We start from the raw sequence: 57,671 nt of genomic DNA, 5'->3' as shown, positions 1-57,671 counted from the left end.
TCATCAGCGTGGCCAACATTCGCAACTATTCGATCTTTCTGCGCGAGCCGGAAAATCTGCTCTTTGCCTACTGGGAATATCACGGCGCCGACTTCAAGGTGGATGCCGCCGAGATGGCACGCTCGCCGGCCATGCAGAAATGGTGGGAGATCTGCGATCCGCTGCAGCAGCCGTTTGCCACCCGCAAGGACGGAGAGTGGTGGGCGGACATGGTCGAAGTCTTCCATCACGACTGACGTCCCGGGAACGTAAATCCCCTCCATCTCGCACCGCGAGGTTTCGATGCAGCTCCCAGGGCATTGCCATGCTTGACCGCATCGCTACTATTATATTAGTATTCAAATATCACAAACTCCATCGCGGAGCGCGCCTGCGTCACCCGCCCGAGCATATCATGGCCCGTTTCATCCAGCTTTCCGCCGCCGACAACATCGTCCTGGTGACCGACCCGTTCAATCCGGGCGACCTTGCGGGGAGCGTGGTGGCAACGACCCGCATCCCCCGCGGTCACAAAATGGCGATGACAGCGATCGGCAAGGATCAGCCGATCATCAAATACGGTCAGGTCATCGGCTTTGCGAAGGATGCGATCGCACCCGGCGACTGGGTTCACGAACACAATGTCTATGTCGATTCCTTTGAGCGGAACTACATGTTCGGCGAAAACCTGAAGGAGACACATGTGCTGCCGGAAGCGGCGCGAGCCACCTTCCTCGGCTATCGCCGCGCCAATGGAAAGGTCGGCACGCGAAACTACGTCGCCGTCCTGACATCCGTGAACTGTTCGGCGAGTGCTGCCCGCTTCATCGCCGAGGAAGTCAACAAATCGGGTGTGCTCAGGAACTATCCGAACATCGATGGCGTCATCTCGCTCGTGCACGGCACGGGCTGTGGCCTGGACGTCAATGGCGAAGCCCATGACATGCTCAAGAAGACTCAATGGGGTTTTGCGACCAATCCGAATGTGGGCGGCGTGCTGATGGTCGGTCTTGGCTGCGAGGTTTTCCAGATTCCGCGCTGGATGAAAACCTTTGGCGTCGAGGAAAACATCACCTTTCGCACCCTGACGATCCAGGAGGCCGGCGGCACGCGCAAGACGGTGGAAGCGGGCGTGCATGCGATCTACGAGATGCTGCCGGCCGTGAACGCGCACAAGCGAACCGCTGCGCCCGCATCGGAATTGGTTCTTGCACTGCAATGCGGCGGATCGGACGGCTATTCGGGCATTACGGCAAACCCGGCGCTCGGCGCGGCCGTCGACCTGCTTGTCGAGCAAGGCGGCACGGCCATCTTGTCGGAAACACCGGAAATCTATGGCGCTGAGCATCTCTTGACCCGGCGCGCAGAAAGCCGCGCAGTCGGCGAGAAACTCGTCGAAAGGATCCATTGGTGGGAGGACTACACTGCCCGCCACAATATGGAAATGAACAACAATCCCTCGCCCGGCAACAAGCTCGGCGGCCTGACGACGATCCTTGAAAAATCACTCGGCGCGGCGGCAAAGGGTGGCTCGACGAACCTGCGCGCCGTGTTCGAATATGCCGATCCTGTCGATACGACCGGCCTCGTCTTCATGGACACGCCGGGCTACGATCCGGTCTCGGCGACCGGGCAGGTGGCGGGCGGGGCCAACATCCTCTGCTTCACCACGGGCCGCGGCTCAGCCTTCGGCTGCAAACCGACGCCGTCGATCAAGCTCGCCTCCAACTCCCACATCTACGAGCAGATGATCGAAGACATGGATATCGACTGCGGCGACGTGTTAAGCGGCGTTTCGCTGGAGGAAAAGGGCCGGCAGATATTCGATCTCATCCTGCGCACGGCATCCGGCGAACTCACGAAATCCGAGCAACTCGGATATGGCGATCTCGAATTCGTGCCCTGGAACATCGGTGCGACGATGTAAGGCACACACGCCCCCTCCAAAAAAGGGCGTAAAGCCTTCCCGATCAGGCAACAAGACCTTCGTGCTGCAGGGCTTTCCAGAGCTCCCCCGGTACATCCTGCTCGAACCAGCCGATGTTTTGTCGGACCTGCTCTGCGTCGCGTGGACCGATCAGCACCGTCGTAACGGCGGGATGGCGCAGCGGATACTGAATGGCCGCCGCCGAGAGCGGCACACCGAAACGCTCGCAGATCTCCGAGAGGGCTTTCACCCGTATCCCCACAGCCTCGGGCACGTCCTGGTAGTTGAACTTTCGATGGCCACCGGGACCGCCGGCAAGAATGCCCGAATTGAAGACGCCGCCGATCATGATGCCCATGCCGACCTCCTGTGCCTTGTCGAGCAGGGTAAGCGCGTTCTGCTCCAGCAGCGTGTGACGGCCGGCCAAGAGCGTGCAGTCGAGCGCAGCCTCGTTCATTGCGTCCAGCACGATATCGGCCTCGTTGACCCCGAGACCGAAGCCACGGATGAGGCCGGCTGCCCGCAGCTCCTCCAGCGCCCGAAAGCCCCCGCCCTTCGTCAGCGCCATCCAGTGGGTGGCCTGCGCCACGCCATGGGTAACGGTGCCGATATCGTGCACGAAAAGGAGGTCCAGCCGCTCAAGCCCCGTGCGCTGGGCGCTGTCATCGAAACTGCGCATGATGGCATCGTAGGAGTAGTCGAAGACCTCTCTGAACGGCAGGCCGTTGTGCCAGCCGGAATCGAGCGGGTTTTTCGGTGGCGCGGGCGGCAGATCGCGGCCCGGCCTTTCACGCGCCATGAGCCGGCCGACCTTGGTGCTGACCGTGAACGTTGCGGCAGCGTCCGTCTTTTCCCGCAGAAAATGGCCGAGCAAATGTTCGGCGCGACCGAGACCATACATCGGTGCACTGTCGAAATGACGGATACCGGCCTGCCAGGCCGCTTTGAGGGCCGCCAGAGACGCATCCGCCGAAACCGGCGCATAGAGCCCTCCCATGGCCGCCGTACCCATGCCGAGAGCCGTCACCTTAAGCCCTGTCCTGCCAACTGTCCTCGCTTCGCCAGCCCGCATGAAACCCTCCTCGCAAGACCGCGCGAAAATCACCGGTCACCCTTGCTTGCGTTGTTACACTAATATAATAGCGGAGATCAAGGCAGCACAACGGTGCCGGAGAAAAGAGCCCGATAGCGGAGGAAAGCCATGAACCGGATCGATTTGTCAGGCCAGCATGCGGTGGTAACAGGCGGCGCGCAGGGCCTTGGCTTTGCCATGGCACGCCGTATCGTTGCATCGGGCGCCACCGTCACGCTCTGGGATGTCGATGAGGCTCTGCTGGCCTCGGCCCGCAAGACCCTCGGCAGCGCCGCCACAACAGTTATCGTCGATATCTCCGACTGGGAGCAGGTCGACGGCGCGCGGGCGCGCACCGAAGAGATCGCAGCCCCCGCCTCGCTTCTCGTCAACTCCGCCGGCATTGCCGGGGCCGCAGCGCCGCTCCATATCTACGACATCGCCATGTGGAAAAAGATAATCGACATCAACGTCAATGGGACCTTCTACGTCAACCGGGCGCTTGTGCCCGGCATGAAGGAACGCAACTACGGCCGTATCGTCAACATCGCCTCGGTTGCCGGCAAGGAAGGCAATCCGAATGCCGCTGCCTACTCGGCTTCGAAGGCTGCCGTGATGGGCCTTACCAAGTCGCTCGGCAAGGAGCTTGCCGGCTACGACATCGCCGTCAATTGCATCACGCCGGCGACCGCCCAGACCCGTATCCTCGAACAGCTGACGCCGGAGTTCATCGAATATATGCGCTCGCGCATACCGCGGGGCCGCTTCCTGGACGTCGACGAGGCGGCCTCCATGGTCGCCTGGCTGCTCTCCAAGGAGAACAGCTTCACAACCGCCGCGACCTTCGATCTCTCCGGCGGAAGGACGACGTATTGACGGTGCCACGCGTCTGGGGGTTAAACACGACCAAACAAAGTTGAGTTAAGATCGTATAGTACCCCCTCGATCTATCCTTGCCGAGGCGATGCAGGCAATCTCTGCAAGCGCAGATCAGGTCCTGTACAGTTGCCGATGGTGCATGCCGCGGCCATCGTCCAGTTCGCCGCTATCAGCCAAAGATCAAGGCGGAATGCCTCTTCTCAATGCAAACGGAAAACCCGGACGGGCCGACCTCGCGAAAAAACCGGCGGATGATTTCGATGAAGAGCCGCACGAACAGAGGCTTCGCGTTTCCATAGAGATCCAGGACGATGACCGATGGCGGCGGGAGTTCGTCGAGGATCGGGCGCCTCACGATGCCCTGGCCGTCCGACGTTGCCCGGCCTATAGGGCGCATGTTGAGGATCGACATACCAAAACCAGACGCAACCGCGGAACGGACCGTTTCATAGGAGCGGGTATGAAAGCGGACATCCGGCCGCTTCGCCAGGATATCGAACAGCGTCAGCAGATATGTCGCCGTCTGGGGCATGTCGAGCAACACGAATGGACGCGTCGCAATCTCCGATAGCCAGACGGCATCCTTGGCCGCCAGCGGGTCATCGACGTGCAGGACGGCGTGGGCCGGAACCTTGCAAATCCGTGTCATCGTCCCTGTCGTGATGGTGCCGATATCGTAGAGAACGGCCAGATCGATCAGCCCCTCGCCCAGCCAAGTTTGCAGCTGCACCTGGTCCCCTTCGAGAAGGTCGATTTCGACATCGCCGACATTGTCGATGTACATGCGCAGCATTTCCGGCATGAACAGGGCACCGAACGGTTCGAAACAGCCGATGCGCAAGACCTTCGGCACACGGTCGGCGAGGTCGCCGATTGCCCTGTCGAACTCCGTCGCAGCCGAAAGCATGATCCGGGCCGCGCTGATGAAGCGCTCGCCGGCCGGCGTGACCTGAACTCCGCGCGCCGGCCGCCGCTCGAAGATGCGTGCTCCCATCTCCCCTTCGGCGAGTGTGATCGCCGCAAGAATGGAGGATTGCGAGATATGCAGGACCTTTGACGCAGCCTGTACACTGCCGAGGCTTGCGACTTCGCAGACATAGCGCAGCTGCCGGATCGTCAGGTTCATCGAACCGAATGCTCCAGAAAATGTATGAAGTTATGCGAAAGAATACATTTTGTGCGTGCGAAGGAAAGGTTCATTCTGCCCTCAACGAACAAACCTGCCGCAAGATGCAGGGATATACGAAATCAAGGGAACGATAGAATGCCTTTTCAAAACCCTCTCGAAGGGGCGGCCGAGCTATGCCGTATGGACGCCGCAGCGCTTGCGGCAGCCTATCGCAATCGCACGCTTTCGCCGGTCGAAGTCGCCAGGGCAACCATAGAACGCGCCGAGAACGTGAACGCCACGCTCAACGCCTTCACATTCATCGATCATGATGGTGCACTTGCAGCCGCCGACGCAGCCGAGAAGCGCTGGGCGAAGGGTGCGCCCCTTTCGGATATCGATGGCATCCCGACAACGCTCAAGGATATCGTGTGGGTCGAAGGCTGGAGTGTGCGCTACGGCAGCACCACGACACCGGCACGCCCCCATGGCGATGACGCGCCGTCCGTGGCCCGTTTGCGCAAGGCCGGCGCGATCTTCATCGCACAGACCACCACGCCGGAATTCGGTTGGAAAGCCATCACGGACAGCGCACTTTTCGGCGTGACGCGCAATCCGTGGAACACGGAAAAAACGCCCGGCGGATCATCCGGTGGCGCAGCCGTAGCCGCTGCCGTCGGGGCGGGGGTTTTTCATCTCGGAACAGACGGCGGCGGCTCGATCCGCATTCCTGCGTCCTTTACCGGTATCGTGGGCCATAAGCCGACCTTCGGCCGGGTTCCGGCCCATCCGGCAAGCGCCTTCGGCACCGTCGCCCATGTGGGGCCAATGACGCGAAGCGCCCTCGACGCGGCAGCCATGCTAAGGGCGATGTCCGGCAGGGACATCCGCGACTGGGCCCAGGGCGTCGGCAAGCTGGCGAGCCTCGAGCCTGGAGAAGCTGCGAGCCTCGCCGGAAAACGCATCGGATACTGGTCGAAACCAGCCAGCGGGACACTCGATCCCGAGGTCGCCGCGGTGGTCGATGCCGCGGTCTCGAGATTGTCCTCCGCGGGGGCTATCGTGGAGCCGATTGCGCTGCCCGCGGAAGGCCTTCTGGACCTCTTCCATCATCATTGGTTCACCGGTGCTGCGGCGCGCCTTTCCTCGATCCCCGAGGCGGAACGTGGGTTGATCGATCCAGGCTTTCTCGAAATCGCTCGTGCCGGCGCGGCGTATAGCTCGACGGAACTGGTTCTCGCACAGGTCCGGCGCGGCGAATACGGCGCAGCGATGGATCGCCTGCTTGCCGAATACCATTTCGTGGTTTCGCCCGGGACGGCATTGCCTGCCTTCGACGCGGGGCTCGAAGTGCCGGCGGGAAGCGCCTTCAGCCGCTGGACGGAATGGGCCGGTTTCAGCTTTCCCATCAACCTGAGCCAGCAACCGGCCTGCGTCATACCGTGCGGCTTCACCTCCGCCGGCCTGCCTGTCGGTTTCCAGATCATCGGAGCACGCGGCGAAGACGCTGCCGTCCTTTCCGCCGCGGCCGGCCTGGAGGTGATGTTTTCCAGGTAAGCACCGACCACGCATGACGAACACAACCAACTATAAAAGGGGTAACCGTTATGATGAATAGACGTGCAATGCTTCAGGGAGCCTTGGGAGCCGGTGCGGCCGGCGGCATGCTCCTTGCCGATATGAACAGGTCCGTCCGGGCGCAGGATACGTCCCCGATTGCAGTGGGCTCGGCGCTGCCGATGTCAGGCATCGCAGCGGCGGACGGCATCGAGTTCAAGAACGGGCTCGACCTTGCCGCCGAGGAGATCAACGCCGCCGGCGGCATTCTGGGCCGGCCCGTCGAGATTCACATCGAAGACACCAAGGAGATGGGCGCCGACCTCGTATCCCAATCCATGCAGCGGCTGGTCGATCGCTTCAACACGCCGGTGATCATCAATGGCTACAACCTCGGCACCAACATGATCGAAATGGACGTCGCAGCCGACAACGACGTCATCATGATGCACTACAACACGCTCATTTCGCACAACGAGAAGTTCAAGACCGATCCCGAGCGGTATTACGGTTCCTTCCAGGGCGACCCTCCGGAATTCTGGTATGGACCGGGCTGCCTGAACTTCCTGAAGACCCTTTCGGAAGGTGGCAAGTGGACGGCGCCGAACAAGAAGATCGCCATCATTCCCTCGGCCAACGAGTATTCCATCGTGATCGCCAATGCGATCCGCGACAAGGCCAAGGACTACGGTTTCGAGGTGAGCCTGTTCGAAACCGTGCCGTTCCCGACCAACCAGTGGGGGCCCACGCTGGCAAAGCTGCGGCAGGACCCGCCGGCCGCCATCATCGTGACGCACTTCCTGCCGCAGGATCTTGCGCAGTTCATGGTGCAGTTCCTTTCCCAGCCCACGAACAGCCTCGTCTACATGCAATACGGCCCGTCGCTTCCCGCCTTTCGCGAGATCGGCGGCGAGAGCATCAACGGCGTCATCTATTCAACGGTCGTCGGCTGCCTTCCGGACGAATTCTCGAAGCCCTTCCGCGAGTCCTATCGCGCGAAGTTCGGCCCGAACTCCGCCTACATCACGGGATCGCAGACCTATGACGGCCTGTGGATGTGGGCGATTGCCGCCGCCATTGCCGGCGGTCCGGGCGAGCCCTTCAACAAGGAGCAAGTGGGCAAGGTGGCGGCCGTCATGCGACGCAATGTCTATCGCGGCGTCAACGGGACCTATCGGGCCGATACCGCCGGACAGTCGGCCTACTGCTACCCGACGCAGACGGCCGATCCTTCGCTGGGCATGCCGCATCAGTTCCTGCAGCATCAGGACCACACGACCGACCCCAAGCTCATCGCGCCGGCGCTCTACGCCACCGATGCGTTCGTCCTGCCACCCTGGATCAAATAGGCTCCTGCAGGTGCAGCGCTGAATCTGTGTATCGGCCGCGAAAGTGGCCGATACCGATGGCGGAAGGAGCGGGATGATGGAAAGCAGCGGGACAATCTTGCTGGAATGCGAAAACGTCGTGAAGCGCTACGGTTCGCTTTCGGCGGTGGATGGTATGTCGCTGACCGTCAGCCGTGGCGAGATCGTCGGCATCGGCGGGCCGAACGGCGCAGGCAAGACCACCTTTTTCGACGTGGTGACAGGCGTAACGCCAGCGACCGAAGGAAGGATGGTCTTCGACGGCCACGATATTTCGGGACTTGGCGCCGACAGGATATGTCAGCATGGCATTGCGCGCACATTCCAGCTCAACGCGGCATTCGACAGCCTGACGGTACGCGAGAACATCGACGTCGCCGCCTATTTCGGCCGTAGCCGAAGGACGCTGCCGGGGCTGAAGCTCGGCAGGGACGTACGCGACCAGACGGAAAAAGCACTGGCTTTCGTTGGTCTTGCGGACAAGGCGGATGCGACGGTGGCGCAGCTTCCCGTGCTCGACCGCAAACTGCTGATGATTGCCGGTGCGATCGCAACCAGACCCAAATTGCTTTTTCTGGACGAGCCGGTCGGCGGGCTCAATACAAGCGAGATCGACCACATCATCCGTTTGGTGGAACGGCTGAAGGCGAACGGCATGACCGTCGTTCTCATCGAACACGTCATGCGCTTCCTGCTCGCACTCTCCAGCCGTGTCCTCATCATGCATCATGGCAAGAAAATCTTCGAAGGACCGCCGCAAGCAGTCGCTGAAGACCCGGTCGTGGTCGAAACCTATCTCGGAGAGGGAACGCGCAAGCGCCTCAAGACCTATTTTTCCGAAGGCGAGGTCCAGCCGTGAGTGCGTTCACGAAACCGCCCGTCCTCAGTCTTTCCAACGTGGTCTCCGGCTATGGCGGACTGGAGGTGCTGAAGGGCATATCCTTCGATGTCGCCGCCGGCGACTTCGTCACGGTCGTCGGGCCAAACGGCCACGGCAAATCGACGCTGCTCAAGACCATCTCCGGCCTCGTGCCGCTGACATCGGGCGCGGTCCGCATCAATGGCGCACCGACGCTTGCCAAACCGCATGCCATCGCCGCGCTCGGTGTGGCCCACGTTCCACAGGGCGACATGCTGTTTCCTGAAATGAGCGTCCTGGAAAACCTGCTCATGGGGGCCTATCTCGCTCCCTCCAAGGCGGAAATCGATCGCCGGCTGGACGAAGTCTATACACTCCTGCCCAAGCTTTCGGACAGGCGCGACCAGATCGCATCGTCCCTCTCGGGGGGAGAACGGCGCATGGTTGGCATCGGCCGTGGCCTCATGATGGGCGGGCAGATCCTCCTGATCGACGAACCGTCGTTGGGTCTCGCCCCCCTGATCATCGAGCAGATCTATGGCGTGATAACGGAACTCTCCAGAGGCGGCCGCACGATCCTGCTCGTGGAGGAGAATCCGGCCCGCGTCGCCGACCTCGCAAACCATCTCCACCTTCTGGATGACGGTATGATTGTGTGGTCGGGCCCACCTGCTGAACTGCTTGCCCGCGACGAACTCCTCGCAACGTATCTGGGGGGCTGACGATCATGCTCGACATCCTGACCGCCATTCTCATCGCAGGCCTTACGACAGGGGCTCTCTATGCGCTTGCAACCGTCGGCCTCTCCCTCGTCTGGGGCTCCATGGGCATGCTCAACATGGCGCATGCCGCCATGTTGACGCTTGGCGGCTATTCCGCCTTCACGCTCTGCACCGTCCTCGGCCTACCGGTCATCGCCGGCTTTGCCGGCGCCATTCTTGTCGGCGCCGTCGCAGGCGGATTGCTCTACGTCCTGATCGTGCGCAACCTGCTGAAGAACGACAAGGCGACGTTCGAATCCAATGTGATGATCGCAACCGTCGGCATCGGCATTGCGCTCGAAAACGCTATTCTTCTGACCTATGGTGGCCAGCCGTTGAAACAGCCGATCTCGGCAACGGGATCACTCGTGCTCGGTCCAGTGAGCCTTCCCTATCAGAACATGCTCATCGTCTTCGTCGTCATAGCGCTCATGGCCGTCATAGCGCTTCTTCTCGGCAAGACGCGCATGGGTCGCGCCATCCGTGCGACAGCCCAGAACCGCGAGGCAGCGCAACTCATGGGCGTTGCCGTCAACCGCGTCTACTTCCAGGTCCTCGTCCTGTCGGGCGCGATCGCCGGCATCTGCGGCGTGATGGTGAGTTCCATGACCCAGCTTTCGCCGCCGCTCGGGAACGACCCCATGCTGAAAGCCTTCATCATGTGCGTGGTCGCAGGGCTCGGCAATTTGCCGGGCGCGGTGGCCGCCGCCTTTGGTCTCGCGCTGCTCGAGGCCTTCGTCCAATACGTCGCCGGCGCGCGCTGGGGTTTTCCAACGCTGCTCTTCGTGGTCATCGCTGTCCTGATATGGCGGCCCGCCGGCCTTTTCGGCCGTGTCCAAATCCGTCGAATGTGAGGTGACGCCGTGACCCAGACTTCAAGCTTCAAGGGCATGGCCGGCAGCGCGCGTCTCGACCTTCTCGTCAGCCTGCTGCTCATCGCGGCCGCGATTGCGCTTCCTTTCATGATCGACAGCCGCTACGTGCTCGGCCAGATCGTGCTGGCCCTGTTCTACGCCACCATTGCCTCACAGTGGAACCTGCTTTTCGGCTTTGCCGGCGTCTTCTCGCTGGCACAGATGGCCATGTTCGCCTTCGGTGGCTACGCGACCGCTATGATCTGCTTCTACTTCGGATGGAACGTCTGGACGGCTTTGCTGCCGGGCGCGCTTTCTGCCGTTGTCTTCTCGCTGATCGTCGGTCTCGCGTGCCTTCGCCTGACCGGCGTCTATGTCGCGCTGCTCACGCTCGCCATCGCCCAGACCATGTATCTGCTGATTGTCACGGACACCGAATGCTTCACGATGGTGGGCTCCATCTGCCGGCAGTTCACCGGTGGCGCTGTCGGCTTTGCCCGCTTCGGCGATCTCGGCACGCGGGCGCTTCTCAAGGGCCAATGGCTCGTCGGCAACTATGCGATCGTCGCAACCCTCTTTGCGATCACGATGATCGTCACATACATCATCGTCAAAAGCCCGATAGGGCTTGCGTTTCGCGCGCTGAAGGACAATCCCGGCTATGCGGTGGCGCGCGGTGTCAACCGGTTCCAGGCGCAGCTTCTCGTGTTCGGCATCTCGGCCTTCTTCACGGGCCTTGCCGGCGGCTTCTACGCCGCGCATTTCCAGGCGATCGGTCCCGGCATCCTCTCCATGTCGCAGCTGATGTTCATCATCGCGATCACCGTCGTCGGCGGTGTCGGCACCTTCTGGGGGCCGCTCGTCGGCACGATCGTGCTCGTGGCGGCCGACGAGCTGATGCGCGAGGCGGGTGAGTTCCGCACGCTCGGCCTCGGCCTCATCATCGCTCTGTCGATCCTGCTCATGCCGAAAGGCCTCGTCGGTCGACTCGGCGATCTCGTCTTCTGGCTGCGCCACCGCAACGCCGCGGCCGTCTCCAGCGTCAATTTCCAGGAAAAGCCGGCAACCGCCGGGAAGTGAGGGGGTCCCATGTACGACACGATCATCATCGGCGCAGGTTCGGCCGGCTGCGTGCTTGCAAACCGGCTGAGCGCCGATCCGGACCGCAAGGTCCTCGTCCTCGAGGCCGGACGCGCCGCCCCCCTCGCCTCCGATATCCCGTCCGACTGGGTGACCATGTTCAACACGGGCGCCGATTGGGGTTACTACACCGACCCGCAGGCCGGCTGCCGCGGGCGCCGCATCTTCTGGCCGCGCGGCAAGATGGTGGGCGGCTCCGGTGCGCTCAATGCGATGATCTATATCCGGGGACTGCCTTCGGACTATGATGCCTGGGAAGCGATGGGCTGCGCCGGCTGGGGCTGGAACAACGTGCTTCCGGTGTTCCTCCATTCCGAGGCCAACGCCGACATCAAGGAGAGCCCCTATCACGGCAACGACGGCCTCCTGCACATCGGCAATGTGCCCTATGTCGACAAATACGAACGGATCTGGATCGAGGCCGCGGAAGCAGCGGGCTATCCCTACAATCCCGACTACAACGGTGAAACCCAGGAAGGGGTTGGTCTCTTCCAGTTCACCATCAAGAACGGCGAGCGCTGGGGAACCGGGAAGGCCTACCTGCGGCCCGCGCTCGAGCGGCCCAACCTGACGGTGAAGACCGGCGTTCTCGTGACAAAAATCATCATCGAGAATGGCCGCGCCACGGGTGTCAACTACCTGATCGACGGCGTTCCGCACACGGCCCATGCCGGCAGCGAAGTCGTTCTGTCTTCGGGGGCAGTCGGCTCTTGCCAGCTCCTCATGCTGTCGGGGGTCGGCCCGGCGGACGAACTGAAGGCGGTGGGTGTCGATCCCATCCACAACCTTCCCGGCGTCGGCAAGGACCTGCAGGACCACCTCAACATCCCGATCACCTTCTACACCAAGGAAGCCCTCGGCATCGGCGCCTGGACCGACGAGGTGATCGCCGACAGTTTCGAGGAATGGCGCGACCGGCGCACCGGCATCCGCACCTCGCCCTGGGTCGCCTCCGGCGGCCATGTGTGCAGCAGGCCCGGCGTCGAACCCGACCTCCAGCTCTACGGTGCGATGAGCCCGCATCGCGACTACGCCCGCTTCCTCGGCGGACAGTCGGGCATCACCACACACTCCACGCTTCAGCGCCCGAACAGCCGCGGCGAAATCAGGCTGCGCTCATCCAATCCGATAGAGCATCCCGCGATCGACCCCAGATACTTTGTGAGCGACCCGGAAGGCCTCGACCTTGCCACCCTGGTGGAGGGCATCAAGATCAATCGCCATATCATGGAGCAGTCGCCGATCCGCGCGCTTGTCGATTACGAGATCAGTCCGAGTGCGGAGTGCAGGACGGACGCCGAAATCGCCAACTATGTCCGCGGCCACATGACGACGCTCTACCACCCCTCCTCGTCCTGCCGCATGGGCGTCGATGCGATGGCCGTCACCGATCCCGCGACGCTCAAGGTTCGCGGCCTTGAAGGCCTGCGCGTTGCCGACGCATCGGTCATCCCGAAGATGGTTTCGGGCAATCTCAATGCGCCGACGATCATGATCGCCGAGCGTGCCGCCCAGATGATCCTCGCCGGCTAAGGAGACGCATCCATGAACATCGCCCCATCCACGGGTCGTTGGCACGACAGGGCCGCAAAGCTTTCCTTCGAAGGCAGGCTCTTCATCGACGGCGACTTCCGCGAAGCCGTGTCCGGCTCGAAATTCGAGACGGTCAATCCCGCCAATGACGGCGTCATCGCGGCGGTATCGCGCGGCGCGGCAGCCGATATCGACCTCGCCGTCTCCTCCGCGCGCAGGGCGTTCCGGTCGGGCGCTTGGTCGCGCATGGCGCCGCGTGCCCGCATGGCCGTCATGTTGCGGTTCGCCGAGCTTATCGAAAAGCATGCCGAGGAATTCGCGCTGCTCGATACGCTCGACATGGGCAAGCCGATCCGGGAAATGCTGACGGTCGACATCCCGCTGGCGCTTACCTGCCTGCGGTTTACCGCCGAGTGTATCGACAAGATCGAAGGCAGCGTCGGTTCGACGTCCAGCGACGTGCTGTCCTACGTCATCCGCCAGCCGCTCGGTGTGGTCGGTTGCATCGTGCCATGGAATTATCCATTGCTGATGACGGCGTGGAAGATAGCACCCGCACTTTCTGCCGGCAATTCGGTGGTGCTGAAGCCGGCCGAACAGTCCCCCCTCTCTGCGCTGCTGCTCGCGAGGCTCTTTGTGGAAGCCGGCGGACCGGCCGGCGTGTTCAATGTGATCAACGGTTTCGGGGCAGAGGCCGGCAAAGCGCTGGCCTTGCACGACGGCGTCGACAAGATCGCCTTCACCGGTTCAGCCGAGGTCGGCAAGTTGATGCTGGTCTATGCCGGCCAATCCAACATGAAGAAAGTCGCCACGGAATGCGGCGGCAAATCTCCGCACGTCGTTCTTGCGGACGCCGAAAACCTTGAAACGGCTGCCTGGTGGGCTGCCATGGGCATCTTCGGGAACCAGGGCGAAGTGTGCTGTGCGGGCTCACGCATCATCGTGGAGAAATCGGCCGTCCCGGACTTCGTCGATGCGCTCACCGTGCAGGCAAGAACCGGCTACATCCCCGGCGATCCGCTGGACGAGGCAACGACCATGGGGCCTCTCGTCACCCGCGAGCAGCAGCAGCGCGTGCTGAACTATATCGACATCGGCCGCCGCGGCGGAGCGCAGTGCATTCTCGGCGGCGGCACGCCCGACGGACTGGAGCACGGCGCCTATATCGCTCCGACCATCTTCACCGGCGTCGACAACACCATGACGATCGCCCGCGAGGAGATCTTCGGCCCGGTCGCCAGCATCATTCCCGTATCGGGTTACGACGAGGCGGTCACCATAGCCAACGACAGCCCCTTCGGCTTGGCAGCCGGCATCTGGACGAGCGATCTCGGCAAGGCGCACCGCTTTGCACGCGATGTCGAGGCCGGCATGGTCTACGTCAACAGCTACATGAACGGCGACATGCAGTTGCCCTTCGGCGGCTGGAAGGAAAGCGGCAACGGGCGCGACAAATGCATGGATGCGATCCTCTCCTACACGCAGAGCAAGGGCGTGTGGGTGACGGTCGGCGCATGAACGGGGAGCAGACAATGAAGACCGGCTGGAATTTCCACGAACTATATCTCTGGCACGATACGGGCGCGGCCGCGCAATTCTTTCCTGCGAGCCTGACCGTCGAACCCGGGGAACATGCGGAGAATGCCGAAACGAAGCGGCGCTTCCGGAATCTCATGGAGGTTTCCGGGCTTACCGACCAGCTCGCCAGCGTCAAATCGGTACCGGTCGACGAGGACGACCTCGCCCTCTTCCACACGCGCGACTACATTCGCCGCATCAAGGCGCTCAGCGACGACCGCGGCGGCGACGCGAGTTATCTCACGCCCTTCGGTCGCGGCAGCTACGAGATTGCCTGCCTTGCGGCCGGCGGCACGTTTGCGCTGATGGACAAAGTCCTCTCCGGCGAACTCCAAAATGGCTATGCGCTGGTCCGCCCGCCGGGGCACCATGCCGAAAGCGACAACGGCATGGGCTTCTGCCTGTTCGGCAACGTTCCGGTTGCCATCCTGAAGAGCCGCAAGAAGCACCGGTTCGAGCGCGTGGCGACGGTGGACTGGGACGTTCACCACGGCAACGGCACGCAGGCGGCGTTCTGGACCGATCCCAACGTGCTGACCATCTCGCTCCACCAAGAGCGGCTCTATCCCCATGACAGCGGTGACCGGGAAGAACGCGGCGCGGGCGCGGGCTACGGCTACAATCTCAACGTTCCGCTCCCGGCCGGCTGCGGCCACGGTGCCTACATCGCCGCCTTTGAACAGGTGGTGCTTCCGGCATTGACGGCCTACAGGCCCGACCTCATCGTCGTGCCGTCGGGATTCGACGCGTCGGGCGCCGACCCGCTTGGCCGCATGATGCTGCATAGCGACACCTATCGCGCGATGACGCGGATGCTCATGGAGGCCGCCGGGGATTTGTGTGGCGGGCGCCTTGTCATGTCGCACGAGGGCGGCTACTCCGCCGCCTACGTGCCCTATTGCGGCCTCGCCGTGATGGAGCAGCTCTCGGGCATCAGAACCCACATCGATGACCCGTTCCTGCCGGTCTTCCTGAACTACCGGGGCCAGGACCTGCGCCCCTGGCAACAGGACGCGATTTCGGCCGCCGCCGAGCTATTGGTGGGAATCCGTCCATAAATATGCCAGCGGAGGGCGTGGTGACATCAAAAGCCGTCGTGCGATTGGGCGTGGCGATGGCAACAACGCAGAAAACCCTCAGCAGTTTGTTGCGGGCATAGGCGCAATGTTTTATCGCAACGTTACATGCCTGAATCTGGATAATGGAAGCATCGAGCTATTCTTTCTGAGCCGACACTCAGGTGTAGTTATTTTTTAGATATTAATAAAATAAATTGAGAAAGAAAAAACATGACACTCCCTCCGAACAACGCAGAGGTGACGTTTCGCCGGGTAACGTCTGCGAATGTCTCTGAAATTTGTGAGCTGAGCGAAACCCTTTCGGAAGAACAGAGGGATTTTGTCGCGGATAACGGGACCTCGATTGCCGAGGGATTCTGTTCGCAATCGGCCTGGTTCCGCGGCGTTTATGCGGATGACGTCCTGATCGGTTTCGTCATGGTGCATGATGGATCGGATTGGGATGACGGGATCGACTGCCCTGGCCCGTATCTATGGCGTTTCATGATCGCCAGGCCTTTTCAAGGCCAGGGCTTTGGGAAGCAGGCAATCTCCAGGATCGCCACGCGCCTTCGGTCACAGGGTGTTCGGGAGCTCTACACGAGCTACGGCCTTGGGGCTGGCAGCCCGCAGGCATTTTATGAGAAGCTCGGCTTTTCTCCCACTGGCGGAATGTTCGACGAAGAGGTCGAAGTCGTCCTTCAGCTCTCGGAGCGGTGAACGCGCAGCCGACAGCTTGCATGCCTGATGGCACTCCTCTTCGTGCGCTTTTAGAAAGGGGGTTGGCCGCGATCAGCGCGACCGCTCGCGTGATATCAAGGCACCAGCAACGCCGCCGCCCGCATGGTCGGCGGACACGCGGGCTTGCCACGAGCGCCGAGGACAAGCTTTGTATCTTTGCGGCCACCGACCGGACCTGCAAATTCGTCTTCGCGAGATTGGTGCCACGCACCACCGGCGCCGCAGCCCGGCTATTCCTCGATGAAATCGTCGCCGTCGTGCCCTACTGCATCCATACATCCCTACCGACAATGGCATCGGTTCGCCGATCTGCCGAAGAAGTGCTCCAGTCCGACTGCCAGATGGCGTGGGCATCCATACGACCGCAGCTGACAAAGCCCAATCATCCATGGACCAACGACCAGGTCGAACGGATGAACCGAACCATCAAGGAAGCGACCGCGAAGCGGGATCAGTCTCCACCGCTATCATGAAGCCCGAAGACAGATCGCCGACCTTTGCAAGGTCCGCTTGCGAGACAAGACCGCCGCGCTAGAGTTGCACAGCGATTCGCCATCAGGAGGAAGAATGCGTCAGCAGACAAAACCGTTCACCGTTGAAATCAAGCAATCCCGGAAGCTGAAGCCCAGCAACCAAAAACCGTCGATCTGGGGAAAACTGGATTTGAGCATTGCGGAAGACCACGTTGCCTCCGCGGCTCCGATGATCGAGCCAGCCACAGCCGAGAGCAGCGAACGGCTCCAAGCTTCGCAGACGCACTCAAGCTCTTAACCCCTCAACCATGCTTCGCGCACGCCCACGGCTTCCGGCGGCAGTTCGACAAGAAGTGCCGCTGCGCTGCACATGGAAGGTCGCCCAAAGGCGACTCACATGTTGTCAGCCGCCATTTTGAGCGGGATTGAAGATCGCAGGCATGATCTAACCGTGCTTGAGTTCGTGGCATCTCCGAGACCCTGGCAACGAAGACCACTACCGAGCTTCATGCCATAGCTAAGCCATTGAAAGGTCAGAACGTGCACCCATTCGTCGTGGCAGATGGCGACTGAGAGCTTCTTCAATCCGATGAAGCGGGAGCGGAGAGACTGAAGGGTCAAATGCTCAAGGAACGAGGGCAGGCAGGACATGTTCGATTCCATCGAGATGTACTACAACCTAAAACGCAAACACGTCAGAAACGGAATGCTATCATCTGTCGAGTTCGAAAAGCACCCAAAAGAGTGACGTGACGATGTCTATGGAGCCCCGGGCTATTCAGTTTGCAACCAATCGCGCCCATGGAAAATGTTGAGGGGCTTTATCAACGCCACAACGACGCATTGGAATATCGAAGATGGCTGAAGCCAACAGTGAATGCGCACGGTATTCAGGGCTCTCGGCGTTGGACGGCAGCCAGCGTTGACGCATAAATCAGACACATCAAGGAAACCGTGCCGCATGAACGAAGACTGGGGACATTTCGATGAGGAACTGGAGCGCGCGCGCGTCGCCTGGCTCTATTTCATCGGCGGGCAGACCCAGCAGGAAATCGCCCAGCGCATGAACATCACGCGGCTGAAGGTCAACAAGATCATCGGCCAGGTGCGGGAATCCGGCAGCGTGCAGGTCAATGTCAGCCTGCCTTTGACCGACTGCATCGAACTCGCCGAAAAGGTCTCCGCCCGCTACGGCCTGGTCGATGCGCTGGTGGTGCCGGATCTCGACGATTATCTGGAGCAGAAGCGCGTCATCGGCGAAGCCGCCGGTTCGCTGGCGAGCGAACTCATCGAAGGGCGCGACATGGGCGTCGGCATCGGCTCCGGGCGCACGCTGAGCTTTGCCGTGCGCAGCCTGCGCGCCCGGCCGAAATCCGAAAGCTGGGTCGTCGGGCTCACCGGCGGCGTCACCAGCGGCTCGGCCACCAACACGTTCGAGGTCGCGACGGCCTTTGCCCGCGCGCTCGGCGTCGAATGTCACTACCTGACGGCGCCGATCTACTGCGCCAATCCCGAAAGCCGCAATGCGCTGCTGCTCAACGACGAATTGACGGACGTGCTGGCGCGCACCGAGATCGCCGATATCGGCATCGTCTCCTGCGGAGCCTTGGCGCAGGATACGTCGCTGACCCAGATCCGCGTGGTGAAGGACAATCTCGATACGGTGCTGAAGCGCGGCGCCGTCGGCGAATTCATGGGGTGGTTTCTCGATGCGCGCGGCCAGGCGATCGATCATTTTCTGAACGATTCAATCATCGCGCTGCCGCCGGACAAGCTGAAGCTCAAGCCGATTTCCGTGCTGGTGTCCGGCGGTATCCGCAAGATCCCGATCATCCGGGCGATCCTGCGCGCCGGTTATGTCAACCGGCTCGTCACCAATGAAGGTGTTGCGCGGGCCTTGCTGCAAGGCCCGCGCTGAAAGCTATTCCAGCAAAAGTGCGCAGCGTTTTTGCGCCCGGAAAAGCGTCAACTTTTCAAGTCTCAAATCAGGCGAGCGCCTTGCGAAGCGCCTCCGCCATGGCGCGCAGCGTCACATAGGTCGAGGCCGCACCGGGGTCGATATGGCCGACGGAGCGTTCGCCAAGTTTCGCCGAGCGGCCGCGCCGGGATTCGAGCGCCGCCGTCGCCTTCATGCCGGCCTCCCCGCCATCGCGGGCGGCAACCAGCACGTCGAGCGTGGAGCCGCCACTATTGGCAACACGAAAGCCCGCCTCGACCGCCGGCACCCAGGCGTCGATCATCGTCTTGTCGCCCTGTTCGGCGCGGCCGCGGTCGCGAATGCCCTGGCAGGCAGCACTCAGCCATTCCGCCATGCCTGCACCATCGAGGTTGAGGCGGTGGCTGACGGCCGTGCCGGCGCGCAGGAACGCCGTGGCGTAGAGCGGGCCGGAGGAGGCGCCGACGGCATCGAGGAAGGCCTTGGCCATGCGCTTGCAGATGCCTTCGATCGTCTCGTCGTCCTGCGTATCTTCCAGCGCGCGCTGCACGGCCTTCCAGCCGATTTCCATCGTCACGCCATGGTCGCCGTCGCCGATCACGCCGTCGAGTTCGGAAAGCCAGTTCTTCTCCGCGATGATCTCGTCGCCGACGGCATGCATCATCGTCTTGAAGATCGCCGGCGTCACGTCCCCCTCGGTCAGCAGCTCGCGGGGCTTTTCCTCAACGGCGGCGCCGCTTTCGGCAAGCTTCACCGCCTTGCGGCTGCGGATCGCGATGTCGTCGGTCTTCTCGAAGGCGCCGACGACGAGGGCCGGCGTGCGGCAGGGATGGTCGAGCAGCGCCTGCAGAGTATCGTCCAGCTTCATCAGCGTCACGGAGGCGCCGGCCATCTCCAGCGAGGTGGCATATTCGCCGACCCAGGAGGCGTGGATCTCGATGCCAAGGGCATCGAGCCGCTGCTTGACGCGGCGGAAGATGAGGTAGAGCTCGATCTGCGACGTGGCACCGAGGCCGTTGACGAGAACGGCGACGCGCTCGCCCGCCTTGAGGTCCAGCTCTTTCAGAACCGCCTCCACCAGCTCGTCGCTCACCTCGTCCACCGGCGCGAGCTTCTGGCGGCGGATGCCGGGCTCGCCGTGCAGGCCCATGCCGATTTCCATCTCGTCGTCGCCGATGGTGAAATTCGGCTTGCCGGTCTGCGGCAGCGAGCAGGGGCTGAGCGCCACGCCCATCGAGCGGGTCGCGTCATTGGCAGCCTGCGCCAGCGCCTCGACGCGCGCCAGCGGCTCACCGAGATCGGCGGCGGCACCGGCCACCTTGAAGACGAAGAAGTCGCCGGCAATGCCGCGGCGCTCGGATTTGCGCTCGATCGGGGCGGAGGCGACATCGTCGGCGACCGCGACATGGCGCACCGCGATGCCGGCCTGTTCCAGCTCCTCGGCCGCCATGGTGAAGTTCAGCACGTCGCCGGTGTAGTTGCCGTAGAGCATGACGACGCCGACGCCGCCATCGACGGCGCGCGCCGCCTCGACGATGTGCGACGGCGAGGGAGAAGCAAAGATGTTGCCGACGGCGGCGGCATCGGCAAGGCCGCGCCCGACATAGCCGGCAAAGGCCGGCTCATGGCCCGAGCCGCCGCCCACGACGATGCCCACCTTGCCATCGCGCGGGCCATCGACGGCGACGACCGCCCGCCCCGTCGCACCCTCGACGCGCAACATGTCCGGATGCGCGCCGACCATGCCTTCGATCATCTCCGCGATGATGTTTTCCGGCGCGTTGATCAGCTTCTTCGTTTTGACTTCCTGGTTCATTCTGCTTTCTTTCGTCAGATCGATGCGGCCGTCGGCTTCAAGCGTCACGGCGGAGATAGCGGCGGGAAACGGCGTCGAAGGAAATGGCGAGCACGACGATCGCACCCGAGACGATGCCCTGCCAATAGGGCGAGACGCCGAAGAGCACGATGATGTTTTCGATGATGGCGATGATGCCCGCACCGAAGATCGCCCCGATCGGGCTGCCGATGCCGCCGGTGGTGGCGACGCCGCCGATGACGGAGGCGGCGATCGGCGCCAGCACCCAGGTCTCGCCGATCGACGGCTGGGCGGTGCCGAGGCGGGCGACCATCAGCACGCCGGCAAGGGCGGCTATGGCGCCGGCGGCGGTGAAGACGAGAAGGCGCACCTTGTCGACCTTGATGCCAAGCATGCGAGCGCCGGCCTGGTTGTTGCCGATCGCATACATGTAGCGGCCGAAGGGCGTCTTCAGCATGACGAAGGTGGCGACAGCCAAAGCCACGAGCATGATGATGAAGGGCACGGGAACGCCGAGCAGGTCGCCGCGGCCGAGATAGTGCACGTCCTTTGGAATGCCGGTGATCGCGACGCCGCGCGTCAAAACCAGGTTGGCGCCGCCGAAGATGCCGGCAGTGCCGATGGTGAGCACCAGCGAATGCAGCCGCAGCACCGTCACCAGCAGGCCGTTGATGAGGCCGAGGCAGGCGCCGAGCAGGATCGCCAGCAGCATGGCCGAATAGGGCTCGAAGCCGAGCCGCACCATGAGGATGCCGGAAATGACGCCGCACAGCCCGCCGATCACGCCGAGCGACAGGTCGAGCTCGCCCAGCACCATCAGCATGGACTGCGCAATGGTGATAAGGCCGACGAAGGCGAGCCCGCGCGCGATGACCGACAGGTTGTAGGGCGTGAGGAAATAGGGCGAGATCAGCGCGGAGAGCGTGAAGATCACGGCGAGCGCGACGAAGACGCCGGCAAGCGGGCTGCGCGACAGGATCGCCCAGGGCCTGGCCTGTATCGGCCTGGTTTGCGTGGAACTAGTTTGCATGGGCTTTCGCCTCCGTGCCGAAGATGGCGCCTACGAGGGTTTCGTTGCTGGTGTTGGTGGTGTCGAACGCGCCGGTGATGCGGCCGTGATGCATGGTCACGATGCGGCTTGCGCATTTCTTGAGTTCGTCGAGTTCGGATGAGACGAGGATAACGCCGACGCCCTCCTCCGCCAGACCCTTCATGATCCTGTAGATCTCGGTCTTGGTGCGGATGTCGATGCCCTTGGTGGGCTCGTCGAAGATCAGCACGCGCGGCCGTGTCGCCATCGCCCGGCCGATGATGGCCTTCTGCTGGTTGCCGCCGGAAAGCTGCGAGATGCGCTTGCCCATGCCGGATGTGCGGATGCCATAGTCGTCGATGATCTTCTGCACCGCCTCACGCTCGCGCCCGCCGCTGATGCCCAAGGCACCTTTCGTCAGCGAGAGGATGGAGATGCCGATGTTTTCGCGCAGCGACAGAAGCGGGAAGATGCCGTGGTGCTTGCGCTCTTCCGAGAGGTAGAGCATGCCGCCGTCGACCGAGGCGGAGGTGTCGTTGAGCGTCCACGGCCTGCCGTCGACCGTCACGCTGCCGGCCTTGGCCTTCAGGAAGCCGAAGATCGTCTGCATGACTTCGGAGCGGCCGGCACCGACAAGCCCGGCAAAGCCGAGGATCTCGCCGCGCCGCAATTCGAAATCGACATCGTGGAAGCGTGCGCCGGAAAGGCCGCGCACCTGCATGATCGTGTCGGTAACCGGCCCTTTCGGGCGGAAATGTTCGTCGAAGGAAAGGTCCCGGCCGGACATGGCGCGGATCAGGTCCGCCTCGGCAATGTCGGTAATCCGGCCGCTTTCGATCTTCTCGCCGTTGCGCAGCACCGTGTAGTCGTCGCCGATGGCGAAGACCTCGTCCATCTTGTGGCTGATGAAGACGATGGCGTGGTCGCGGTCGAGAAGGCCGCGGATGACCTTGAAGACGCGGTCCACCTCGACGCGCGTCAGCGACGACGTCGGTTCATCGAGGATGAGCACCTTCATGGCGGCATTGGTGCAGGCGCGGGCGATCTGCAAGAGCTGCTGGTCGGAGACGGAAATATTGGCGACCAGGTCGCGCGGATCAGCCTCGATGCCGAAGCGTTCGAGATAGGTCCTGGCTTCCTCGACGAGCGCATTGCGATTGACGAGAAGGCCGCCATGCCCCGTCCTGTCGAACGGCATGAAGAGGTTTTCCGCAACGCTCATCTGCGGGAAGAGATTGAGCTCCTGCGGCACATAGGCGACGTTCTTGTAGAGGCTCGCGTCCTCCGCCGGATCGCGGCCATCGATCAGCACCTGGCCGCGGGACGGCCGGTCGGTGCCGGTCAGGATTTTCACGAGGGTGGATTTGCCCGCACCGTTCTCGCCGGCGAGAATGTGCGTGCGGCCGAGTTCGATCGTCAGATCGACCCCGTCGAGGGCGGTCACGCCGGGAAAGTCCCGGCCAAGGCCGCGGGTTTCGAGATAAGCCATGGGGCACCTGCGTACAGGAATGAGATGGAAAAGGCGCGGGGGGAGTGCCCCGCGCCTCGCGTCAATCCGGTCGTGCCGGATCAGCCGCCCACATTTTCCTTGGTGAGGAAGGCGTTGCCGGTGTCGAGGTAGCCCGGCACCTTGGCGCCCGTCGCCTGCGCCCAGAGCAGCATGACCGACCAGTAGCCCTGGAGCTCCGGCTGCGAGGCGGACGAGCTGTCGGCCACGCCGTCGCGGATCATGTCGAGCATTTCCGGCAGGTTGTCGAGGCCGACGAGGGTGACCTGGCCCTGCTTGCCGGCTTCGACGATCGCCTGGCCGATGCCGATCGGGCCGGCGGCGTCGGATGCGACCCAGCCCTTGAGGTTCGGGTTCGCCTGCATGATGGCGGCCGCCTGCTGCTGCGCCGTCTCGATGCTGTCATTGTCTATGCCTTCGGCAACGACCTTGATGCCCGGATGTTCGGCGAAGACCTGGCGGTGGCATTCGGCGCGGATCGAGTGGTTCGGCGCGGTCGGCACGCCCTGCATGATGGCGACTTCGCCTTCGCCGCCGAGAACCTCGACCAGGCGGCGGGCCGCGATCTTGGCCTGCTCACAGAAATCGGAGCCGATATAGGGGATGGCCATGCCTTCCGGCGGGATCGAATCGAAGATCACCAGCGGGATCTTCTGGTTCTGCGCTTCTTCAAGCGAGGCGCGGTTGCCGGACGGATCGAGCAGGTCGAGCGCCAGGCCATCGGGCTGGGTCGCAAGCGCGCTGTCGATGATCTGGTTCTGCTGCACGACGTCAGCGGACTGCGGCGCCGAGTAGATGACCTCGACGTTGGAACCGGTCTGCGCCTTGATCGCGGCCGCGGCGGCCTGCGCGCCCTCGTTCACCTTGTCGAACCACGGATGCACGACCTTCGGCACGACGACGAAGCGGTAGCTGTCCTTCTTGACGGTTCCGGCGGCATCCTGCGCCGAGGCCGCGACGGGCAAGGCAAATGCGGCGGCGCACGCCAGCAGCATGGCAAGTTTTTTCATAGTGACCTCCCTTGGAGCGGGCGCAACTTCCTCCCGCCGAATGATGGAACATGGGCTTCGTATCGAGGCTTACTCCCAAAGCCCATGCCGAGATCAATACACATGTATTTTTTAATTTACAAGAGTTTCATCGCCGCGGCGACGCCAGAAACAGGGCCGATTCATTCACGCTCGCCGACAAAGGTTGACTGCGGAACCCGGTTTTGGTTCCTCTGCGCCGACCATTCTGTCCGCCCGGCACACCAGTTCCAGACCCAGATGCCATCGGAAAACAAACATGAAGGCGCTCGCATTGCGCGTTCCGCCCGCTGCAGTCATCGTCAGCTTGCTATCCGGGCGGGATAGGGCATGCATCCGGTGGCAACGATCGCTGCGGCCGCCGTCCATTTCAAACCGCACACATTCATCGTTGGCACAGGGCCGAGGGCGGCGCTTGGTCTTCTCGCTGTTGGTCCGACCTTCCAATGCGCGGGTCGCTTCTGCCGGGATCGGCCTGTCCGACATCGGTGGCAGCTACCTTTCACCGGCGACCCGTGAGACAATCGAGGCATGACTGCCGGACAAGTGGAAACATCCGGCCATCGGCACCATCTCGCAACGCATGCTCACGCTGACGCTGAAGGGCATGGAACGCGACGGGCTCGTCCGGCGCACGGTGTTTCGGACCAAGCCGCCGCGGGTCGACTACGAGCTTACCCCGCTCGGCTATTCTCTCTACGAACCGGCCGAGCGGCTCGGTCGCTTGGCGATTGAAAAAGAAGCAGAAATCACCCGGGCACAGGAAGCCTTCGACCGCTTGCCGGACGATTCCTGACGGCATCTTCCGGCAGAAGGACGTTCAACGGACATAGCTCGCCCGCTCCTGCTCGGCCTTGGCCAGAGCCGCATATTCGCCCGCGAGATAGTCCATCAAGGCCCGCACGGAGGGGAGCAATCCACGGCGGGAGGGGAAGGCGGCGTGGATGATGCCGCTGCGCGGCGCCCATTGCGGCAGGATGTCGATGAGCCGGCCGGCCGCCAGGTCCTCCTGCACGACCATGGTCGGGAACTGGCACACGCCGATGCCGGACAGCGCGGCCTGGCGGAGCGCCACCATGTCTTCCGTCACCAAGCGCGGATCGTGCGGCACGGTCGCTGTTGCACCTTGTGGCCCTTCCAGTCGCCACTCGTGCCCGCCGGTGGAAGGTCCCCAGGATAGGCTCGGCATGGTCGTAAGATCCGCCGGAACCAGCGGCCGGGAGAAACACCCCTCCACGAGGCTGGGACTTGCGACAAGCCGCTGGGTGCTCTCGGCGAGCTTGCGGACCACGAGATCGCTGTCGCCGAGGGGCGGGAAACGCACGCGAATGGCGATGTCGAACCCCTCCTTGATGACATCCACACGCCGGTTGGTACTTTCGAGATGCACATGGACCTGAGGGTGCCTGGCCATGAAGCGGGCGATCATCTCACCCACCTGGAAATAGATGACCGAGGACGGGCAGCTGACCTTCACCGTGCCGCGCGGTTCGGCACGCATGCGCTCGATCACCTCCTGGGCGGCCTCCGCCTCGACGACCATCGCCAAGCAATGACGATAGAACTCCTGGCCGATCTCGGTCACCATGAACTGCCGCGTGGAGCGCTGCACGAGGCGGACGCCGAGGCTTTCCTCCAGAAGGCCGATGCGGCGGCTAAGCCGTGAACGCGGCATGCCAAGCTTGCGGGCAGCGGCGGAAAAGCCGTTCTGCTCGACCACGTCAACGAAAAAACGGAAGTCGTTGAGATCTTGCATCTCCGCTCCATTGTCCTGAATTCAGGACATACTAGCACGACATTGCCGCCTACTGCCAGATTTGGTGCAGCCGTATATTGAGCTCAACAGATTGCCCAACGGCAAATCCCAAGGAGCCATATCCCATGAGAAAGATCCTCGGCATCTACAGCAGCCCGGCCCAGCACTGGGTCGGTGATGGTTTTCCGGTCCGCTCGATGCTGTCGTATGCAACGCTCGGCGAGCATGTCAGCCCGTTCCTGCATCTCGATCACGCCGGCCCGACCGCCTTCCCGCCCGCCGACCAGCCGCGTGGCGTCGGGGCCCATCCGCACCGCGGCTTCGAGACCGTGACCATCGTCTATGAGGGCGAGGTCGAACACCGCGACTCGACCGGTGCGGGCGGCGTCATCGGACCGGGCGACGTGCAGTGGATGACCGCCGCTGCCGGCATCCTGCACGAGGAATTCCATTCACCCGCCTTCACCCGCCAGGGCGGTACGCTCGACATGGTTCAGCTCTGGGTCAACCTGCCAGCGAAGGACAAGGATGCCACGCCCGGCTACCAGTCACTGCTCGATCGCGACATTCCAACCGTCATGCTTGCCGACGAGGCCGGCCGCCTGCGGGTGATCGCCGGTGCCTATCAAGGTCACAAGGGACCGGCCCGCACCTTCTCGCCGATCGACCTGTGGGACCTCAGGCTGAACCAGGGCAAGGACGTTTCACTCGACCTGCCCGAGAGCCACACGGCCGGGCTCGTCGTGCTGCGCGGCTCCGTTCTGGTGAATGGCGCGTCGGTGGCCCGCGGCGGCCAGTTCGTGTTGCTCGACCGCAAGGGCGGCGCCTTCAGCCTCGAGGCCGAAAGCGATGCAACGGTTCTGGTGCTGAGCGGTGCGCCGCTCGGCGAGCCGGTCGCCATACGCGGTCCCTTCGTCATGAACACGCCGGAAGAACTGCAGCAGGCTTTCGCAGATTTCCGCGCCGGCAGGTTCGGCACGATCGCCGCCTGACCCCAAGCTTGCCCTCGGTGCCCTCGCCCGAGGCAAACCGGGCCGGAGATATCTCCGGTCTCCCTCCACCTGCAACCGCAACCAAGGAGAAATGACATGAGCACTCCCGCAAACTTCAACGGCCAGCGCCCCGTCATCGATGTCGACGACGCCGTCATGCTGCTGATCGACCACCAGAGCGGCCTGTTCCAGACCGTCGCCGACATGCCGATGCCGGTCCTGCGCAACCATGCCGCAGCGCTCGCCAAGATGGCGACGCTGTCCAAAATGCCGGTCATCACCACCGCATCCGTGCCGCAGGGCCCGAACGGCCCGCTGATCCCGGAAATCCACGAGAACGCCCCGCATGCCACGTATGTGGCCCGCAAGGGCGAGATCAACGCCTGGGACAACCCGGACTTCGTGGCCGCCGTCAAGGCGACCGGCCGAAAGACCCTGATTATCGCCGGCACGATCACCAGCGTCTGCATGGCCTTCCCTTCGATCAGCGCAGCCTATGACGGCTACAAGGTGTTCGCCGTGGTCGATGCCTCCGGCACCTATTCCAAGATGGCGCAGGAGATCACCCTGGCCCGCGTCGTGCAAGCCGGCGTTGTGCCGATGGATACGGCCGCTGTCGCCTCGGAGCTACAGAAGACATGGCACCGTGACGACGCCCAGGAATGGGCGAACATCTACACCAAGATCTTCCCGGCCTATCAGCTGCTGATCGAGAGCTATCTCAAGGCGCAGGACGTCGAGAAGAACCACGAACAGCTCGACTCTCAGCGCGGCTGACCTCCAAGGCGGCGGGGAAACCCGCCGCCTTTCCAGCAGCATGCTTGACCGTCCCCCCACGCCATTCATCGAGGATATCGACGATGATGAAATCTATGTTCGCAGCCACAACGCTTGCCTCGGTCGGTTCAACCCTGCTTGCCGGCGCGGCTTTTGCAAACGGACCGGATCTCGTTCTCCACAACGCCACCATCCTCACGATGGACGCCGAAAGGCCACGGGCCAGCGCGTTGGCGATCACCGGTCAGCGTATCACGGCCATCGGCGGGGACGAGGCAATCAAGGCCCTGGCCACCGAGGGGACGCGCGTCATAGACCTTGAGGGAAAGACCGTCATCCCCGGTCTTGTCGATACGCATATCCACGCCATCAGGGGCGGCCAGACCTACACGTTCGAAACCTACTGGTATGGCGAAACGAGCCTGCCGGCGGCCCTGGAAACGCTGCGGGAAACGGCGCTTGGACGTGGCGAGAATGAATGGGTTGCCGTCGTCGGCTCCTGGCTTCCTGAGCAATTCGACGAGAAGCGAGCTCCGACCGTCACGGAGCTGACGCAATCTGTTCCGGACCATCCGGTCTACATCCAGTACCTCTACGACTACGCCCTCGTGAATGCCAAGGGCATGGAGGCGCTGAAACTCGACAGCGCCGACCCTGCCGTCCCGCCCGGCATTACCATCGAGCGTGGCCCGGACGGCAAGGCGACAGGCAAGCTGCTCGGACATATCGGTTCCTACAACGCCCTTTTCGCACAGATTGCGGCGCAGGATGAACCGCGCAGGAAAGCCAGTCTGCAAGCCTTCTTCACCGCGCTCAACAGCGCCGGCATGACCGGCTTCATCGATCCTTCGGCAGGGCCCGCCTCCAGCTATGAAACGCTCTTCGCTCTGCAGCGCGAAGGCAAGCTCACCATCCGCGCCGGCTACCGGATCCCAGCCATGAAGCCGGGTGAGGAAGCGCAATGGTTTCGTGACGTCATGGCGTTCCGCCAACCGCATTATGAGGCAGGTCTCGTCAGCTTCGTCGGCATCGGCGAATCCATCGTCGCCGCCATGAACGACGGCGTGCAGATGGGGCCGGGCTTTGCCCCGTCGAAGGAGGCCAGAGATGCGCTCCGGACCGTCGCGGAGTTTGCTGCCGAACGGCATATTCCACTGGAAATACATGCCTATACCGACGATGCCGCAGGCGCGATCCTCGACGTTTTCGAGGGTGTCGACAAAAACCATCCGCTGAAGGACCTGCGCTGGGCCATAGCCCACCTCAACACCGGCTCGGAGCGTACGCTGAACCGAATGAAGGCGCTCGGTCTGTCCTTCACGGTCCAGATGGGACCCTACTTCGAGGGCCCGGCCATCCGGGAGGCGAATGGCGAAGCGGTCGCGGCCAGCTCGCCACCGACACGCGGGGCTCTCGATCGGAGCATCCTCGTCGCCGGCGGTACGGATTCAACACGCATCGGCGTCTTCGGCGTCTGGCAGGCCATCGAATATCACGTGACCGGCCGGTCGCTGGGCGGCGCCATCCAGAAACCGGAGCGCCAGCGTCTCTCGCGGGAGGAGGCCCTGCAGCTCTACACGCGGAACGCGGCCTGGATCGGTTTTGCAGAGCAGCAACGGGGCGTGCTTGCCGAGGCAAAGTTGGCAGATCTTGCGGTGCTCGACAAACCGTTCCTCGGCATGCCGGCGGAGGAGATCGACACCATCCGTTCTCTGCTGACCATCGTCGATGGCAAGGTCGTACACGACCGCCTCGCCGCCTCGCCGGCTAACGCTCGATAACTGGAACTGACGAGCGGCAGATTGGTCGATGGAACCCTTATCAAAGTCCTCGGACCTCAATCGAAACACATATGAGAGACCACGCTCGAAGATTCAAAGACTCCGCTGATCATTCAACCGCTCGCAACGCTTTACCGCAACCTGACGCCGCTCGGCTACACGGTGCTGCGCACGATTGCAGGCGCTATGATTGCCACCTTCGGCGCCTCAAAGCTATTCACCGAAGACGGCGCACAGATGGATATCGACATCATCCGGTAAATCGGCTTCGAGCCGCCTAAGATCTGGGCCTCCTTCGTCATCTGGCTTGAATTTCTAGGCGGCATTGCGATTGCGATCGGCTTACTGACCCGTCCTTTTGCGGCAATGTTCGTCGGACTGTTTGGCGTGATCCTCATCACCGTCATGATCCCTCGGGGTGTGAACTATCAGTTGTTCGCCCTGTGGTTTGCCGCCTTTTTCTATATCGCCCTGAGGGGTGGCGGCGGGATGTCACTCGACCGGCTGATAGGCCGCGAACTCTGACCGCGCGCCATCGACAGCCGGTCGGCACGCTGGCGATCTGATCGCGATGGACGCACCCGATTATCTATAGACACATCCTGCCCATCGGAACGACACAGGCCACTGAGCCGACCAGGCATAGAAAATCTTGCTTCATACATCGTCAGGCGCCCGATACGAACTATGGTGGAGGCGACCTGATACTTTCCGTCTCTATGCGCGGGCCTAGGCTGACTGCACGACATGAAGGTTCCGGTATCGTCCGTTCCTGCGGGCGATGAGGTCCGCATGGCTTCCGCTTTCGACGATGTGGCCGTCATCGACGACGAGGATGCGGTCGGCATTGGCGATGGTGGCAAGGCGGTGGGCGATGATGAGCGTGGTACGGCCGGCCGAAAGCTCCGCCAGCGATTGCTGGATCGCCCGCTCGGTCTGCGTATCCAGCGCTGAGGTCGCCTCGTCGAGGATCAGGATCGGCGGGTTCTTCAGGAAGATGCGAGCGATCGCAAGCCGCTGCTTCTGCCCGCCAGAGAGCTTGACGCCGCGCTCGCCGATGACGGTGTCGAGACCGTCAGGGAGATTGGCGATCACGTCGTCGAGGCGCGCGCGCCTGGCAGCCTCGATGATCTCCGCCTCGCCCGCTCCCAGCCGGCCATAAGCGATGTTCTCGCGCACCGTGCCGGCGAACAGGAAGACGTCCTGCTGCACGATGCCGATGTTCGAGCGTAGCGACTTCAGCGTCATGTCCCTGATGTCGGTGCCGTCGATGCTGACGACCCCGCCGGTCACCTCATAGAAGCGTGGCAGCAGCGAGCAGATCGTCGTCTTGCCGGCACCCGAAGGACCGACGAAGGCCACCGTCTCGCCCGCCTTCACCGAAAGGTCGAGTCCGGAAAAGAGCGGCCGCCCGGCAGCATAGCCGAAGCCGACGCCGCGATAGTCGATATCGCCGCGAAGGCGGCTGACCGCCGTCGCGCCGGGCCGGTCGGTGATGTCGGGCTCGGTGTCGAGGAACTGCGTGTAGCGCTTGAAGCCGGCAATGCCCTTCGGATAGGTCTCGATGATCGAATTGATCTTGTCGATCGGCCGGAAGAACACGCCGACCAGCAGCAGGAAGCCGACGAAGCCGCCGGCCGACAGTTCGCCGCGCGTGACGAACCAGGCGCCCGCCAGCATCACCACCACCTGCACGAAGCGCATGGAAAGATAGGAGAGCGACAGGGACGCCGCCATCACCTTGTAGGCCTGAAGCTTGGTGACGAGATAGTTGCGATTGCTCTCGGCAAAGAGCTGGCGCTCGTGGTCCTCATTGGCGAAGGCCTGCACGACGCGGATGCCGCCGACATTCTCCTCGATGCGGGCGTTGAAGTCGGCGACGCGGCCGTAAAGCGCATGCCAGTTGGCGGTCATGCGCGCACCGTAATGGGCGGTGACGAAGGCGGTCAGCGGCACGACAACGGCGGTGATGAGGGCGAGCGGCACATGCACCCAGAGCATGAGGGCGAAGGCGCCGATCAGCGTCATGACCGCGATAAAGAGATCCTCCGGTCCGTGATGGGCGACCTCGCCGATCTCTTCGAGATCCTTCGTCAGCCTTGCCACGAGATGACCGGTCTTCTGGTTGTCGAAATAGCCGAAGGAGAGTTTTTGCAGGTGATCGAAAGCCTTGCGGCGCATCTCCGCCTCGATGCGGATACCGAGCATGTGGCCCCAATAGGTGACGATGACCTGCAGGCCGGCATTGAAGAGATAGATGAGGAAGAGGCCGACGGCGGCGAGCGCGACGAGATCGAGCCGGCCAGTCGGCAGCAGGCGGTCGATGAACAACGTCACCGCGACGGGAAAAGCCAGTTCCAGCAGGCCCGCCGCCACCGCCGAGGAGAAATCCAACGCGAACAGGCCACGGTGCGGGCGGTAGTAGGACGCAAAACGCTTAAGGAGATCAGGCATAGGCAGGCGGGCTTTCGTTGTGGTGCTCATCGGATAAGACGATCGACGGCGCCGCTTCTACCACACAAGCCACTTCTTTTTGTTGGCCGGTCGCCGACGGCACCCCTTTGGCACCACCGTCGACACTCGCCGTAGCGTCCATGCCCGCGCATCGGCGCGCTGTTTCGCACCCTGCATTGCCGAAGCGCAACAGCGCGCCGTGGCGGCCGTTCAATCTCTCCGGCGCCGGACAGCGGCAAGGTTTGCCGGCGTGCGGCGGGACCGTATGCCGGCCAGCATGGTCTCGAGCCAGGGATAGGCGCTGACGATGACAATCCCGGCCACGACGCCAGCCGTGCCGATCGCGAATTCTGGCGTCAGCGGTTCGCCCAGCAGGAGAACGCCCAGCAGGACGCCGAAGACGGGCGTCATGAAGGAAAAGACACCGAGTTGCGAGGCACGATACTGGGTCAGCAGCCAGAACCAGGTGAGGAAGCTGAGGAAGGAGACGACGACCGCCTGGAAGGCGATGTTCAAAAGCAGCGGCCCTGACGGCACGATCCCCGCCTCGCCCGCCAGCACCGCCGCCCCCGTCAGAGCAAGGAAGGCGGTGGCGAGTTGGTAGAACAGCACGTGGGTGGCCGGCGCCGCGCTCAGCCGCGTCGTCCGGATCAGGACCGTTGTCAGCCCCCAGGCCGCGCCCGCCAGCAGCGCCAGACCGTCGCCCCACAGCATGGCGCCGAGATCGGCGGGGCCCTGCCCGCTGCCCTGCGGCGCGAGGAAGGCGAAGGCGATACCGGCCGTCGCCACGGCTATGCCGCCCCACTGCACCGCGGAAAGGCGCTCCGAAGGGAGCTTTCCGTGCAGGCCGAGCGCCGCGAAGATCGGCGCGGTGTAGAGGAAGACCACGACATGGGAGGCAGACGTATGCTTCAGCGCCTCACCGACCAGAAAGAACTCCACGGCAAACAGCAGGCCTGCGAGAATGCCCAGCCCGGCCGTCCTGCCCCAGAATTCCAGGCGCTGCCGGCGCGCGCAAACAAGCGCAAAGACGAGCATGGCGGCGATCCCCGATCGCAGACCGATCTGCAGGACCGGCGCAGCAAAGACGGCCGTGGACTTCAGGCCGATCTGCTGGAAGGCCCAGATGAGGCAGACGGCGACCATGATGCCGACCGCGGTGACGTCGATAGATTTGCGGCTGTCCAAGATGCGTGCTCCGATGATGCGGCTGGGATAGCATTTGGCAGATAAGGCGGATATAATGATTTTATGACAGTCGGTATCGAGACCCTGACAGGCAACCGGGCGGACCGCGGTGCACATTTCCGCGACGTGCCCTTTCGCAGTGCCCTGCCCCACCCGCTCTACTTCCGCTCCGCGCAGATGCCGCAGAATGCCACCTATCCGCAGCACAGCCATCCCTGGGGCGAATTCGTCTATTCCTACAGCGGCATGATGGAGGTGAGCCTGAAGGACGGGCACTATCTCGCGCCGCCGCAATATGCCGTCTGGCTGCCGCCGGACATCGAGCACCGGGGACTGAACCGGCATGCCGCGGTGCACTGCTCGCTCTATGTCGATCCTTCGCTGTGCGGACGCCTGCCGCAGGAAACCACCGCTCTCGAAGTCAGCCCGCTTCTGAGGGCCATGCTCGAGCATCTGCGCGCCGGCGATGGTGCAGACCCGGGCGCGGCGGAGCACCTGCGCTTTCTCCAGGTCGTCATCGATCTCGTTGCGGCAGCGCCGCGAGTGGGAACCTACCTGCCCTGGTCGACAGACCCGGCGCTTGAAGCCGTGCTCGCCCGCCTTCAGGACAACCCCGCCGACAACCGCTCCCTTGCCGAGCATGCGCGGCTGGCAGCACTGGCAGAACGAACCCTCATCCGCCGCTGCCTGCGCGATCTCGGCATGCCGTTCACCGAATGGAAGCAGCGTCTGCGGGTGGTGCAGGCCATGTCGATGCTGGAGGCGAACGACACCGTCGAGCACATTTCCGCCGCCCTCGGCTACAGCAACGCCTCGTCTTTCATCGCGATGTTCAAGCGCATGACGGGCGTAACGCCGGACGACTACCGCGTCTCGGCGCGGTGAGGCGGACCGGCATGCTGCACGGCCTTCAGGCCGGGGCTTTTATGGTCCTGCGGCCATAGGCGACAAGGCTGAAGCCGGTCGCATACATCAAAAGGCCGAACAGGGCGGGCGGCACGGCGATTTCCGGCGAATGCATCATCGTGATCGCAAGGACCATGCCGATCGCCGCATTTCGAATGCTGATGGAAAGGGTCACCGTGACCGCCTCGGCGGCCGAAAGGCCGAGGGCGCGCGATCCCAGGAGGCCGACTGCGACGGCGCAGATAACGAGGGCGATGACGGCCGGCCCTGCGCTGACGAGGATCTCCACCCATCGTTGATAGACCGAAATGCCGATACCGACGATCAGGGCCACGAGCACCAGGAGGCCGAATGCGCCGACCAGTTTTTCAGCACGCGCGGCAAAACCGGGGGCTTTCTGCCGGATGCCCATGCCGACCATCACCGGAAACAGGATGATGGCGATCATCACCCCGATCGTGCGCAACACCGGAAGGTAAACCCGGGCATCGCCCTGGCTGAAGCGCTCGATCGCGAAATTGGCGAAAAGCGGCAGCGTCGCGATGGCCACCAGGCTGCCGACGGCGCTCAGGGCAATCGACAGGGCCAGGTCTCCCCTTGCAAGATAGGAGAACAGGCTGGACGTGGTGCCGATCGGGCAGGCGGCGACGACGACGAGGCCGACGGCGATTTCCGGCGGCAGGCCCATGACCGTGGCGAGCACAAGGGCCACCAGCGGCATCACCAGGAGCGCGGCGACGATACCCCAGACCAGGGCCTTCGGCTGCGTGGCCACACGCTGGAAATCGACCGGAGCAAGCGTCATGCCGATGCCGGTCATGATGATAAACACGGCGATCGGTAGGCCGATGTCAATGAGGGCGGACTGTTCCATGCAACGGCTCTTTCCAACAGAGGCGCGGCGGTCCGGCCTGGCCGCCTAGCTTTGCTGCATCCGTCTTCCGAATGCAACCGGCGTGACGGGAACCTGCCTTCCTTGCATCCAGAGCATTTCCAACCGAAGCGGGATTGCTCGGCATCTGACAATGCGGAAAAACAAAAAGATGGAGCATTTCCGATCATCTACCCGGAACATGCCGGGGTGGTTCTTTGGCAAATGCGGCTCCAATGCAGCCCTGGCTTATCCGGTGACGATAATAGATTACGTACCGCTGCTCCGTACCGAGAACTCAACTCCGAAACAAACCCATCCAAACTTCAGAGGAATTCAAATAGGTCCGCCACCCAGAAACAGGTAGAGTTCAGAAATTGTGTGGCGCAGTTTGCGCCACACAACTTTATCCACGATCACTTTCCAGCGGCCTGAGCCGCGTAAAGGTAACTGTCATAGCTGTATTCCGCGACGCGGAACCATTCGAAGGACTCGTCCCGGAATTTCTTCCAGGCCGGATAGATCTTCGCCCAAGCCGGATGCTTCTCGCTGTATTCGGCGTAGAGCTCGAAGGTCGCCTTATAGGCCGCGTCCAACACATCGCGTGGCATTGGACGCAAATTGACGCCCTTGCCGACCAGCGACCGGATCGCCGCCGTGTTCTTCACGTCGTACAGCGCCTGCATGTTGATGTTGGCGGCTTTGCAGGCGGTGTCGAGCGCGACCTTGTAGGCTTCCGGCAGTGCCTCGTACTGAGCCTTGTTGATGAAGAAGTGGATCGTCAATCCGCCTTCCCAATAGGCCGGATAGTAGTAGTAGGGCGCGATCTGATAGAAGCCCAGGCGCTCGTCGTCATAGGGGCCGACCCATTCGGCAGCATCGATCGTGCCGCGCTCCAGCGCCGGATAGATGTCGCCACCGGGAAGTTGCTGCGGCACGACACCGAGGCGCGACATGACTTCGCCAGCGACGCCGGCAATGCGCATCTTGGTCCCCTTGAGGTCGTCGACCGACTTGATTTCATTGCGGAACCAGCCCCCCATCTGCGCACCGGTGCCACCGCCCGGCTTGCCGACGATGCCGTATTCCGACAGGAACTCGTCGTACAGTTCGTTGCCGCCGCCGTGGTAGAGCCAGGCGTTCTGCTGACGAGCGTTGAGGCCGAAGGGGATCGTCGACCCGATCGCGAAGGTCGGATTCTTGCCGGTGAAGTAGTAGCCGCAGGTGTGGGCGATTTCCACGGTGTTGCTCTGCACCGCGTCGATCGCTTGCGGACCGGGCACCAGTTCACCCGCCTGGAAGACCTGGATCTGGAATTTGCCCTCGGTCATCTTCGACAGCGCTTCGGCCATGACGACGGCACCGCCGTAAATGGTGTCGAGGTTGTTCGGAAATCCAGAGGTCAGGCGCCATTTCAGGGTGGGAAGGTCCTGGGCGATTGCGGGCGCAGCAAGTGACGTGCCGGCGACCGCTGCTGCGCCGCCGAGTGCGCCCTTGGTCAAAAAATTGCGGCGGTTCAAGATATCAGTCATCGTTTCCTCCTCAGGTGGCTGCGTGGTCCGGCCGGCACGGATGTGCGTCCGGATTGTTGGTTGGGGTCAGTTGGACTGTGCGGGTTGGCCGAAGCTAGGCTGCGGCGACCCGAATTCAGGCGTCTCCGTTCCAAAGGACGGCGTCGAACTGTCGCCGGACGTTTCGGGGGCGCCAAAGGGCTGCGTCGGTGTTCCGAAAGGATTTTCGCCCTCTGCACCGGGCATCGGTACGTTCAGCTTGATCGCCGCAGGATCGACGGCTGCCTGGCCGGACTTGTAGTGAGTGACAAGACCCGGGAACGCGACGACGACGGCAACCATGAACAGCTGGATCCCGAGGAACGGCAAGGCCCCCATGTAGATCTGGCCCGACGTCACCGGCTGGATGGTCGCTCCGGTCACCCTGTCCTTGTAGGCGCGACTGGGGGCCACGGAACGCAGATAGAACAGCGAAAAGCCGAAGGGCGGGTGCATGAAAGACGTCTGCATGTTGATCGCCAGCATCACGCCGAACCAGATGAGATCGATGCCGAGCGCATCGGCGACCGGCGCCAGAAGCGGAATGATGATGAAGGCCAGCTCGAAATAGTCGAGGAAGAAGGCCAGGAAGAAGACCAGCAGGTTGGCGACGATGAGGAAGCCGATTTCCCCACCGGGAATCGAGGTCATCAGGTGCTCGACCCAGATATGGCCGTCGACCCCATAGAAGGTCAGCGAGAAGACGCGCGCACCGAGCAGGATGAAGATCACGAAGGACGATAGTTTCGCGGTGGCGTAGAGCGCAGACTTCACCATGGGAAGGTCGAGGCGGCGGTTGCCCGCAGCCAGGATGAGCGCACCGACCGCACCCATTGCACCGCCTTCGGTGGGTGTCGCAAGACCGATGAAGATCGTGCCGAGCACCAGGAAGATCAGCACGAGCGGCGGCACCAGCGATGTGACCACCTTGCGGGCGAGCCTCCATCCACGCAGCGTGCGGGCCTCCGGCGGCAGCGCCGGGACACTCGAAGGCTGCAGATAGGACATGAAAATGATATAGCCCGCATAGATCGCGACCAGCAGCAAGCCGGGCACCAGTGCGCCCTTGTACATGTCACCGACCGAGCGGCCGAGCTGATCGGCAAGGATGATCAGCACCAGGCTCGGCGGGATGATCTGCGCCAGGGTCCCGGACGCCGCGATCGTGCCGGCTGCCACGCGCCGGTCGTAGCCGTAACGCAGCATGATCGGCAGCGAGATCAGCCCCATCGAGATGACCGAGGCCGCGACAACGCCGGTGGTGGCCGCAAGAATGGCGCCAACGAAGATTACCGCGAAGGCAAGCCCGCCACGGATCGGGCCGAACAGCTGCCCGATCGTATCAAGCAGATCCTCCGCCATGCCGCTTCTCTCCAGGATCAGCCCCATGAAGGTGAAGAAGGGAATGGCCAACAATGTTTCGTTCGACATCTGGCCGAAGATCCGGTCCGGTATGGCGCCGAAGAGGTTGATCGGCAAAAGGCCCATTTCGATGCCGATGAAGCCGAAGCCGAAGCCGACGAAGGCCAGTGCAAAGGCGACGGGATAGCCCATCAGCAGCACGACGATCAGCGACAGGAACATGATGGGCGCGAGATTTTCCGCGAAGAAAGCAAACATGGATACGGGCTCCTGGCGTTAGAGCGTCTGGGCGTCGGCGTCGGCAAGGGCCGTCGCATCGGGCATATCGCCCCGCAGGATCGCGATGCGCTTGATCAGCTCTGAGACGCCTTGCAGCGCCAGCAGGCCGAAGCCGATGGGGATCAGCGCCCAGACCGGCCAGAGAAGCAGGCCACCGGTGTTGTTCGACACCTCGCCGCTCAGAAACTTCGAGATCACGATCGGCCAGGAGAGGTAGATGGTGATCAGGCAGAAGGGAAACAGGAAGAAGAGTGTGCCGAGGATCTCGACCCAGAGCTGGACCTTGCGCGGCATATGGCCGTAGACCAGATCGACCTTCACGTGCTCGCTGCTCAGCAGCGTATAGGCGGCCGCGATCAGGAAGACGGCGGAAAACAGATACCACTGCGCTTCCAACCAGGCGTTGGAACTCAGGTTGAACAGTTTGCGTGTGACGGCATTGACGGCACTGATCAGCACCGCAACAAGCAACAGCCACGACACCGACTTTCCAATAAACGTGTTGAGCGCGTCGACAGCGCGCGACAGCGACAATAGGCCGGACATGATGAATTCCTCCCCAGCCGGCACCCTCCGCCGGCCGTCGCGGGGAGTCGTATGGCGTCCTTGTGAGGGGAACAAGATAGGCCGGGTCGCCGAATAAAAACGCCTACCCAGTAGTGGGTAGGCGCCGGCATCAGCTGTCTGGGGGACTAAAACCGCTGTCGATCGCGTAGCGAATGAGACCGGCAGTCGTGGAAATTCCGAGCTTCTTCTTGATGTTCTTGCGATGTGTTTCGACCGTCGCCTCGGAAAGGGAAAGCGACTGGGCGATCTCGCGGTTGCTCTTGCCGGATGCCAAAAGCATCAGCACGTCGTGCTCGCGGGTGGTCAGCGGATTGGCCGGCTCGTTCGGCCGACGTTCGAGAAGAACGTCGGAAACGCCGGACGAAAAATAGGTCCGCCCTGCGGCAACGGTCTCGATCGCCGCAACGATCTCATCCGTGGAAACGTCCTTGAGGACATAGCCGGACGCACCGTGCAGCACCGACGCCGAGATGTATTCGCGGCTGTCATGCATGGACAGCATCACGATGCGGCAGTCCCGCAGCTTCGCCTTGAACAGCTCGATGGCTTCGATGCCGCTGAGTTTCGGCATGTTGATATCGATCAGCACCACCGCCGGATTGGTCCTGATCGCGACTTCCAACCCCGTCAGCGCCAGCCCCGCCGTGCCGACGACCTCTATGTGCGGGAAGGTTTCGAGCACGGCGCGAAGACCGTCGAGAACCAGCGGGTGGTTGTCGATGAGGACAACCTTGATCGGTTTGATCCCGCTCATGCGGCCTCCACCTGTTTTTCCGCACTGGCATTGGCCGAAAGCGGCATCATCGCGGTCAGCACCGTTCCATCCGACGTGCTCCTGACCATCAGGATGCCACCGAAATGCGCCATGCGCTCCTGCATGTTGCGAAGGCCGAGACCACCCTGGTGGCCGTCCCGGATTCCGCCGGCAGCTTCTTCAAAACCGTTGCCGTCATCGGCGACCGTCATGCGCATACGGCCACGAGCGCTCCAGAGCTTGATCTGGACTTTCCCGGCGCCGGAATGGCGCTCGATATTGTTCAGTGCTTCCTGCGCCACACGGTAGAGCGCGGTGCTCGCCTCGGGCTTCAGCCTGTCTTTGCCTGCATCAGCCTCCAGCACGGTGTGGATGCCGGTCCGTTCGGAAAAATGATTGCTGAGCGCCGTTAGGGCCGCCGTCAGGCCTAGGTCGTCCAGCGCAGGGGGTCTCAGATCGTGCGACAGCCGACGGACCTCCTTGATGGCGCCGTTCAGGGCCTCCACCCCTTTTTCAATGGCACCGGACGCATCGTCGGTGTGGTTGCGGACCTTTCGGCCCGCAAGGTCGATGGCATAGCGTACACCGACGAGGTTCTGCGATATGCCGTCATGCAGTTCACGGGCGAGCCGCGCGCGCTCTTCTTCCTGCGTGTCGATGATACGCTGCGTCAGCGCCTTGAGCTTGCCGTCCGCCATTCGCCGCTCGCGCAGCGTGACGAGCATGCAGGTGGCGAAAACCACCATCACGGCCGGTACAGCGATGAATGCGACAACGAGGAAGGTGTGGCCGATCTTTTCGCGAAGGTCCGCTTTCGCTGCCGCCGTCTGAGCGAAGACATCATCGAGATAGACGCCAGTTCCCAGCATCCACTGCCACTTGTCGAGCCCCATGGCAAAGGACAGCTTGTCGGCCATCGTTCCGGACGAGGGCTTTTCCCACTTGTACTGGTACAATCCGCCCCCCTCCTTCGCCTTCTGGATCAGGCTGGCGATCACCTGGTTGCCATCGGGGTCGGTCAGGTCCAGCCAGTTGTGCCCGGGCCGGAAGGTCTGGCGCGGGTGGACGACGTTGTTGCCATCGTAGTCATAGACGAAAAAGTAGCCGTCCTGACCGTAGTCCAACGACGTCAGAATGGTGCGCACGCGGTCCTTGGCGGCCTCGTCATTGGCACCCGCCGACGCATAGACCTCCTCGATCGCCGAGCGGGCGAGATTGGTAAGGTTGAGCAGTTCGGTTTCCTTCGCCTTCAGCATGTTGCGCTCGAACGTGTCGATGCTGCTCTGGGCAAGGCTTGTGGCCTGCCAGGTGATGAAGGCGGTGATGGTGAGGATCGCGATGACGAGCGGAGCAACCGCAAGCGCGACGATCTGATGGCGAAGGTTCACGGCACTCCCCATGTCGTTATGAGACGATACAGCTAAGGTGGCCAGCGGCATCGCGCCAGCCCTCGCCTCTCTGGCCATCGTTACTCGTGAACGGCGCGCGTGTCTTTAGCTGGTGTGCTCACGTTCGCTATGGAACGGACGCGAGCCATTGACTGGCTTCCGTTCGCGCGCGCAATGCACTTCCGCCTCACATATTGGGATAGACCGGCCCTTCGCCGCCCTATGGGGGCACCCAGTTGATGTTCTGGTTGGGGTCCTTGATGTCGCAGGTCTTGCAGTGCACGCAGTTCTGCGCGTTGATGACGAACACGTCCTTGCCGTCCTTCTCCACCCATTCGCAGACGCCGGCGGGACAGTAGCGGGTGGACGGGCCGGCATAGATGTCGAACTCGGATGTCTTCTGCAGCTGCGGGTTCTTCACCCGCAGATGGATCGGCTCGTCATTGGCCCGGCCGGCCGCAATCGCATCCGCCAGCTTTTCGGCGGCGAGGATGCCCGACAGCACCGCATTGTGGCTGCCCTTGATGCGGGGAACGTTGACCAGGCCGGCCGGTCAACGCCGGCACGCCAAAACTGTCTTTCGTCAAGTTAACCTCACATCACCCCAACAGTTGCTTTATCATTGGTTAACTCTACCCCCCTTGAACATACGCTCGATCGCATCACGGCAGAAAAACCATGATTATTTCAGTTGAGTTCAGCTGAAAAATCTCTAATCTGCATCCTGTATCGAGCTCACAACAGTGCGGATGATAGTCCATCAAGATTTGGATATCTCCCTGTTCATGGAAGCCAAACTATCGGCGACCATTTTGCTATCGAAGACACAGCCTTTTCGGATATTTGGCGTTTGTCAATTTTCTCCGTGAAGTTTGCTAAAAAAGACTTCTGCCGAAGTTCCGCATTTACTGACGAGCTCAGAAATGTTCGGCGATGCCAGATGCATCAATCCGAGCCCCTCTAACGACGCCGGCAGTGCGACGGCGAGTTGTTGTCCCGACAAAAAGGAGTTCACCATGTCATCGCGATCGAGCCTGAGGCTGGCCATGAGGGCGTTGTTGGTACGCGAAACGTTCGGTCCGGATACCGCCGCGGGGCGCGCGGTGGACCACCTCATCGACGAACTGGAACGACGCGAGATCGACGTGGTGATCTCATCCGACGTCAATGATGCGGTGGCCGTCGTTTCGACTGATCCTTCGATCCAGTGCATGCTGCTTGACTGGGATCTCGATGACAGTGGGGACCATCAGTCCGCGCGCGCAGTGCTGGATGCGATGCGGGCGTTCAATGCCGATGTGCCGATTTTTCTCTTGGCGGACCGCAGTGCTGCATCGGCAATCCCGATGGACGCGATGACCAAGGCGGACGATTTTATCTGGCTGTTGGAGGATACAGCCGATTTTATCGGTGGCCGCGTTCTGGCTGCACTACAACGGTATCGCGCGACGGTGCTTCCGCCGATGTTTGCAGGGTTGGTGCAGTTTGCCAACACGTACGAGTATTCGTGGCACACCCCCCGGGCACACCGGCGGCACCGCATTCCTGACATCACCGGTCGGCCGCGCCTTCTTCGAATTTTTCGGCGAGAGCCTCTTCCGGTCCGACCTGTCGATCTCTGTGGGCGATTTGGGGTCGCTGCTGGATCACACCGGGCCGATCGGGGCCGGCGAGCGCTACACTGCCAAGGTCTTCGGATCGGATCGAAGCTACTATGTGACCAACGGTTCATCGACATCGAACCGCGTAATCCTGATGGCGAGCGTGACACGCAACCAGGTGGCGCTGTGCGACCGGAATTGCCACAAATCGGTTGAGCATGCGATGACGCTGTCCGGAGCAATCCCCTGTTATCTGATGCCGACACGCAATGCCTATGGAATTATCGGCCCGATTCCACCCGAACGACTCACCCCGGCGGCACTGCGATTGCTAGTGAAGGACAATCCGCTCGTGACGGATGAGGTGGATGAGACACCCGTCCATGCAGTGATCACCAATTCGACCTATGACGGGCTCTGCTACAATGTTGCACGGTTGGAGGAGTTGCTGGGAGAGAGCGTCGACCGGCTCCATTTCGATGAAGCCTGGTATGCCTACGCCCGGTTCAATCCGCTCTACCGGGAGCGTTTGGGCATGCATGGCGAGCCGAGCATCCGCGATCGCAACAAGCCCAGCGTGTTCACCACGCATTCGACCCACAAATTGCTGGCCGCGTTGTCGCAGGCCTCGCTGATCCACGTCCGCGACGGGCGCAACCCGATTGGTCATGCGCGCTTCAACGAGGCGTTCATGATGCACGCTTCCACATCGCCCAACTACGCGATCATCGCATCGAACGACGTGTCGGCGGCGATGATGGATTCATCGGGAGAGAAACTTACGGGCATGTCGATCCGTGAGGCGATTGCCTTCCGTCAGACGGTTTCACGGCTGAATGCCGAGATTTCCGATGAAAACGGCTGGTTCTTCGATATCTGGCAGCCGCCAAAGGTGGTGGACGCGCGCGGGCGGACCGTGCCGTTTCATGAGGCCGAACCTGAATATCTGGCGACCGAACCGACCTGCTGGCATCTCGCCCCGGAAGCCGAATGGCATGGCTTTGGCAATATAGAGCCAGGCTATTGCATGCTTGATCCGATCAAGGTCTCGGTCCTGACCCCGGGAATGGACCCGAGCGGCGATCTTCGTGCCGTAGGCATCCCCGCAAGTGTCGTCACCGCCTATCTCGCCGCCCGCGGGATCATCGTCGAAAAAACCACCGACTTCACGATCCTGTTCCTCTTCTCGCTGGGCGTGACCAAGGGGAAATGGGGCACGCTGGTCAACGCGCTACTCGATTTCCGCAAGGACTACGATGCGAACGTACCGCTGGAGCGAGCGATTCCCAGCCTCATCGCCAGCCATGGCGATAGATATGGTGGAATGGGTCTGCGCGAGTTGGCCGATCTGATGTTTGCCGCCATGGGCGATCTGGCGACGACGCGAACCATGTCCGAAGCGTTCAGCATATTGCCGAAACCCGAAATGAGCCCGGTTTCTGCGTATGAAAATCTGGTGCGCGGCCATATCGAAAAGGTACCGCTGAACGAACTGGCCGGGCGGACGCTGGCCACAGGGATCGTCCCCTACCCGCCGGGCATTCCGCTGATGATGCCGGGCGAAAATGCCGGCCCCGCCGATGGCGCGCTGATCGGTTATCTGAAGGCGCTTGAGGCCTATGACCTGCGCTTTCCCGGCTTCGGCCATGACACCCACGGGGTGGAAGTGGAAGACGGCGTCTACAACGTCCTCGTCGTGCGGCACTGAAGGGGAAGATCGACATGGCTGATGCAACCGCAACCACCGATGCCGCCACAGGCGCAAGCAGCAAGATGGGTGTCGTTCCCGCAACCTTGATGGTTGCGGGCAACATGATGGGGTCAGGCGTCTTCATGTTGCCGGCCAATCTGTCGGCCATTGGCAGCATCGCGCTGATCGGGTGGATCTTCACGATCGTTGGCGCCGTGGCGCTGGCGCTTGTGTTTGCCAAGCTTGCCGCAATCGATCCTGCCGCGGGCGGCCCCTATGCCTACACCCGCAAGGCATTTGGCGACTATATGGGCTACCAGTCCAACCTGATCTACTGGCTGGCCAATGTGATCGGCAACGTCGCACTGGCAGTGGCGGGGTTGGGCTATCTGACGCATTTCTTCCCTGTCCTGCGTGAACCGGTTGTGATGGCGTTCGGCGCGATAGCGATCATCTGGTTCTTCGCCTATGCCAATATCCTTGGACCGAAACTGGTCGGCCAACTGCAATCCTTCACCACCATCTTCGCACTGGTGCCGATCTTCGGCATGGCGGTATTCGGCTGGTTCTGGTTCAGCGGTGACATCTACGCCTCAGCATGGAACGTTTCTGGCAAGAGCGATGCGAGTGCGGTGATGGCAACGTTGACCTTCACATTGTGGGCATTTATCGGCGTCGAAAGCGCGTCCGTTTCAGCGGGTGTCGTCGAAAACCCGTCACGCAACGTGCCAATTGCCACGGTAGGTGGCGTGGTTCTGGCTTCGGTCGCCTATATCCTCAGCTCATCGGTCATCATGGGAATGATCCCGAACAAGGAGCTGCTGGCGTCTTCCGCGCCATTTGCCGATGCGGCACGTATCGCCCTGGGCGATTTCGCGGGCAGTGCGGTTGCCCTATGCGCGGCGGTCGGGTGCCTGGGTTCACTGGCCGGGTGGACATTGCTAGTCGGGCAATCCGCCAAAGCCGCTGCGGATGACGGACTTTTTCCCGGCATCTTCGCCCGCGTCAACAAGCGGGGCGTGCCGTCACTCGGCCTCGTCATCGTGGCCGCGCTGATGAGCGTACAGGTGATCGCCACCATGTCGCCCACGGCGAGCGAGCAGTTCGGCAAGATCGCGTCGGTGGCGGTGATCATGACATTGCTGCCGTACATCTACTCGATGATCGCGATAAAGGTGCTGGGCTATCGCAAGATGTCGAACGGCCAATACACCTTTTTCGTCGGGGCGGGACTGGTTGGCGCGATCTACTGCATGATTGCGCTGATCGGGTCCGACGGCGAGCAGACACGTTGGTCGCTGGTGTTCGTTATTTCGACGATCGTCTTCTTTTCGGCATCCATCACCCGCAAGCGTGACATCGAGGAAAAGCATCTCCACCCCGGCGGCCGTGCACCATACTGGGTGCGCTACCTTGCATTGGGCGTGACCATCATCGCATTGGTCGCCATGTTCTGGCTGTCGATTGGTGAGCAGAGGAAGGGTGACCTGCGCACACGCTCCCCACAGACGCCTGAAATCCAACAGCCCGTTGGAGAGACGGGGACACAAGACGTACCGTGATCGCGCCGTCGCCTGGGTCGGCCAACCGGGCACGGCCGTGCCCTTCATCCATGACGGCGCGATCAACGAAAACGTGTTCCGTGCTTATGCCGAGCAGATGCTGATTCCGAGCCCTGCACACGGGAAGGTCGTCGTCATGGATGACCTGCCGGCCACACGGCCGCCGGCATCCGCAGCACCATCGAACAGATTAAGCTCCTCAGGCTGGTCAAGCTGGGCGAGAGGAGCCTCGCTGGCAAAACGACTTTACCCACCTCTGCTCCCATTCCGGGAAAGCGACGAGAGCTTGTGAAGCGAGAAAAGCCCTCCCTTCGCTCACAATGGCTTGCCGAAACTCTTTCCCTTATAATACTGGCGATCCGTTGACTGTGGAGCCGAGTAATGTTGGTTAAGAACCTCGCTTACGAACAATTTGAGATGATGGGCTCAAACAGAAACGGTGCCGAACCTTCTGCCGTGGTCATCAAGCTGATGCTGGGGTTCTGGGCGACGGAGTTTTTGATGTCCACGTCGCTCTGGGTGCTTCTTGGCGTCAATCCATTGAATTACTTACCGATAAAAGTGGGGGTGTCGCTGCTATCGCTTCTGTTGACGTTTGTCTTGACAAGGGTTCTCGTGTCCGTTCGAACGTCCAGCATCATATCCAAGATATTTCTATCCTTCCCCATGTCCATCCTAGCGGCATTGGCGGCGACATCCGTGGACTTCGCGCTCTTCCATGCAATCGATCCTGCAGTCGCGGTCGAGTATGACCGGGAAAACTTCTGCTATACGCTCTTTTATGGAATATCGCTGTTCCTCGGCTGGTCCTGTTTCTTCATCGCCCATATGTATAACCTGGAAGCCCGCGCCCATCAGCACCGGTCCGCCATATCACGCGAGGAGGCTTTGAACGCCAAGGTTCAAGCCTTGCACTACCAGATCAACCCACATTTCCTGTTCAATACTCTCAATTCCATCGTCGGCCTGATCGAAGAAGGTGCTTCGAAGCATGCCAGCCTCATGGTCATATCGCTCTCGTCGTTCCTGCGCAAAATGCTTGAACTCGACCCGCTCCGCGACCTCACGTTATCCGAGGAGCTTGCGCTGGAAGCAGAGTATCTCATGATTGAGCAAGAACGCTTTTCGGACCGGATGAGCGTTTCGCTCCAGATACCTCCGGATCTTGGAGACGCGCTCGTCCCCAGCCTCATCCTGCAACCCTTGATCGAGAATGCGATCAAGCATGGGCTTCGCTGTTCAACCGGATTCTTGAAGATAACGATCACGGCCGCGCAAAATGGGGAAGCCCTGGCTCTCTCCGTCGACAATGTTACGCAGACACCGATGCAATTCGGTGGAGCTGCTCGTTCCGGCCTGGGGATTGGTCTTGCCAATGTCGAGCAGCGCATTCGCGCCCGCTTCCCGCAAATGGGGTCGCTCATCGCCGGTCCGGTCTCCCCGACACATTTTCGCGCATTGCTGACCATGCCTTTGCGTACAGCCAAACGCGGGGATCTCGCGGGTCCGCATCTTGATGGTCGGCCCAGATCGACCTGATCAAGGCGGACAACGGAGTGGTTGCGCGTTAATTTTCGCGAGGATTTCAGTATTTTTCCGTTTGGTATAGTCCCGTTTGGCATCGCCTCAACGATCGCCCCTGCGTCAGCCGCATCCACTCCATCAGCCCTCAATGCTAGTCAACAGATCCGCTGCCATTTGACTGGCGCCTGATTTCCAGATTCGGAGATTTGGAACCGTCCCAGGCAGTGCAACGGAAATACGCGATAAGCGCAGTCATACATCTGCATCATGCCATCCGGGCACGCGGTGTCCCGTAGATTGTCGTGGATGACAAATCTTCCTTCTCGCCCATAGACGTCGGCGTATTTCTTCGCCGCGGCGCACCAGATCGCTAGGACCAGGCGGGTTATGGCCGCAAGCCTTGCCGGGCCTGCAGTGCGCATATAAGATGCGCATAACGGAGGACCACATGCAAGGCCAATCCACCACCAAAAAGCCGACCAACCTGACACTCGATCCATCTTTGCTGATGGAAGCAAGATCGTTTGGAATAAACCTGTCGGAAGCGGCGGAGGCCGGTTTGCGACGCGCCGTCGCGGACGCGAAGGCCCGGGCATGGCAGCGTGAGAACGCCGACGCTCTGGCCAGCTCGAACGCATGGAGCGAGGCGCACGGCTTGCCCCTGGATCAGTATCGACAGTTCTGATGGCACGCTTTGATGTCTATGCCAATCCGGGCGGAACGGGTTATGTGCTCGATGTTCAGGCGGATGTTCTACACGAGTTGAACACGCGGATCGTGGTGCCGCTGTTGCCTTCGGCACAGGCGCCGCTGCCAGCCAAACGCCTCAATCCAGTATTTGCTATCGGGGACGAACCCCACACCATGGTCACTCAGTTCATGGCGGCCATTCCCCGTAAATTGTTGCGAAACCCGGTCACCAGCCTTGCGGGGCAGGACGCCGAAATCATGCTTGCCCTCGACATGGTGCTCGTCGGGTTTTGAGGCACCTGCGCCTGTATTACGGGCTTGTCACATCAACCTAGTTTAGCCGGATGAGGCCGCTGCTGTATAGTTCAAGCAATCGTTCCGGTCACAGCCTTCCCGTAACCATTCACACCTCCTGGTTTCGGGTGTCGCGGCGACCGGTTGAATCTATCTATCCTGCAAGTCCTGACACTTGGCTTATGTAACAAGCCCCCGCACGGCTTCAAATGGCGAAGCGGTCCATCACGAAATCCGGGCGCGCGCCGTGGAGGCCGGCAAGGGCGGTGAGATCGGCCTCGGTGCTTTCGGCGAGGATGCCCGTCCGGACGAGGCAGGAGGCGAGCCCCGCGCCGGCGGCGCCGGCAATGTCGTGTTCCAGGCTGTCGCCGATGCAGACGATCCGGTCGGCCGGAAGACCGTCGAGCAGCGCCTGCGCCTGCCGGTAGATTGCCGGATGGGGTTTGCCGAACCAGCGCACCGGCCCACCGAGGTCCTGGTACGCCAGCGCGATGCTGCCGGCGCCGGGCGCCGTGGTGCCGCCGCTTGCGAGCTTGTGCCGGTCGGGATTGGTGCAGTAGCAGGGCACGCCGCGCCGGGCGGCGGGGGCGAGGCGGCGGCGGTAGTCCGCCATCGGGACACGATCAGCCTCGCTGCCGGAAACAATCACGATATCGGCCAAGGCTGCATCAACGACGCTCTTGAAACCGAGACGGTCGGCAAGGTTGCGGTCGCCCCCGCTGGAAATCGTCAGGCATCGCGTCCCGACCGCAGAACCGGCCGTCTCGCCGGCAAGGATGTCGTAGGCGACATCGCCGGAGGTGAGGAAACGCTCGAAGCCCTCCCGGTCGAAACCGAGCTTGACGAACCGCTCCGCATTGTAGTCGCCGCTGCGGCCGGAATTGGACAGCACGATGACGGTCTTGCCCAGTGCCTTGAGGCGCAGCAACGCATCATTGGCCCCGGGATAGGCGCCGTCCTCGTCCCGGAGCACGCCGAACTGATCGACGAGGAAGGCATCGTAGCGGGCGGCCAGCGCCGCCAGGTCGGTCTGCGGGGCAAGGCTCATGGCCAGCGGTCCTTTCCGGCAAGGACGAGAGCAGCCGTGCCGACAGCGGCTTCCGCCGAATTCGACGGCAGAAAGGGGACGCCAATCGCCGCCTCCCGCATGCGGGTCCAGGCCGGATTGGCCGCGCCGCCGCCGACCGAGCGCACCGAGCGTACGCGGGGGCCGCCGAGCGCGGCCAGCCGCGCATAGCCCGACGCCTCGATCCCCGCGATACCCTCGAGGATCGCCTGGAAGAAAACGACGTCATCGACCGGGCGCGGCTCCAGCTGCGGCACAAGGGCAGGATCGTTGACGGGGAAACGCTCGCCCGGCCGCAGCAAGGGGTAGTAGGCAAGGCCGGTCGGCCTGTCCGGCCGCAGCAGCGCGGTCATCGCCTTCACCTGCATGTCGTCAAACAGGCTGCGGATGACCGCACCGCCGGAATTCGAGGCCCCTCCGGCGAGCCAGAAATCGAGGATGCGATGCGAATAGATACCGTAGTCCGCCGCATCGATCGGCTCCGCCGAAGCAAGCTTGACGACCAGCGTCGAACCGAGTGCGGTCACGCCGTCGCCGACGGATGCGGCGCCCGTCGCAAGGAACGAGGCGCAGCCATCCGTCGTACCGGCGTGGTAGCGGCAGCCATCCGGCAGACCGAGGGCCCGGCCCGCCGCCCCGACGGTCGCTAGCGGCGCACCTGCGCGTTTCACCTTCGGCAAGAGGCCGACATCCATACCGCAGGCTTCGATCCAGTCCGGCCAGCGCTCCGCGGCGAGATCGTAGCCCGTCTTCAAGGCGTTGTTCTCGTCGCTTGAAGGCGCAGCCAACCCAAGCTGCCGGAGGACCCAGTCCGCCTGGTGCACGATGGCGTGGACGCCAGTCTGGCGCGAAAGATGGATGGCCCGGGCGAGCGGCGAGGTCACACCCCGCGCCGGGCTGTTCGCCGGCGCAAAAGCCGCGACCCGATCGAGGATAGCCCGGTCGGGGCAGGGATCGTTGTACATCAGTGCGTCGCCAAGCGGCGTGCCGTCGGCATCGATGGCGAGCACCGTACCGGAGGTGCCGTCGACCGCGACGCCGGTTATGGCGACAAGCGAGCCGCGCGCAGCAAGTTCGCCGAGACACGCGCGGACACCGGCCTGCCATGCGGTGGGCGAGCGGCCGGCCGCGGCATCCGGGAATGGCGAGGACGCCATGTCGACACGCGTGCCGTCGGCGGCAAGGGCCGCCGCGCGCACGCCGGACGTGCCGAGATCGATGCCGAGCGCGACGGCGGGTCCGGGCGCCGCGCTCATGCCCGCTGGCTCGCCTTGCGGTCCAGCGCCTGGCGGTACTGTTCGGCCTCCCAATGGGTCAGTTCATATTCCTGGTCGCTGCCAAGATGGGCGATGGCTGCCCCATCCGGCACGCGCGACACAACTTCCGCCAGGCAGCGTGCCATGACGCGACCGCCATCGGTAAGCGCATCGGCAAGCAGCACACCCTGATCGGGCACAAGCAACATCTTGGGCATATCGAGCCCGCGCGCGCCCCGCGTCTGCGCATAGGCCGTCACGCTCTCGCCCGCGCCGAGCACACCGATCTCCGTACCGAGGAAGATGACATGATCGGGATAGAGCGAACCGCCCGTGGCGACTGCGATGTTGGCGGGGTGGAGAGCAGTCTTGTGGCTTCCGGCATCCTCGGCGACGTGAAAGGGGGCGCCTTCGATCAAGGTTTGAAGATGCGCGGCGTTCCCCGACACCGTTGCCCGCTCCTCCACCGAGAGGGCCGCGGTCACGCGAGCGATGCGCGTACGCACCTCCTCTACCGTCTCCCCGGCAACGATGATGCCATGGTTGTAGAGGATCAGCACGTCCGGTCGGTTCGCGGCGACGCGATCGATCTCGTGGGCGAGCGGCGTGCCGGGGCGGCGGTAGGGAATGGTCGCCCAGGCAAGATCGGGCAGCGTGACCATGCGCTCGGCGAGGATATGCTCCCGCCCGGCCAGCACGGAAAGAGCGATAGCGTTGACACAGTGATAATGCGCGACGACGGTCTGCGGCAGCACCGCATGAAAGCTCGTCTCGATCGACGGGCGCAGGCCCGAAGCGTTGAGCGCCGTCACAACGAAATCCGTCGCCTTTTCCGCGCTCGGGTCCCGCGCCCTGAGCGCCGCCACCAGCGGCGCAACCTCGACCGGCACCATGATGTCCTGTTCGCCAGCATGGGCAAGCCAGGTACCGGAAGCCTTCACCCACATCACGCCGTCACGCTTGAACGAGGTGTTTCCACCGGCACCCTGTGTTTTCAGGATGTCGCTGCCGATCTCCCTCGAGAGCGCGAGAAATGCTTCGAAGGCCGCCTTGTCCTCCGCCCGAATGCCCGAAGCCATGCAGCCCCTCCTCTAGACAGTCCACCACCCGCTTTCCGGCTCACCGGAATCTGAGCGAACTTTTCTCAAGATCGTATTTATGTGATTGCAGATCGTCAACAGTGAAGAATTTTCGTCACCATTCTTGATCGACATACATTATTGTGATTATCTTTGTTCATCGGCGAGGGAGACGCCGGGAGGATCAGCCGTGAACGACACCGAGCGCCACAAGGCCATCATAGATCTTCTGCGCGAGACGCCCTTCGCTTCGGTGCGGGATCTCCAGGAGCATCTCGGCGTGTCGCCCGCCACCATCCGCCGCGACATCGACAAGCTGCACGAGCTCGGCCGGGCGCGGAAAGTCTATGGCGGGATCTCCGCCAGCGAGGCGGCCGACAGTGGGCGCCTATCGGCAAAACCCTATGACGAAAACCGCGACATCGCCGTGGAGGCAAAGCGAGCCATCGCCGCAACGGCGGCCGATCTCGTACGCGACGGGGATTCCATCATCGTGCATGCGGGCTCGACCTGCTATCAGCTCGGCATATTGCTCGCGCAGCGCAACCTGCGCATCTGGACCAATTCCATGCCGCTGGCCGCCCATCTCGGTGAGCACGGCACCTGCCAGCTCTCTCTTGCCGGCGGCGAACTCTATCGCGAACCGGGCATCATCCATGACAGCGCCGCCGGTTCGCCCGCCTTCTTCGCCTCGCGCTTCTTCCTCGGCACGCAGGGCATCAGCAGCAAGGGGCTGCTGGAATCACATCCGCTGCTGGTCAAGGTGATCGGCGAGCTGTCGGCCTGCGCCGACGAGATCGTGCTGCTCGCCGACAGCCGCAAGTTCTCCATCCAGCCGCGCAACGTCGCGCTGCCGCTCTCGCGCATCGGCACGATCATCACCGATGACGGCCTGACGGACGCCGCCGCCAGAATGCTGGAGGATGCCGGCGTCACCATCCTGATCGCACGGACGGGAGGGACCAGTTGAGCATCGCCCCCATCGCCGTCTTCGATCTCGGCAAGACAAATTCCAAGCTCTTCGTCATTTCCAGCGAAGGAAAGGTCATCGACGAGGCACGTACCCGCCCGGTCTGGCGGGACGAGGCTGACCTACACGTTCTGGATGATGCGGCGCTGCTTGCCTGGATGAAGGGGGAGCTTGCCCGCATCGTCGCCGGCTATGGTGTCGACCGCATCATCTTTTCCGGTCACGGCTGCACCTTCGCGCTGGCCGCCGGCGACGCGCTTGCCCACCCCATCCTCGACTACGAGCAGGAGCCGCCCACCGAAATCGCCGCCCGCATCGACGCCATGGCGCCGGATTTCCGCGAGACCTTCTCGCCTCCGCTGCCCCTCGGCTTCAACTATGGACGCCACCTCCTCTGGCTGGACGCGCGTAAACCGGACCTCCTTGAGAAGGCCGATGCAATCCTCGCCTATCCGCAGTTCTGGAGCTGGACGTTTTCCGGCCGGAAGGTCTCGGAAGTCTCCTATCTCGGCTGCCATTCCAATCTCTGGGCACCGCTGAAGGACGATTTCAGCAGCCTCGTCGACAAGATGGGCTGGCGTGGCAAGATGCCTGGCTTTGCCCGCGCCGGCGCCGTGATCGGCACACACGCCGTCACGCTCGGCGACGGCCGCACGGTGGAGATCGCGGTGCACAACGGCGTGCACGACAGCAATGCGGCACTCTATTTCTACCGCTCGCTCGGCTTTACCGATTTCACGCTGGTCTCGACCGGCACCTGGGTGATCGTCTTCAATTCTGCAAGCCCCCTCGAACGGCTCGACCAGACGCGCGACATGCTGGCGAATGTCACGATCGATCGCCAACCGATCGCAACCATCCGCTTCATGGGTGGGCGGGAGTATGACCTGGCGAGCGGCGGCTGGACGCGGCCGGTCCGCGAAGAGGCGCTGGCATCCGTCATGGCAAAACGCGCCTTCGCCTTGCCCTCCTTCGCTGCCGGTGGCCCAGTGCCGGGCCACGCCGGGCACTTTTCCGGACCAACCGTCGAGAGCGAGGAGCGCGCGGCCGCGGCCCTGCTCTACGTCGCGTTGATGACCGATCTTTCGCTCGATCTCATCGGCTCCGACAATACGATCGTTATCGATGGCGGGCTGGTGAAAACGGGGCTCTATGCTGCCATCCTCGCGGCCCTGCGCCCCGCGCAGACCGTGCACATCAGCGCCAACCCGGAAGGCAGCGCCTTCGGCGCGGCGGCCCTCGTCTTCGAGGACCGTGGCCACAACCCCTTCGTCAACGATTGCGCGGTCGCCACGCCGGCCGCCCTTGCCGAGCTCGACGCCTACAGGCGGGAATGGCGCCGGCAAGTCGAAGCGATGCAGGCCGCGCCCCGAAAGGAGAAGCGCGCATGACGGAACGGACGAACGCCCCTGCCCTTCTGGAGATGCGCGACATCAGCAAGACGTTCGGCGCATCGAAGGCCCTGTCACATGTGAACCTGACCGTGCATGCCGGCGAGGTGCATGCGCTGATGGGCGAGAACGGCGCGGGCAAGTCGACGCTGATGAAGATCCTGTCGGGCGCCTATACGGCCGATCCCGGTGGCGCAGTGCTGATCGGCGGGGAACCGGTGACGCTCGGCGATCCGCTGAAGGCCAAGGCCCATGGCATCGCCGTCATTTACCAGGAGCTTTCGCTCGCCCCCAACCTGTCGGTGGCGCAGAACATGTTCCTCGGCAACGAGCCTGCACGCTTCGGCCTTGCCGACCGCGCCGAGATGCGCCGGCGGGCCGAGCCCATCCTGAAACAGCTTGGCATCAGCTTTTCCCCCGCCCACCGCGTCGGGGAACTCTCGCTCGGCGAGCGGCAGATGGTGGAAATCGCGCGGGCGCTGACGACCAGGGCGCGCATCATCGTCATGGATGAGCCGACGACCTCACTGACGACGCGCGAGACCGACCGGCTGTTCGACGTTATCGCCCGGCTCAAGGCCGATGGCATCGCCGTCATCTATATCAGCCACCGCATGGAGGAGATCTACCAGCTCTCCGACCGCGTCAGCGTGCTGCGCGACGGGGCCTATGTCGGCACGCTGGAACGGGCCGGCCTTTCCGCGAACACGCTGGTTTCCATGATGGTCGGCCGCGACCTTTCCTCGTTCTACAAGAAGGAACACCGGCAGGCCGAGGGCGCGCGCCCCGCCGTCCTGTCGGTGGACAATGTCGGCGACGGTGTGCGCGTGCACGACTGCTCCTTCGAGGTGCGGGCGGGCGAAGTCCTCGGTATCGCCGGCCTCGTCGGTTCGGGCCGTACGGAGCTTGCCCGTCTTGTCTACGGTGCGGACCGCCGGACGACGGGGACGGTGATGCTGAACGGCAAGGCGCTCGCGATCGCCACGCCGCGCGACGCGCTCGATGCCGGCATCGCCTATCTTACGGAGGACCGCAAGGCACTGGGCCTCTTCCTCGACATGTCGATCAGCGACAACATCAATATCGGCGTCATCGCTGAGGATGCGAAGGCCGGTGGCGTCCTGAACTTCGCCAGGGCACGGGACCGGGCGCTCGCGGCCGTCAAGGCCCTGTCAATCCGCACCCCCGGCACGCAGATCAATGTCGGCGCCCTATCGGGCGGCAACCAGCAGAAGGCGCTTCTGGCACGCCTCCTGGAGACGAAGCCGCGGGCGGTCATTCTCGACGAGCCGACGCGCGGGGTCGATGTCGGCGCCAAATCGGAAATCTACCGCATCATCGACGCGCTCGCCGAGAACGGCATTGCCGTGGTCGTCATCTCCAGCGACCTGCCGGAGATTCTCGGCATCGCCGACCGCGTCCTGGTGATGCGCGAGGGGCGCATCGCCGGCGAAGTGGCACAGCCGATCGAGCAGGAAGCGATCATGGCGCTGGCGACCGGCACAGCCGGCCAAGCCGCCTGACGAACGAGGCGAAACGCAAAGAACGGGACGGAACCATGGCTGCAAGCGAAACCGAAGACGCCCGGATGGACAGGCTGAAACTGCGATCGACGCTGACGGCGCTCGGCATGCTGCCGGTGCTCGTGCTGCTGGCGATCGGCTTTCATCTGCTCTCCGGGCGCTTCCTGTCGGTGGGCAACCTGTCGATCGTCATGCAGCAAGCCTCGATCAACACGGTGCTGGCCGCCGGCATGACCTTCGTCATCCTGACCGGCGGCATCGACCTTTCCGTCGGCTCGATCCTTGCCGCCTCGGCGATGATCGCGGTCATCGTCTCGCTGGTGCCCGACCTCGGCATGCTGGGCATTCCGGCGGCGATCGCTGCGGGCCTTGCCTGCGGCTTCCTCAACGGCGCCATCATCGCCTGGCTGAAACTCCCGCCTTTCATCGTGACGCTTGGCTCGCTAACGGCGATCCGCGGCGTCGCGCGCCTGCTCGGCAGCGACACGACCGTCTTCAACCCGGACCTGCCCTTCGACTTCATCGGCAACGGAACGCTGTTCGGCGTACCGTGGCTTGCCATTATCGCCATCGCGACCATCATCGCCTCCTGGTTCATCCTCAAGCGCACCGTGCTCGGCACCTGGATCTATGCCGTCGGCGGCAATGCAGAGGCCGCTCGGCTCACCGGCATCAAGGTGCCGCTGGTCCTGCTCTTCGTCTATTCGATGTCGGGTCTGCTCTCCGGCCTCGGCGGGGCCATGTCGGCCGCCCGGCTCTATGCGGCCAACGGCCTGCAGCTCGGCCAGGCCTACGAGCTCGACGCCATCGCGGCGGTCATCCTCGGCGGCACCAGCTTCGTCGGCGGCGTCGGCTCCATCTGGGGCACGCTGATCGGTGCGCTCATTATCGCCGTGCTCTCCAACGGCCTCATCCTCGTCGGGGTTTCCGACATCTGGCAGTACATCATCAAGGGCCTTGTCATCATCGTCGCCGTCGGCCTCGATCGCTACAGGCTCAAGGGCATTAGCCGGACCTGAGCCCGGCTGAACGAACCGGTCGTCACCGGAAACAACGGCGAAAAACGCCACCAAAGGAGGAAAACATGCGTCTTATGCCAAAGTTGCTCGTCGGCACCGCACTGGCCGCCGCGATCGCCATGCCCGCAGCCGCCAAGGACCTCAACAAGATCGGCATCTCGGTCGGCCTGCTCGGCAACCCGTTCTTCGTCGCCACCATCAAGGGCATCGAGGACCGGGCCAAGGAGATCAACCCGAATGTCGAAGTGATCTCCGTTTCGGCCGACTATGACCTCAACAAGCAGGTCTCCCAGGTCGACAGCTTCATCGCCGCCGGCGTCGATATCATCATGCTGAACGCTGTCGATGCGAAGGCCATCGCCCCCGCCGTAAAGAAGGCGCAGGCCGCCGGCGTCGTCGTCGCCGCCTTCGACGTGTCGGCGCCCGGCGCCGACGTCACCGTCATGACCAACAACGTCAAGGCGGGTGAAGAGGCCTGCAACTACATCGCCGACAAGCTCGGCGGCAAGGGCGACGTGGTCATCATCAACGGCCCGGCCTCTTCCTCGATCCTCGAGCGTGTTGAGGGCTGCAAGGGCGCGCTCGGCAAACATGCCGACATCAAGATCCTGTCCGACGACCAGAACGGCCAGGGCTCGCGTGACGGTGGCCTTGCCGTGATGCAGGGCCTGCTGACCCGCTTCGACAAGATCGACGCCGTCTTCGCCATCAACGACCCGACCGCGATCGGCGCCGAGCTCGCCGCCAAGCAGCTGAACCGCAGCGAATTCTTCTTTACCGCGGTCGACGGCGCGCCCGACATCGAGACCTCACTTGCCAGCGGCAATTCCATGATCAAGGCCTCCGCCTCGCAGGATCCCTATGTCATGGCTGGCCAGGCGCTGCAGCTCGGCGTTGAGGTGCTGAAGGGAAACAAGCCGGCCGAACCCGTCGTGCTGCTCGACCCGCAGCTCATCACGGCCGACAACATCAAGGACTACAAGGGCTGGACCGCAGCTCGCTAAACACACCTCCCAGAGGCCGGGCGCATTCGCGCAAGCGGTGTGCCCGGCCGCCCCTTGCTTCATTCCTTTCAGAGAGCGGCCGGTTATGTCGAAAATTGGTGTCCATTCCTTCGTCTGGAGCGCTGGCTCTTCGCAGGGCGAGCTTGAGAAAGCGCTCGAGTACACCCATCAGCT

Annotated in this window: 52 protein-coding genes and 3 pseudogenes (2 of these 55 cut by a window edge); 35 read left to right on the top strand and 20 right to left on the bottom strand. The window is 62.7% G+C overall.

Going from position 1 to position 57,671, the window contains the following annotated elements; all coding sequences use genetic code 11:
- Positions 1-236: the 3' portion of an L-rhamnose mutarotase gene (locus P9A16_RS30290; protein WP_278026300.1), read on the top strand. 94 nt of this gene lie to the left of the window's left edge; 236 of the gene's 330 nt are visible here — the last part of the coding sequence; its start codon lies beyond the left edge, outside the window; the stop codon is at positions 234-236.
- 158 nt (positions 237-394) lie between these two features.
- Positions 395-1,906 (top strand): UxaA family hydrolase, encoded by a 1,512-nt coding sequence (locus P9A16_RS30285; RefSeq protein ID WP_130520083.1) that lies wholly within the window; start codon positions 395-397, stop codon positions 1,904-1,906.
- Between the two features lie 43 nt (positions 1,907-1,949).
- Here the strand turns inward: P9A16_RS30285 and P9A16_RS30280 are convergent, their stop codons facing one another.
- Positions 1,950-2,978 carry an aldo/keto reductase gene (locus P9A16_RS30280; RefSeq protein ID WP_130520081.1) on the bottom strand — a complete coding sequence of 343 codons (1,029 nt, stop codon included), beginning with the start codon at positions 2,976-2,978 and terminating at the stop codon, positions 1,950-1,952.
- Positions 2,979-3,107: 129 nt separating this feature from the next.
- On the opposite strand from P9A16_RS30280, the gene P9A16_RS30275 reads away from it, so the two are divergent.
- Positions 3,108-3,854: an SDR family NAD(P)-dependent oxidoreductase gene (locus tag P9A16_RS30275; protein ID WP_278026299.1), complete on the top strand. Its 747-nt coding sequence runs from the start codon at positions 3,108-3,110 to the stop codon at positions 3,852-3,854.
- A 172-nt stretch (positions 3,855-4,026) separates the two neighbouring features.
- Here the strand turns inward: P9A16_RS30275 and P9A16_RS30270 are convergent, their stop codons facing one another.
- Positions 4,027-4,983: a LysR family transcriptional regulator gene (locus P9A16_RS30270; RefSeq protein WP_024270765.1), complete on the bottom strand. Its 957-nt coding sequence runs from the start codon at positions 4,981-4,983 to the stop codon at positions 4,027-4,029.
- A 138-nt stretch (positions 4,984-5,121) separates the two neighbouring features.
- Here P9A16_RS30270 and P9A16_RS30265 point away from each other — a divergent pair, with 138 nt between their 5' ends.
- The 14 genes and pseudogenes from P9A16_RS30265 to P9A16_RS30200 all read left to right on the top strand — a co-directional run bounded on the left by P9A16_RS30265 (position 5,122) and on the right by P9A16_RS30200 (position 18,804).
- Positions 5,122-6,522 carry an amidase gene (locus P9A16_RS30265; RefSeq protein ID WP_130520077.1) on the top strand — a complete coding sequence of 467 codons (1,401 nt, stop codon included), beginning with the start codon at positions 5,122-5,124 and terminating at the stop codon, positions 6,520-6,522.
- A 50-nt stretch (positions 6,523-6,572) separates the two neighbouring features.
- A complete protein-coding gene (locus P9A16_RS30260; RefSeq protein WP_023516454.1) occupies positions 6,573-7,871 on the top strand; it encodes an ABC transporter substrate-binding protein in 1,299 nt (432 codons plus the stop codon).
- A 73-nt stretch (positions 7,872-7,944) separates the two neighbouring features.
- Positions 7,945-8,748: an ABC transporter ATP-binding protein gene (locus P9A16_RS30255; protein WP_278026298.1), complete on the top strand. Its 804-nt coding sequence runs from the start codon at positions 7,945-7,947 to the stop codon at positions 8,746-8,748.
- Entirely contained in the window at positions 8,745-9,470 is a 726-nt protein-coding gene (locus P9A16_RS30250) for an ABC transporter ATP-binding protein (protein ID WP_278026297.1), read from the top strand. Before P9A16_RS30255 ends, P9A16_RS30250 begins: the two co-directional genes overlap by 4 nt.
- 5 nt (positions 9,471-9,475) lie before the next feature.
- Positions 9,476-10,363: a branched-chain amino acid ABC transporter permease gene (locus tag P9A16_RS30245; RefSeq protein ID WP_023516055.1), complete on the top strand. Its 888-nt coding sequence runs from the start codon at positions 9,476-9,478 to the stop codon at positions 10,361-10,363.
- 9 nt (positions 10,364-10,372) lie between these two features.
- Complete coding sequence (locus P9A16_RS30240; RefSeq protein ID WP_050745889.1) at positions 10,373-11,443, top strand: branched-chain amino acid ABC transporter permease; 1,071 nt, start codon at positions 10,373-10,375, stop codon at positions 11,441-11,443.
- Between the two features lie 9 nt (positions 11,444-11,452).
- The gene (locus tag P9A16_RS30235) at positions 11,453-13,036 is read left to right on the top strand and encodes a GMC family oxidoreductase (RefSeq protein ID WP_278026296.1); all 1,584 of its coding nucleotides are present in this window, start codon (positions 11,453-11,455) and stop codon (positions 13,034-13,036) included.
- A 12-nt stretch (positions 13,037-13,048) separates the two neighbouring features.
- A complete protein-coding gene (locus tag P9A16_RS30230) occupies positions 13,049-14,554 on the top strand; it encodes an aldehyde dehydrogenase (RefSeq protein ID WP_278026295.1) in 1,506 nt (501 codons plus the stop codon).
- A 14-nt stretch (positions 14,555-14,568) separates the two neighbouring features.
- Positions 14,569-15,672 carry a class II histone deacetylase gene (locus tag P9A16_RS30225; protein ID WP_050745892.1) on the top strand — a complete coding sequence of 368 codons (1,104 nt, stop codon included), beginning with the start codon at positions 14,569-14,571 and terminating at the stop codon, positions 15,670-15,672.
- Between the two features lie 231 nt (positions 15,673-15,903).
- Complete coding sequence (locus P9A16_RS30220) at positions 15,904-16,392, top strand: GNAT family N-acetyltransferase (RefSeq protein WP_278026294.1); 489 nt, start codon at positions 15,904-15,906, stop codon at positions 16,390-16,392.
- Positions 16,393-16,454: 62 nt separating this feature from the next.
- Positions 16,455-16,886, top strand: coding sequence for a hypothetical protein (locus tag P9A16_RS30215; RefSeq protein WP_278026293.1), 432 nt, complete (start codon positions 16,455-16,457; stop codon positions 16,884-16,886).
- Positions 16,887-16,980: 94 nt separating this feature from the next.
- Positions 16,981-17,184, top strand: a complete 204-nt coding sequence (locus P9A16_RS30210) for a hypothetical protein (RefSeq protein WP_024270761.1) — start codon at positions 16,981-16,983, stop codon at positions 17,182-17,184.
- Positions 17,185-17,457: 273 nt separating this feature from the next.
- A pseudogene (locus tag P9A16_RS30205) lies at positions 17,458-17,634 on the top strand (IS3 family transposase); the annotation flags it as partial.
- Positions 17,635-17,847: 213 nt separating this feature from the next.
- Positions 17,848-18,804: a sugar-binding transcriptional regulator gene (locus P9A16_RS30200; protein ID WP_023517189.1), complete on the top strand. Its 957-nt coding sequence runs from the start codon at positions 17,848-17,850 to the stop codon at positions 18,802-18,804.
- A 67-nt stretch (positions 18,805-18,871) separates the two neighbouring features.
- On the opposite strand, the gene dhaL is transcribed toward P9A16_RS30200, so the two are convergent.
- From dhaL to P9A16_RS30180, 4 genes are all read right to left on the bottom strand, one after another.
- Entirely contained in the window at positions 18,872-20,638 is a 1,767-nt protein-coding gene (gene dhaL, locus P9A16_RS30195) for a dihydroxyacetone kinase subunit DhaL (protein WP_278026292.1), read from the bottom strand.
- 37 nt (positions 20,639-20,675) lie between these two features.
- Complete coding sequence (locus tag P9A16_RS30190) at positions 20,676-21,668, bottom strand: ABC transporter permease (RefSeq protein ID WP_023515831.1); 993 nt, start codon at positions 21,666-21,668, stop codon at positions 20,676-20,678.
- Positions 21,658-23,157 (bottom strand): sugar ABC transporter ATP-binding protein, encoded by a 1,500-nt coding sequence (locus tag P9A16_RS30185; RefSeq protein ID WP_278026291.1) that lies wholly within the window; start codon positions 23,155-23,157, stop codon positions 21,658-21,660. The genes P9A16_RS30190 and P9A16_RS30185 overlap by 11 nt, the downstream gene beginning before the upstream one ends.
- Before the next feature lie 80 nt (positions 23,158-23,237).
- Positions 23,238-24,185 carry a substrate-binding domain-containing protein gene (locus P9A16_RS30180; protein WP_050745897.1) on the bottom strand — a complete coding sequence of 316 codons (948 nt, stop codon included), beginning with the start codon at positions 24,183-24,185 and terminating at the stop codon, positions 23,238-23,240.
- Positions 24,186-24,738: 553 nt separating this feature from the next.
- Between P9A16_RS30180 and P9A16_RS30175 the strand changes: the two genes are divergently transcribed.
- A complete protein-coding gene (locus tag P9A16_RS30175) occupies positions 24,739-24,999 on the top strand; it encodes a winged helix-turn-helix transcriptional regulator (protein ID WP_443021717.1) in 261 nt (86 codons plus the stop codon).
- Positions 25,000-25,023: 24 nt separating this feature from the next.
- Here P9A16_RS30175 and P9A16_RS30170 read toward each other — a convergent pair whose 3' ends face one another.
- Positions 25,024-25,959 carry a LysR family transcriptional regulator gene (locus P9A16_RS30170; RefSeq protein WP_278026290.1) on the bottom strand — a complete coding sequence of 312 codons (936 nt, stop codon included), beginning with the start codon at positions 25,957-25,959 and terminating at the stop codon, positions 25,024-25,026.
- Positions 25,960-26,084: 125 nt separating this feature from the next.
- Here P9A16_RS30170 and P9A16_RS30165 point away from each other — a divergent pair, with 125 nt between their 5' ends.
- From P9A16_RS30165 to P9A16_RS30150, 4 genes are all read left to right on the top strand, one after another.
- Entirely contained in the window at positions 26,085-26,951 is an 867-nt protein-coding gene (locus P9A16_RS30165; protein ID WP_278026289.1) for a pirin family protein, read from the top strand.
- A 96-nt stretch (positions 26,952-27,047) separates the two neighbouring features.
- Positions 27,048-27,728, top strand: a complete 681-nt coding sequence (locus P9A16_RS30160; RefSeq protein WP_023516653.1) for a hydrolase — start codon at positions 27,048-27,050, stop codon at positions 27,726-27,728.
- A gap of 83 nt (positions 27,729-27,811) precedes the next feature.
- Positions 27,812-29,509, top strand: coding sequence for an amidohydrolase (locus tag P9A16_RS30155; protein WP_278026288.1), 1,698 nt, complete (start codon positions 27,812-27,814; stop codon positions 29,507-29,509).
- 261 nt (positions 29,510-29,770) lie between these two features.
- A complete protein-coding gene (locus P9A16_RS30150; protein ID WP_278026302.1) occupies positions 29,771-30,034 on the top strand; it encodes a DoxX family protein in 264 nt (87 codons plus the stop codon).
- A gap of 204 nt (positions 30,035-30,238) precedes the next feature.
- On the opposite strand, the gene P9A16_RS30145 is transcribed toward P9A16_RS30150, so the two are convergent.
- The 3 genes from P9A16_RS30145 to P9A16_RS30135 are packed head-to-tail and all read right to left on the bottom strand — an operon-like array spanning position 30,239 to position 33,151.
- Positions 30,239-31,963, bottom strand: coding sequence for an ABC transporter ATP-binding protein (locus P9A16_RS30145; protein WP_278026287.1), 1,725 nt, complete (start codon positions 31,961-31,963; stop codon positions 30,239-30,241).
- A complete protein-coding gene (locus P9A16_RS30140) occupies positions 31,956-32,177 on the bottom strand; it encodes a hypothetical protein (RefSeq protein WP_130519215.1) in 222 nt (73 codons plus the stop codon). The genes P9A16_RS30145 and P9A16_RS30140 overlap by 8 nt, the downstream gene beginning before the upstream one ends.
- Entirely contained in the window at positions 32,174-33,151 is a 978-nt protein-coding gene (locus P9A16_RS30135; RefSeq protein WP_278026286.1) for a DMT family transporter, read from the bottom strand. The genes P9A16_RS30140 and P9A16_RS30135 overlap by 4 nt, the downstream gene beginning before the upstream one ends.
- Positions 33,152-33,214: 63 nt before the next feature.
- Here P9A16_RS30135 and P9A16_RS30130 point away from each other — a divergent pair, with 63 nt between their 5' ends.
- On the top strand, positions 33,215-34,036 hold the full coding sequence (locus P9A16_RS30130) for an AraC family transcriptional regulator (protein ID WP_278026285.1): 822 nt from the start codon (positions 33,215-33,217) through the stop codon (positions 34,034-34,036).
- A gap of 25 nt (positions 34,037-34,061) precedes the next feature.
- Here P9A16_RS30130 and P9A16_RS30125 read toward each other — a convergent pair whose 3' ends face one another.
- The 7 genes and pseudogenes from P9A16_RS30125 to P9A16_RS30095 all read right to left on the bottom strand — a co-directional run.
- Entirely contained in the window at positions 34,062-34,931 is an 870-nt protein-coding gene (locus tag P9A16_RS30125) for a bile acid:sodium symporter family protein (protein ID WP_272791052.1), read from the bottom strand.
- A gap of 413 nt (positions 34,932-35,344) precedes the next feature.
- Positions 35,345-36,460: a TRAP transporter substrate-binding protein gene (locus tag P9A16_RS30120; protein ID WP_050745905.1), complete on the bottom strand. Its 1,116-nt coding sequence runs from the start codon at positions 36,458-36,460 to the stop codon at positions 35,345-35,347.
- 66 nt (positions 36,461-36,526) lie between these two features.
- A complete protein-coding gene (locus P9A16_RS30115) occupies positions 36,527-38,098 on the bottom strand; it encodes a TRAP transporter large permease (protein ID WP_278026284.1) in 1,572 nt (523 codons plus the stop codon).
- An 18-nt stretch (positions 38,099-38,116) separates the two neighbouring features.
- On the bottom strand, positions 38,117-38,665 hold the full coding sequence (locus tag P9A16_RS30110) for a TRAP transporter small permease subunit (RefSeq protein ID WP_278026283.1): 549 nt from the start codon (positions 38,663-38,665) through the stop codon (positions 38,117-38,119).
- A gap of 130 nt (positions 38,666-38,795) precedes the next feature.
- On the bottom strand, positions 38,796-39,440 hold the full coding sequence (locus tag P9A16_RS30105; protein ID WP_278026282.1) for a response regulator: 645 nt from the start codon (positions 39,438-39,440) through the stop codon (positions 38,796-38,798).
- The gene (locus P9A16_RS30100) at positions 39,437-40,828 is read right to left on the bottom strand and encodes a cache domain-containing protein (RefSeq protein WP_037407815.1); all 1,392 of its coding nucleotides are present in this window, start codon (positions 40,826-40,828) and stop codon (positions 39,437-39,439) included. The genes P9A16_RS30105 and P9A16_RS30100 overlap by 4 nt, the downstream gene beginning before the upstream one ends.
- Before the next feature lie 220 nt (positions 40,829-41,048).
- Positions 41,049-41,378: pseudogene (locus P9A16_RS30095) on the bottom strand (4Fe-4S dicluster domain-containing protein); the annotation flags it as partial.
- A 373-nt stretch (positions 41,379-41,751) separates the two neighbouring features.
- Here P9A16_RS30095 and P9A16_RS30090 point away from each other — a divergent pair.
- The 6 genes and pseudogenes from P9A16_RS30090 to P9A16_RS30060 form a co-directional block, all read left to right on the top strand.
- A pseudogene (locus tag P9A16_RS30090) lies at positions 41,752-42,258 on the top strand (Orn/Lys/Arg decarboxylase N-terminal domain-containing protein); the annotation flags it as partial.
- Positions 42,239-44,137 (top strand): lysine decarboxylase, encoded by a 1,899-nt coding sequence (locus P9A16_RS30085; protein ID WP_278026281.1) that lies wholly within the window; start codon positions 42,239-42,241, stop codon positions 44,135-44,137. The pseudogene P9A16_RS30090 and the gene P9A16_RS30085, both read left to right, overlap by 20 nt.
- Before the next feature lie 14 nt (positions 44,138-44,151).
- Positions 44,152-45,681 carry an arginine/agmatine antiporter gene (gene adiC / locus P9A16_RS30080; RefSeq protein ID WP_278026280.1) on the top strand — a complete coding sequence of 510 codons (1,530 nt, stop codon included), beginning with the start codon at positions 44,152-44,154 and terminating at the stop codon, positions 45,679-45,681.
- Positions 45,682-46,062: 381 nt separating this feature from the next.
- Positions 46,063-47,220, top strand: a complete 1,158-nt coding sequence (locus P9A16_RS30070) for a sensor histidine kinase (protein WP_278026279.1) — start codon at positions 46,063-46,065, stop codon at positions 47,218-47,220.
- 433 nt (positions 47,221-47,653) lie between these two features.
- Positions 47,654-47,890 carry a type II toxin-antitoxin system CcdA family antitoxin gene (locus P9A16_RS30065; protein ID WP_050745958.1) on the top strand — a complete coding sequence of 79 codons (237 nt, stop codon included), beginning with the start codon at positions 47,654-47,656 and terminating at the stop codon, positions 47,888-47,890.
- Positions 47,890-48,189, top strand: a complete 300-nt coding sequence (locus P9A16_RS30060) for a CcdB family protein (protein WP_050745907.1) — start codon at positions 47,890-47,892, stop codon at positions 48,187-48,189. Before P9A16_RS30065 ends, P9A16_RS30060 begins: the two co-directional genes overlap by 1 nt.
- Positions 48,190-48,394: 205 nt before the next feature.
- Here P9A16_RS30060 and P9A16_RS30055 read toward each other — a convergent pair whose 3' ends face one another.
- From P9A16_RS30055 to P9A16_RS30045, 3 genes are read right to left on the bottom strand one after another with little or no spacing between them, the layout of a single operon-like run.
- On the bottom strand, positions 48,395-49,237 hold the full coding sequence (locus tag P9A16_RS30055; RefSeq protein WP_023516595.1) for a TIGR01459 family HAD-type hydrolase: 843 nt from the start codon (positions 49,235-49,237) through the stop codon (positions 48,395-48,397).
- Complete coding sequence (locus tag P9A16_RS30050) at positions 49,234-50,511, bottom strand: FGGY-family carbohydrate kinase (RefSeq protein ID WP_278026278.1); 1,278 nt, start codon at positions 50,509-50,511, stop codon at positions 49,234-49,236. Before P9A16_RS30050 ends, P9A16_RS30055 begins: the two co-directional genes overlap by 4 nt.
- Entirely contained in the window at positions 50,508-51,590 is a 1,083-nt protein-coding gene (locus P9A16_RS30045; protein WP_023515156.1) for a class II aldolase/adducin family protein, read from the bottom strand. Before P9A16_RS30045 ends, P9A16_RS30050 begins: the two co-directional genes overlap by 4 nt.
- A gap of 190 nt (positions 51,591-51,780) precedes the next feature.
- Between P9A16_RS30045 and P9A16_RS30040 the strand changes: the two genes are divergently transcribed.
- The 6 genes from P9A16_RS30040 to P9A16_RS30015 all read left to right on the top strand — a co-directional run.
- Positions 51,781-52,560, top strand: coding sequence for a DeoR/GlpR family DNA-binding transcription regulator (locus P9A16_RS30040; protein ID WP_023513124.1), 780 nt, complete (start codon positions 51,781-51,783; stop codon positions 52,558-52,560).
- The gene (locus tag P9A16_RS30035) at positions 52,557-53,951 is read left to right on the top strand and encodes an FGGY-family carbohydrate kinase (protein ID WP_023513125.1); all 1,395 of its coding nucleotides are present in this window, start codon (positions 52,557-52,559) and stop codon (positions 53,949-53,951) included. The genes P9A16_RS30040 and P9A16_RS30035 overlap by 4 nt, the downstream gene beginning before the upstream one ends.
- A complete protein-coding gene (locus P9A16_RS30030; RefSeq protein WP_023513126.1) occupies positions 53,948-55,474 on the top strand; it encodes a sugar ABC transporter ATP-binding protein in 1,527 nt (508 codons plus the stop codon). The genes P9A16_RS30035 and P9A16_RS30030 overlap by 4 nt, the downstream gene beginning before the upstream one ends.
- A 35-nt stretch (positions 55,475-55,509) precedes the next feature.
- Positions 55,510-56,493, top strand: a complete 984-nt coding sequence (locus P9A16_RS30025) for an ABC transporter permease subunit (protein ID WP_023513127.1) — start codon at positions 55,510-55,512, stop codon at positions 56,491-56,493.
- 65 nt (positions 56,494-56,558) lie between these two features.
- Positions 56,559-57,497: an ABC transporter substrate-binding protein gene (locus tag P9A16_RS30020; RefSeq protein ID WP_023513128.1), complete on the top strand. Its 939-nt coding sequence runs from the start codon at positions 56,559-56,561 to the stop codon at positions 57,495-57,497.
- 85 nt (positions 57,498-57,582) lie between these two features.
- A protein-coding gene (locus P9A16_RS30015; RefSeq protein ID WP_023513129.1) for a sugar phosphate isomerase/epimerase family protein crosses the window boundary here: on the top strand, positions 57,583-57,671 show its 5' end (the start). 808 nt of this gene lie beyond the right edge of the window; 89 of the gene's 897 nt are visible here — the first part of the coding sequence; its start codon is at positions 57,583-57,585; the stop codon falls past the right edge of the window.

This window comes from Shinella sp. 838 (assembly GCF_029623935.1).
Lineage (GTDB): Bacteria > Pseudomonadota > Alphaproteobacteria > Rhizobiales > Rhizobiaceae > Shinella.
Note: the sequence above shows the minus strand (reverse complement) of the source record. Positions and strands in the feature narration are given on the sequence as shown.

What these genes read in the sequence shown, in the direction of transcription:
- P9A16_RS30285 (WP_130520083.1), top strand. Translation starts at nt 395, where the DNA reads ATGGCCCGTTTCATCCAGCTTTCCGCCGCCGACAACATCGTCCTGGTG.
- P9A16_RS30280 (WP_130520081.1), bottom strand. Translation starts at nt 2,978, where the DNA reads ATGCGGGCTGGCGAAGCGAGGACAGTTGGCAGGACAGGGCTTAAGGTG.
- P9A16_RS30275 (WP_278026299.1), top strand. Translation starts at nt 3,108, where the DNA reads ATGAACCGGATCGATTTGTCAGGCCAGCATGCGGTGGTAACAGGCGGC.
- P9A16_RS30270 (WP_024270765.1), bottom strand. Translation starts at nt 4,983, where the DNA reads ATGAACCTGACGATCCGGCAGCTGCGCTATGTCTGCGAAGTCGCAAGC.
- P9A16_RS30265 (WP_130520077.1), top strand. Translation starts at nt 5,122, where the DNA reads ATGCCTTTTCAAAACCCTCTCGAAGGGGCGGCCGAGCTATGCCGTATG.
- P9A16_RS30260 (WP_023516454.1), top strand. Translation starts at nt 6,573, where the DNA reads ATGATGAATAGACGTGCAATGCTTCAGGGAGCCTTGGGAGCCGGTGCG.
- P9A16_RS30255 (WP_278026298.1), top strand. Translation starts at nt 7,945, where the DNA reads ATGATGGAAAGCAGCGGGACAATCTTGCTGGAATGCGAAAACGTCGTG.
- P9A16_RS30245 (WP_023516055.1), top strand. Translation starts at nt 9,476, where the DNA reads ATGCTCGACATCCTGACCGCCATTCTCATCGCAGGCCTTACGACAGGG.
- P9A16_RS30235 (WP_278026296.1), top strand. Translation starts at nt 11,453, where the DNA reads ATGTACGACACGATCATCATCGGCGCAGGTTCGGCCGGCTGCGTGCTT.
- P9A16_RS30230 (WP_278026295.1), top strand. Translation starts at nt 13,049, where the DNA reads ATGAACATCGCCCCATCCACGGGTCGTTGGCACGACAGGGCCGCAAAG.
- P9A16_RS30225 (WP_050745892.1), top strand. Translation starts at nt 14,569, where the DNA reads ATGAAGACCGGCTGGAATTTCCACGAACTATATCTCTGGCACGATACG.
- P9A16_RS30220 (WP_278026294.1), top strand. Translation starts at nt 15,904, where the DNA reads ATGACACTCCCTCCGAACAACGCAGAGGTGACGTTTCGCCGGGTAACG.
- P9A16_RS30210 (WP_024270761.1), top strand. Translation starts at nt 16,981, where the DNA reads ATGCGTCAGCAGACAAAACCGTTCACCGTTGAAATCAAGCAATCCCGG.
- P9A16_RS30200 (WP_023517189.1), top strand. Translation starts at nt 17,848, where the DNA reads ATGAACGAAGACTGGGGACATTTCGATGAGGAACTGGAGCGCGCGCGC.
- dhaL (WP_278026292.1), bottom strand. Translation starts at nt 20,638, where the DNA reads ATGAACCAGGAAGTCAAAACGAAGAAGCTGATCAACGCGCCGGAAAAC.
- P9A16_RS30190 (WP_023515831.1), bottom strand. Translation starts at nt 21,668, where the DNA reads ATGCAAACTAGTTCCACGCAAACCAGGCCGATACAGGCCAGGCCCTGG.
- P9A16_RS30185 (WP_278026291.1), bottom strand. Translation starts at nt 23,157, where the DNA reads ATGGCTTATCTCGAAACCCGCGGCCTTGGCCGGGACTTTCCCGGCGTG.
- P9A16_RS30180 (WP_050745897.1), bottom strand. Translation starts at nt 24,185, where the DNA reads ATGAAAAAACTTGCCATGCTGCTGGCGTGCGCCGCCGCATTTGCCTTG.
- P9A16_RS30170 (WP_278026290.1), bottom strand. Translation starts at nt 25,959, where the DNA reads ATGCAAGATCTCAACGACTTCCGTTTTTTCGTTGACGTGGTCGAGCAG.
- P9A16_RS30165 (WP_278026289.1), top strand. Translation starts at nt 26,085, where the DNA reads ATGAGAAAGATCCTCGGCATCTACAGCAGCCCGGCCCAGCACTGGGTC.
- P9A16_RS30160 (WP_023516653.1), top strand. Translation starts at nt 27,048, where the DNA reads ATGAGCACTCCCGCAAACTTCAACGGCCAGCGCCCCGTCATCGATGTC.
- P9A16_RS30155 (WP_278026288.1), top strand. Translation starts at nt 27,812, where the DNA reads ATGATGAAATCTATGTTCGCAGCCACAACGCTTGCCTCGGTCGGTTCA.
- P9A16_RS30145 (WP_278026287.1), bottom strand. Translation starts at nt 31,963, where the DNA reads ATGCCTGATCTCCTTAAGCGTTTTGCGTCCTACTACCGCCCGCACCGT.
- P9A16_RS30130 (WP_278026285.1), top strand. Translation starts at nt 33,215, where the DNA reads ATGACAGTCGGTATCGAGACCCTGACAGGCAACCGGGCGGACCGCGGT.
- P9A16_RS30125 (WP_272791052.1), bottom strand. Translation starts at nt 34,931, where the DNA reads ATGGAACAGTCCGCCCTCATTGACATCGGCCTACCGATCGCCGTGTTT.
- P9A16_RS30120 (WP_050745905.1), bottom strand. Translation starts at nt 36,460, where the DNA reads ATGACTGATATCTTGAACCGCCGCAATTTTTTGACCAAGGGCGCACTC.
- P9A16_RS30115 (WP_278026284.1), bottom strand. Translation starts at nt 38,098, where the DNA reads ATGTTTGCTTTCTTCGCGGAAAATCTCGCGCCCATCATGTTCCTGTCG.
- P9A16_RS30110 (WP_278026283.1), bottom strand. Translation starts at nt 38,665, where the DNA reads ATGTCCGGCCTATTGTCGCTGTCGCGCGCTGTCGACGCGCTCAACACG.
- P9A16_RS30105 (WP_278026282.1), bottom strand. Translation starts at nt 39,440, where the DNA reads ATGAGCGGGATCAAACCGATCAAGGTTGTCCTCATCGACAACCACCCG.
- adiC (WP_278026280.1), top strand. Translation starts at nt 44,152, where the DNA reads ATGGCTGATGCAACCGCAACCACCGATGCCGCCACAGGCGCAAGCAGC.
- P9A16_RS30070 (WP_278026279.1), top strand. Translation starts at nt 46,063, where the DNA reads ATGTTGGTTAAGAACCTCGCTTACGAACAATTTGAGATGATGGGCTCA.
- P9A16_RS30065 (WP_050745958.1), top strand. Translation starts at nt 47,654, where the DNA reads ATGCAAGGCCAATCCACCACCAAAAAGCCGACCAACCTGACACTCGAT.
- P9A16_RS30060 (WP_050745907.1), top strand. Translation starts at nt 47,890, where the DNA reads ATGGCACGCTTTGATGTCTATGCCAATCCGGGCGGAACGGGTTATGTG.
- P9A16_RS30055 (WP_023516595.1), bottom strand. Translation starts at nt 49,237, where the DNA reads ATGAGCCTTGCCCCGCAGACCGACCTGGCGGCGCTGGCCGCCCGCTAC.
- P9A16_RS30050 (WP_278026278.1), bottom strand. Translation starts at nt 50,511, where the DNA reads ATGAGCGCGGCGCCCGGACCCGCCGTCGCGCTCGGCATCGATCTCGGC.
- P9A16_RS30045 (WP_023515156.1), bottom strand. Translation starts at nt 51,590, where the DNA reads ATGGCTTCGGGCATTCGGGCGGAGGACAAGGCGGCCTTCGAAGCATTT.
- P9A16_RS30030 (WP_023513126.1), top strand. Translation starts at nt 53,948, where the DNA reads ATGACGGAACGGACGAACGCCCCTGCCCTTCTGGAGATGCGCGACATC.
- P9A16_RS30025 (WP_023513127.1), top strand. Translation starts at nt 55,510, where the DNA reads ATGGCTGCAAGCGAAACCGAAGACGCCCGGATGGACAGGCTGAAACTG.
- P9A16_RS30020 (WP_023513128.1), top strand. Translation starts at nt 56,559, where the DNA reads ATGCGTCTTATGCCAAAGTTGCTCGTCGGCACCGCACTGGCCGCCGCG.